Genomic DNA, 45,953 nt, shown 5'->3' with positions numbered 1-45,953 from the left:
CTGACCAAATATGTCGAGAATCTGGTGCTGATGGGCACGGCCCTGAACGGCACCGGTAATAGCAGCAGCAACAACATTACCGGCAACGATCTTGCCAACACGCTCGATGGCCAGGGCGGCTTCGATGTCATGGTCGGGGGGCTCGGCGACGACACCTATGTCGTCGACAATCAAGGTGAGTCCGTCCAGGAGGATGTCGGTCAGGGAACCGACACGATCCGCAGCTCGGTCGACTATTCGCTCTCGGCCAATGTCGAGAACCTGCAACTGCTGGGTTCTGGCGACATCAATGGAACCGGCAACGACCTGATCAACAAGATCACCGGCAATGACGGGGACAACCGGCTTGATGGCGGGCTCGCGGCGGACACGCTGGCAGGCGGTCTTGGCAACGACACCTATGTTGTCGACCGATCGACGGACGTGGTGACTGAGGCGGCGAATGGCGGCCAGGATCGGGTTGAATCGTCTTCGTCCTATGTCCTTGGCGCCAATGTGGAGGACCTGCAGCTCTACGCCAGCTTCCTCGACGCTGTTGCACGCAACGGCAAGGGAAACGGGCTGGCCAACACCATTTTGGGCAATGATGGCGCCAACACCATAGATGGTGTGGACGGAGACGACACGCTGATTGGCAATGGCGGCAACGACAAGCTGACCGGCGGCAACGGCAATGACCTGCTCGATGGTGGCCTGGGTGCCGACACGCTGACCGGCGGAGCGGGCGACGATGCCTATGTGGTGGATCAGACGACCGATGTCGTCACGGAGGCAGTCGGCGAGGGAACGGACACCATCACCTCCTCGGTGACGCTGACGCTGGGAGCCAATGTCGAGAACCTGACGCTGACCGGCTTCTTGGCCATCAACGGTGTCGGCAACGACCTTGCCAACACCATCATCGGCAACGACAGCAACAACAGCCTCAGCGGACTTATCGGCGCCGACGTGATGATCGGCGGCAACGGCGATGACACCTACAGGGTCGACAACGCCGGCGACGTCGTCATCGAAGACAACAACGCCGGAACCGATACCGTGAGGGCGTCCATAAATTTTGTCCTGGGTCAGGCGGTTGAAAATCTCACCCTGCTGGGCAGTGGCTCCTTGGCCGGAACCGGCAACGCGCTCAGCAACGAAATTATCGGCAATAGCGGGATCAGTTCGCTTAAGGGCATGGCCGGCGACGACCTATTGAGCGGTGATTCCGGAGATGACGTGCTTGATGGCGGGGATGGTACCGACACGCTTGATGGCGGGGTTGGCAAGGACACGATGCGTGGCGGCGCAGGTGGCGACACCTATGTCGTGGACGATGCGGGAGATGCCGTCATAGAGGCCAGCGCAGGCGCCGGCGAGATCGATACGGTCAAGTCGACCATCTCCTACACGCTGACCAAATATGTCGAGAATCTGGTGCTGATGGGCACGGCCCTGAACGGCACCGGTAATAGCAGCAGCAACAACATTACCGGCAACGATCTTGCCAACACGCTCGATGGCCAGGGCGGCTTCGATGTCATGGTCGGGGGGCTCGGCGACGACACCTATGTCGTCGACAATCAAGGTGAGTCCGTCCAGGAGGATGTCGGTCAGGGAACCGACACGATCCGCAGCTCGGTCGACTATTCGCTCTCGGCCAATGTCGAGAACCTGCAACTGCTGGGTTCTGGCGACATCAATGGAACCGGCAACGACCTGATCAACAAGATCACCGGCAATGACGGGGACAACCGGCTTGATGGCGGGCTCGCGGCGGACACGCTGGCAGGCGGTCTTGGCAACGACACCTATGTTGTCGACCGATCGACGGACGTGGTGACTGAGGCGGCGAATGGCGGCCAGGATCGGGTTGAATCGTCTTCGTCCTATGTCCTTGGCGCCAATGTGGAGGACCTGCAGCTCTACGCCAGCTTCCTCGACGCTGTTGCACGCAACGGCAAGGGAAACGGGCTGGCCAACACCATTTTGGGCAATGATGGCGCCAACACCATAGATGGTGTGGACGGAGACGACACGCTGATTGGCAATGGCGGCAACGACAAGCTGACCGGCGGCAACGGCAATGACCTGCTCGATGGTGGCCTGGGTGCCGACACGCTGACCGGCGGAGCGGGCGACGATGCCTATGTGGTGGATCAGACGACCGATGTCGTCACGGAGGCAGTCGGCGAGGGAACGGACACCATCACCTCCTCGGTGACGCTGACGCTGGGAGCCAATGTCGAGAACCTGACGCTGACCGGCTTCTTGGCCATCAACGGTGTCGGCAACGACCTTGCCAACACCATCATCGGCAACGACAGCAACAACAGCCTCAGCGGACTTATCGGCGCCGACGTGATGATCGGCGGCAACGGCGATGACACCTACAGGGTCGACAACGCCGGCGACGTCGTCATCGAAGACAACAACGCCGGAACCGATACCGTGAGGGCGTCGGTATCCTACGTGATCAGTGACGATGTTGAGAGCCTAGAACTCCTTTCCGGAGCATCGACGGGCCGTGGAAACGTCCTCAATAATGTAATCACGGGCAACAGTAGTTCGAATATACTGGTTGGTGGCATTGGGAGCGATACGATCACCGGCGGTGGAGGCGCGGACCGCATTAGGTTCGAGTTTACAGAAGATAGCGATCAATTCATCGGCGGAAGCGACCTCATCACCGATTTTGTGTTTTCGGAGGGTGACCGCATCGATCTGCAGGTAATTGACGCTAATCTGACAACGGCAGGAAATCAAAAATTTTCTTTCATCGGAGATGCCGTGTTCTCGGCAGCAGGCCAAATAAGAGCCACGACGGTTAACGGAACGGCGACTATCGAGGTAAATAACGACGATGACCTCGCAGTGGACATGACGGTATTTCTATCAACAACAGGGACGGTTCTTGAGACGTGGTTTATCTTGTGACACTCGCATGTTGACTGTCGTTCCGGAAGTCTCCAAGACTGCCTTGCGTGCAAACAGCGCCTTCGGGCCGGTTGCCGCGCCGGTCGCCTGACAACCGGGAAATCGCCGGTCCGGTTTGGTGCCCTGCTTTTGCAGGTTGCTGCTACGGGGAAGGTGGCGTACCCCCTGGCGACCGTTTCTGCAGTTCATCGTTTCGTCCGTCGGAGCCGGATCACGTTCGGATCAATGCTCGGTTCCGAGGCAGGTGATTCGCTGCACGCGCGCATTTTGTGGGCGTGATCGTCGATTTCACGCGGCGCGCCCTGTGGAAAACTCACTCTCCCTGATGCGAGTCAAAAACGCGAAATCCTTGAAAGGCCTTTGAAGGGCATTTGAAGAGGTTTTGAAAAGCTTTCCGACTTCGCTGCCGAGCACGACGTTCTTTTCGTTGCGATTTTCTGCTTGTGTCAGTTGATTTCTCTTGGCGCTTGTTCCCTCCTTGTTCCCAGTTTGAACAGGATACGGGAAAGCAGATGTCACAAGCCGCGGGGGCGACACCCTTTTCCAACCAGATTCAGAGTGTGCCGATAACAGCACTTCGGCCCTATTCGGGCAACGCTCGCACCCACTCCAAAAAGCAGGTACGGCAGATTGCCGACAGCATCTCACGCTTCGGTTTCACCAATCCGGTCCTGATAAGCGACGATGGCGAGATCATAGCCGGCCACGGCCGTGTCATGGCGGCCAAGGAGCTTGGCCTAAGTGCAGTCCCGACCCTGAGACTATCTCACCTGACTGCGGATGAGCGTCGCGCCTATGTGCTCGCCGACAACAAGCTGGCGCTGAATGCCGGCTGGGACACCGAAATCCTTGCGATCGAACTGCAGGCATTGAGCGACATCGAGTTCGACCTGGGCTTGACCGGCTTCTCGTTGGCGGAGATCGATCTGACGCTTGATCACGCGCGGGAGTCTGCCACTTCCACGACCGATATCAGCGCAGATCGAATTCCGGCGCTGCCGACAAATCCCGTCTCGCGAACGGGCGACGTTTGGTTGCTCGGGCGCCATCGGCTGTTGTGCGGCGATGCGCGCTCGTGTGAAGATGTGCAGCGTCTGATGGGCGCGGAGAAGGCGGCCCTCATCTTCACCGATCCACCTTACAATGTGCCTATCGACGGCCATGTCGGTGGGCTGGGATCGATCCTGCACCGCGAGTTCGCTTTCGCCGCCGGAGAAATGTCTCCAGCCGAGTTCACGCAGTTTTTGACCACTACGCTGGGTAATGCGGCCTCGTCTGCAAAGGACGGGGCTATCGCATTCGTCTGCATGGACTGGCGGCACATGCGTGAACTGCTCGATGCAGGGGAAGCGGTGTTTTCCGAGCTGAAGAACCTGTGCGTCTGGAACAAGACCAATGGCGGCATGGGGAGCTTTTATCGTTCGAAGCATGAGTTGGTCTTCGTCTTCAAGGTTGGCACCGAGCCCCATACCAACAGTTTTGGTCTTGGCGAAACCGGGCGGTATCGCACGAATGTCTGGGACTATCCTGGCATCAGCAGCCTCGGAGCAAAACGCGGTGATGAACTCGCCATGCACCCGACGGTCAAACCGGTAGCGCTGGTGGCGGATGCGATCAAGGATTGCTCCAAGCGTGGCGAGATCGTGCTGGATTTGTTCGGTGGTTCCGGCTCGACGTTGATTGCCGCCGAGAGCTGCGGCCGTCTGGCGCGTCTGATCGAGTACGATCCCGCCTACTGCGACACCATCGTCAGTCGATGGCAGACCTATGCCGGCAAGCAGGCCGTAATGGCCGACAGCAGCCTGAGCTTTGAAGCCGTCGCGGAGCAGCGCCTTGGTCCTGCGCCGACATCGTCATCTGCGCCGGTAAAACGGAGGCGCTCCAATGGCCGCTGAAAAACCCGAAGGTGGAAAGAGGCCGAGTGATGATATGTCGGAACAGGTCAAGCGGCAGGTGATCTTTGGAACGGGCTATGGCAATCCACCAGAGCATTCGAGATTCCAAAAAGGTCGGTCCGGCAATCCCAATGGGCGTCCCCGGCGTGCGGCCCCCGATCTTTTGATCGCTGAACAGCCGATGCTGCAAGCGATTTGGGACACTGCCGCAAAGACTGTGAAGAAACGAGAGGGCGGCAAGGTCACCGAGATCGGCATGCGGGGAGCCTTGGCAGAGTCGATCGTCGCTGCAGCGCTGAAGGGTAACGCTCGCGCTCAGGGCCTTCTGGTCGATATGTTTCGAAGTATCGATGAGAAACGAGCACGAGAGATCCAGGAGAGTAGCGCCCTCTGGGAAGCCTACAAGAAAACTGCGGCGCAGGAATTGAACTCAGCCCGCGAACGTGGCGAACCTGAGCCGAAGCTGCTGCCGCACCCCGAGGACGTCATCATCGATTTGCAAACCGGCCCTCGTTTCGTTGGCCCATTGGACGAAACCGAAGAGAAGAGGCTCCAAGGCACGATTGCGCTGAGGGACCTTCTTATCATGCAGGAGGTTCTCGAAGCTCGCACGTGGACCGGGCCGGAGGCCACTGATCCAATGGATAGACCGGGTGGAGCGCTGGTCATTGCCTTTACCTTGGAGCGAGCCATTCCGCCGAGGCTGCGGCTTTCCACATTGGAGATGGTCCAGCGTCAGATGCGCTACGACAGGATGTCCAAACGCGAACTGCTCAAAGTTCTCTACGGAAAATGGCATTCCCTCGGCTATAAAGTGAAGCGTGGTTATACGATCGGAACCAGCCGAAAGGCTGTGAAAACGATCACCTTCCTCCAGGACCTTATCCAGGCCGCACACGAGAAGACCATCGATGTGGATGCGATGGCGCGTGGCGAATTCGATGAGGCTGTGCAGGACCTATTTGAGAAGCACGGACACTGGCCATTGGCGCAAGCGAGCTAGTTATCGCTGCTCGAGCGACAATGAGACTGCGGACCCGCTCCGTCCGCGACGCGACACTCAGCCAGAAGGAGGAGGGTCCAGGCTGAGCCGCCAGACTTGAATAGCACCTTTTCCCAGCTGAAAGTACGGCGGTGCAGAAAATGTGGTCTCTGGCGCCGTCTCGGCCAGGCCGCTCCACCTTGGCATCGTGGGAGACGGCCCTGCCAAGGTGTGCGTGCCCGAGGTAGACTTTCCGGCGTAGAAGTCAACGACGTCGAGCGATTGGCCGGGTGCGTCGATCGCGGCCTTCGTGCACGCCCTCGGCAAAGTGCCCGTTTTCAGAATGGGCGTTGGCAGATCTATGGTGCCGGCGATGACGATGTCGATCCAATTTCCAACAAAACCCCGGCCTAGTGACATGGTCAACCGTACGGCGCGCATCCTGATGCGGGCAAGCCTGGGTGAGAGGACCTCATGCTGCGAAAGAGATATTGGGTTGCTGTTTCATTCGTCCTCGCCGCGGTCCTGACCTTAGCCTGGCATCGCAACGGTGGCCCTGTCGACCTGGAGGAGGCGATTGTCAGGGCCGCTGTGGTGGATACGCTGACGTCGGCGGACTCGCGGTGTCCGCTTTCGGATCGCGCAATCGGCACAGCTGCTTCATGGCTGCTTGCAGCCTGCACTCAGGGCGGCTTGGCCTGGTATGACGCGGCGCATCAATATGGTGATGATGCTGCCAAGGTCTTCACTACGTTTGGTAACGAGCCGACGTTCAAAGAGGTTTTTCAGACGCTCGGCCCACCTGTCGTGCCGGTCATCACCTATTTCGTCCGCAACGGGTCCACGCAGTACCTACTGCAGGAGACGATAGGTCAAGGTGTTTCTCACTTGTGGAACGGCGAGGCGATTGGCTTTGGCGTCGCGGAGCTTACTCCTGAGCAGTACGGGCTGATTGCTATTGAGGAACTTCGGACCCGCGGCCACGAGATGCTGTCGGAATTCGAGATTGTCAACGGAACTGCAGTTCGTAAACAATTCACGCGAACAGTCCTGGGAGCCAAGAGCCTATTCCTGGGCGGGATCTCCGATGTTGAGACAGTGATTGCTCGGGGCGAAAGGCTGCCGAAGTGGAGCGAGGTTGGCTGGGCGGCGGTCGATGCGACTATGATCGCCGGGGGCATCGGAGTTGCCGTCAAATCCTTGCGCGCGGTCAAGGTACCCGCGACGATTGTGGGACGAAACACAGCGAGACTTGCCACGCTTCGAAGTGCTGGTGGAGGGGCAGTTAGATCACTATCCGCTCTCGCCAAAGCATCAGGAATTGCTGCGGTAGTCGCAGTGCCATATGTGGCTATCACCCGTCCGCAGCTTGTTGCCACCGCTGCGGGATGGGTTGCTGAACAGATCGGGATGCCTGCTTGGCTGGGGGTGTTCCTGGTCTTCTCGACGATATCCCTGATCTTCCTATTGGCGGTTCGGCTTATTCTCGCGCCCATCCTGTTTGTAGCAAGGAGGCTCAATCACTTTAGACCGCGCACAGCCTAACCTTGTGGCTGTGAAATCGGCGACGTCTGTGATGGGGGCATCAAAGCTCGGGGTGATTACATAGTTGACAGATTCGCCTTGTGGAGCGTGGGCAGAGGACGTACGTTAGGCTTGACAACGATCCAGATGGCTCGCGGGCGACGGTGTACCACTATTCCTCCAGATTGTTGGGCTGAATTATGTCGCGATGTAATATCTATCCGACAGTGAACCCAATTTAGTCTCGCCGAACATCAGCATAGACCGGAAATTTATGACGAAACACGCTTGCGTTTGGACAGCCTTACTCTTTGTGTTCAGCTTGACCAGTTCGACCAACGCCGACCAGTCGACGGGGACCGCCATACCGCGCCTTAAAACAGCGTCCGGCCCTGGAGCGCGTTCAATGATAGAGCAACACTGCATAATGGTTGCGGCGAAAGCGGAAACTGAAGCGCGTGCAAAAAATTCGGACGACCCTGTCGGCGAGGCCGAAACTGCGCTGAACAATTGCCGAGTTAAGATGCAGAAGCATACAGCATCGGTCGATCCTAAGCCTGCAAACTGAGGTCGCTCTTGGGCATGGGGTCGCCATTGGCGAAATGATTTTTCGCTCCTCGGGTTTAATTGAACTTAGGAATTGCCTCACGCGCCGCGTGGTTCGCCAGTGAATACGTGGTCGTCGTGAGCGGGAGGGCTTGCTGCGTGGGTTCTTTTTCACGCGTCTTCGCTGTACTTATTGCGACCTTATATTAGAGCCTCCAAATAGAACTCCGGTATAAAAATGGCGCATAGGTAGCCATCCGACCTGCACAAAAAATGTTGAATTCTTCCGCTGCGGCAGTCTTGCGCCGCCAATAGAACCCGCTACTGTCAAGTCGAATAAAACTCAGCTCAGGGTGGGGCAAGTGGGGTTGGTGTCGCCCGGTGTATTCGCCGGAGCGGATTCAGGTATTATCTGCCTGGTGTTGATGACGCAGTATCTGCGTCAGCCCGCAGACCCCGAAGTGATTCGACACGATCTTGGACTTGTCGAGGCGAAGGCCAGCCGCGACGATATTGTCCGGGCGGCGAAGCGGCTGCGCCTGAGGGCGCGGGCCGTGAAGGTTTCCACGGCTAGGCTCGATCGCCTGCCCTTGCCGGCGATCGTGGAAAAATCCGACGGCAGCTTCGCGGTGCTGGCCGCCCTCTCGGCCGACAAGGTGCTTGTCCAGGACCCGCTGGTTCAAGGTCCGCAGGAATTGACGCGGGCGGAATTTGAAGCGGGATGGAGCGGCTATGTCATTCTGGTCACCAGCCGTGCCTTCGCCAATGGCTTTTCGCGTCGGTTCGACTTTTCGTGGTTCATCCCGGAGCTGATCCGCTACCGGTGGATATTCGCCGAGGTGCTGCTGGCTTCGTTCTTCGTGCAGTTGCTTGGCCTGATTTCGCCGATCTTCTTCCAACTTGTGATCGACAAGGTGCTCGTCCACAACGGGATGACCACGCTCGAAGTTCTGATCATCGGCTTGTCGGCGGTGTCGCTGTTTGAGATACTGCTGACGGGTCTTCGCACCTACACGACCACGCACACGACCAGCCGCATCGACGTCGCGCTCGGCGCAAAGTTGTTTCATCATTTGCTCAATCTGCCGATCGCCTATTTCGAGGCGCGGCAGACCGGGCAGACGGTGGCCCGGGTGCATGAGCTGGAAAACATCCGGGCGTTCCTGACGGGATCGGCGCTGACGGTCCTGCTCGACGTGCTCTTCCTCTTCGTTTTCCTCGCCGTCATGTATCTCTACAGCCCATGGCTGACCTTGATCGTGCTGTGCTCGATCCCGGCCTACATCGTGCTGTCCGTCGCTGTGACGCCGGAGTTCCGCCGGCGCATCGAGGAAAAGTTCAATCGCGGTGCGGAGAACCAGACGTTCCTGGTGGAATCCATCGTTGGCGTCGAGACGCTGAAGGCGATGGCCGTCGAGCCGCAGATGCAGCGGCGCTGGGAAGACCAGCTTGCGGGTTATGTGGGCGCCGGCTTCAGAACCTCGAACCTTGCCAACTTTGCCAGCAATGCGGCGCAGTTCATCAGCAAGGCGGTGATCGTCGCTACCATGTGGTTCGGCGCCAAGGCGGTGCTGGCCGGCGACATGACGGTCGGCCAGCTCGTCGCCTTTAACCTGCTTGCCGGCCGCGTCTCCGGCCCGGTGCTGCGGCTGGCGCAGCTCTGGCAGGATCTTCAGCAGGTCCGCATCTCGGTCGACCGGCTGGGCGACATTCTGAATGTGCCGGCCGAAATCAGCGGCGGCAGCGGCGAGGGCTCCCTTCGCAGGATTTCTGGCCACGTCGCCTTCGATCACGTCGTCTTCCGTTACCGGCCGGGCGAGCGCGAGATTCTGAGTGACGTTTCCTTCCAGGTGCAGCCCGGCGAGATCATCGGCATCGTCGGGCCTTCTGGGTCCGGCAAGAGCACGGTGGCAAAACTGCTGCAGCGGCTGCATGTGCCGGAGCGCGGACGGGTGCTGGTCGACGGCGTCGACCTTGCGCTGATCGATCCGCGCAGCCTGCGCCGCCAGATCGGCGTGGTGCTTCAGGAAAACGTGCTGTTCCGCCGCACGGTGCGCGAGAACATCGCGCTGGCCGATCCATCGCTGCCGCTGGATCGGGTCATCGAGGCGGCAAAACTCTCCGGCGCGCATGAGTTCATCGTCAAGCTCAAGTCGGGCTACGACACGGTGCTGGAGGAGCGCGGCGCCAATCTGTCGGGCGGTCAACGCCAGCGCATCGCGATTGCCCGCGCGCTGGTCAGCAATCCGCGCATCCTGATCTTCGACGAGGCGACCAGCGCGCTGGATTATGAATCCGAATACGTCATCCAGCAGAACATGCGGCGCATGGCGCAGGGGCGCACCGTGTTCATCATCGCCCACCGGCTGGCCGCGCTTCGCGACGCCACCCGCATCTTGACTATCGAGGCCGGCCGCCTGACCGAACAGGGCACGCACGAGCAACTGCTTCAACGCAACGGCCGCTATGCGCAGCTCTACCGGCTGCAGGCCCAGCATACCCCAGTGGCGGCGGAGTAGGCGGATGGGGCGTTTGTGGCAGGCAGTGCGGGAAGGCGTGGCGCGGGATCGCCAGGACAAGCGCCCGCGCCTCAACCGCAACGAACGCGAGTTCCAGGCGGCTGCGATCGAGATCCTCGAAACGCCGGCCTCGCCCGCCGCGCGCATCTTCGCCGGCATAATCATCGTCTTCGTCACCGGCGCGCTCATATGGTCGTGGTTCGGCCGCATCGACACCTTTGCCACCATCCAGGGCAAGCTGATCCCGATCGGCAAGGTACAGGTCATCGAGCCGCTGATCACCGGCACGGTGAAGGCCATCCATATAAAGGCAGGCGACCACGTCGCGCTCGACGCGCCGCTGGTCGAGCTCGATCCGGCGCAGCATGTGGCGGAGCGCCGCAAGGTCGCGGGCGATCTCGCCGTGGCTGAAGTCTCGGTGGCGCGGCTGAAGGCTGTGCTCGATGCGGTCGCGAACGATACCCCGCCGGCGCAGGCCGGCTTCACGGCGCCAGCCGGTGCTTCCCCGGCGCTGGTCGAGCTGCAACTGCTGCAGATGCGTCAGTCGCTCGCCGCCTACCGGGCTGAGCAGGCGAGCCTGGAGGCCGACATCGCCCAGAAGCGCGTCGAGGTCGAGCATGGGAAAAGATCACTCGTCGAGCGGCGCAAGCTGGTCGGCCTGACCGGCGACCGGCTGAAGATCTTTCTCGAACTGGAGCAGCGCGGCGTCGGGATAAAATCCAACACCATCGACGCTCGCCAGGGCGAGCAGGACCAGCTCATGGCGACCGTGACCGAGGAGGGGCGCATCGCCGAGCTGGAGGCGACCGCCGCGACGCTGGCGGCTCGCAAGCGCGAGCGGCGCGAGGCCTATCTCGACAAGATCGCGAGCGAACTGATCGAGGTGGACCGCAGCATCGGAGCGCTCAGCCAGGAACTCGCCAAGGCGGAACTGTTCGAGCGGGCGAGCCTGCTGAAATCGCCCGTCGCCGGCCGTGTCCAGCAATTGCAGGTCAACACGCAGGGCCAGGTAGTGCAGACCGGACAGGAGCTGATGGTGATCGTGCCGGACGGCACGGCGCTGGAGATCGAGGCGATGCTGCTCAACAAGGACAAGGGTTTTGTTCGCGATGGCCAGGAGGTCCGCGTAAAACTGGAGGCGTTTCCGTTCACACGCTATGGTACGCTGGACGGCAAGGTGCTGACCGTCTCCAACGATGCCATCCCCGCCGATGCCCAAGCTGCCGGCGCGGCGAAGGAAACGGCGCGCGACGCCGCCGGTCCGCTGGTGTTCCCGGTGCGCATCGGGCTCGATGCGACCTCAATCCGCGTCCAGGGCGAGGAAGTGGTGCTGACGCCGGGCATGTCGGTCACCGCCGAGATCAAGACCGGCGAGCGCCGCGTCATCGAATTCCTGCTCGATCCGCTGATCGAGATGAAGGATGAGGCGTTTCATGAGAGATGAGCTTGTCAAGGCAAATAAAAGCAGTAAAGAACGGTTGTGCGACGTAAAGAGCGTCCTAGGCAAAGTATCTGTCTCGTTGTTGCAAATACGGAATTTGTGATAGCGGATAGGAAGAAAGCGTCGAGACAATGGATGAAGTCGGCATGAATTCCATGGAAGCAGTCTTGGTCGGCAACCCCGCTACGGTGGGCACCGAACAGTATCCGGAAACCGTTCCGACGGCGAAACCGCACCGCAAAATGAGCAGCGTGAGCGTGCGTGTCGTCGAAGAGCGCGACTGGCCGGCAATACGCGAACTGGTGCGCAAGCAGCATCGGCGGACTGTGTTTTCCGACATGCCTTTCTCTGACAAAAAATTCGACGCCATCGAGGCGAGGCTGAAAAAGTCGGCGAAACACGAATGCCTGATCGTCGCCGAAGCAAAAAGCGAGATCGTCGGCGGCGCCTGGTTCGCGGCCGGCGAGTACGCGCTCTGCGAAAACTCGTTGATGACGACCGTGCACATCATCGCTGTCGATGCCGAGCGCTGCGGGCCGTATCTCTCGGCAAGGACGTTCATACGGCTGGTGCGCGGGGTCGTGGTCTGGTCGGAGAGCGTGAAAGCGAAGCGGGTGCTGGTGCATGTGACAACCGGAGTGAATTTGGCCCCGACTGACAGGTTAATGAAAGCCGTCGGATCAGATATAATCGGCGGGGGCTATGTCATCAAAACCTGAGTATCGGAAAGAGCATTAGATGTAATTGTAATAAAAATGAAGGATCGACTATGTTCTGGGGAAATATGCTAAAGCCAAGGATGTTAATGTCATTTTCATTGGCTGTAGCATATATTTATATTGTTGGATTGTCTTTCTCTGATATCAGAAATGCGATAGTCGACGGCAACGTTATCGTGGATAATGCATGCTATAAAAGAGTTTCTACGGCGCTTTTAGACCATGCCGTTATACTTGTGATAGGCATTGGGTGTATTATTGCGTTCGTCGCGAAGCTGCCATTTAGAAGAGATATAGTCCTTGTTCCATTTTTGTTGGTCTTATATTTATTGTTGAGATTAATTGCAGGGCAACTCATCTGTGAATGGTACTAAGGAGACGGAAGTGGATAAAGTCGCAGAACTTACCTTCGATGGTAGCTCGCTAACGTTAACTGAAAATGGTGTTGTCGTAGGTTCTTGGCCTGCGGTGTCGGGGCGACTTGGATTCCAAAATCCGGAACAGCAAAATGCTGTCGGCAAGGGTCCTGTGCCTGAGGGCACGTGGACCTTCGATCTTGATGATGTGCAGATGCGCGATAACCGCGACGGTCTGCTGGGTCTTTTTGGCCGAGGGAGATGGCCGGGCGCGGGAATGTCTTGGGGTCCGATGCGTGCCTTTCTGAAGCCAACGAATGATGTCAATACGTTTGGCCGTTCCGGATTTTCTATACACGGCGGTTCAACGTATGGATCTGCCGGATGTATTGATCTAGCAGGAAACGTCGTCGATTTCTTTATGACACTAGCTAGACAAGGATATACGGATGCCAGGGTGCGAGTTCAATATGGCGACAGTGTACCGGCACCTCTTGGAGAAGATCAACCTTTGGAAACTTCTCCTTGGCTCTCCCCTATTAGTTACAATTCGCAGCCGCCCTCTTCACGCAGAACTCCGGATCGCTTTTCATCTCGATTTGGCAGCGAAGGCGGCCGTGGCGAGTCCACTTATTCTGATGGCAGATCGACGAGCGCTCCTTCGCCAGGGAGCGGCAATTCAAGCAATCCATCCAACTCTCAAAGTGGTCCTGGCGAACATCAGAGCGAGGGAGGCCGCGACAACGGCTACGGTGGTGGTAACGGCGGTGGACGCGAACGCAGCATGCAGGGTGGCGAGGGCGGCGGCATTTTCGGCGGCGGCAATGGCGGCGGACGCGAACGAGCCATGCAGGGTGACACCGTCGGGGGAAGTGGATGGAACGACAGCCTTCAGAGTGGAACCGGCGGGGATACGTTGGGCGGAGGCCCAACGAGCGGGGCGGTTGGTGGTGCCAATGGCGGCGGGCGTGAACGGGCCATGCAGGGTGGCGTTCTGGGAGGGGCAACTGGAACCAACACTCTCGGAAATGGTGTTGGCGATGACCGGCTTGGCGGCGATATATTTGATCCTACGACGCCGTCGGGCTCGGCGTTGCGTGACAACCAGTCTCCAAACACATATGGACCAAGCTGGGGTCAGTCGTCTCCAGGCTGGGGTGGAAAAAATCCTCCCAACGTTGAAGGCGTCCCAGTTGGCTCGAATAGTCAGACAAGCCCGTCTGGTGCCGCCCCTGGCGGCACCGGCAAGGCCCCTATCCTTCTCGATCTCGACGGCAACGGCCTGACGGTCGACACGCTCGATACCTCGTCGATGTTTTTGGACCTCGACGGCGACGGCTACAAGCAGCGTATGGCCTGGGCCGGCAAGGGTGACGGCGTGCTGGTGTTCGACGCCGATGGCGATGGTGAGATCAGCCGTTCCAAGGAGATCGTCTTCACTGAATGGGCGGAAGGCACCGACAGCGATCTTGAGGCGCTGAAGCAGGTGTTCGACAGCGACGGCGACGGCCAGCTCGATTCCGGCGACGCCAAGTGGGGCGACTTCAGGGTCATGGTCGACGGCCAGATGAAGACGCTGGACGCTCTCAAGATCACGTCGATCGACCTCACGCCATTCGGCAGCGGCCAGAATTTCCAGGACGGCTCGTCGATCGCCGGCCGGTCGACCTTCACCATAGACGGCAACACGCGCACGGTCGGCGACGCCGTGCTCGCCGTCGACGGCAACGAATATCTGATCGACGATAAGAGCAATCCCAATACGCTTAAGGGATTTGCCAAGGATGGCTGGCTCGACTTCAGCGAGACCCGCAGCGTCAGCAGCAGCGGCGGTATCGTCACTGAAACCACGACTTTCGACGACAATGGCGACGGCGTGACAGACCGCACGCAGACCGACGCCACCAAGACGCTGAGCGGCGGCGAGATCGAGCGAACCGTCAGCAACTTCAACGCCGACGGCTCGCTGGCCGACAAGACGATCACTAAGACAAGCGCCGGCCGAAATGCCGTCGTGACCGAGCTCGACCAGAACGGTGACGGCATCATCGACCAGAAGCAGACGTTCAAGACCAATTCGGACTATACGACCGAAACCACGGTCACCGAATATAGCATCGCCGGCGACAAGCTGATGGAAGTCGAGACGACGACCAGCGCCGACAAGCTGACCAAGCTGACCTACACCCGCGCGACCGGAACGACCATAAACTTCAAGACGACTGATGTGACGACCGTCAACGGCAGCAACGGCGTGCGCACCCGGACCGTCAGCGACATGAGCGCCGACGGTGACACGCTTTTCTCCCGGGAAGAGACCGTCACAAGCAAAACCGGCCGCACGCGCACCGTGCGGACGGACGCGGACGGTGACGGCGTCTATGAAGAACGTGTCCTGACCACCATGACGGTGGAATCCGACGGCCGTCTGGTGACCACGGTTTCCACTTTCGCTGGCAACAGCACATCTAATGACGAGCCCATCTCTCAAACAATATCGTCAACCAGTGCCGACGGCCTGGTGAAGATGACGGCGATCAATCTGGACGGCGATAAAAACAATCTCGCTGAGTTCGTCACCACCGACACCACGCTGATCGGCAGCAACGGCACCACCACCATCACTAGCGAGCGACGCAGCCGCGACGGCCATGGTATGGGCAGCACGACCACCACTACCTCGGCCGATCACAAGATCGTGGTGATCACCACCGACGCCGACGGCGACGGCGCGACGGATTCTGTGGAACGTACGTCGGTCGATTCAAACGGCGACACCACGACGACGTTCACCTTGATGAACCCCGACGGGTCGTTGAAGACGAAAAGCATCACGACGACGCTCAAGGATGGGAACTCGAAGACCTCTCAGGTCGACGTGGATGGTGACGGTGTCTACGACCTGAAGACAACCGAAGTGCTGGCGCCCAACAGCAGCGGCAATCCGGTCCGCAGCGTCACCACCTACAGCGAGAACGGTACGGTTATCGGCAAGTCCTATACCTCGGCCGCGACCAACGGCATCTCGCGCTCGGCGGGTGAGGATCTCGACGGCGACGGCACCACCGACCGCAAGGTGCTTTCGAACGTCGATTATACGGGCGGCGTCCGCACCGTGACCACCACCGCCGAGACATCGACGGGAGTTGATTTATCGGTCGTTACTGAGGTGACCAAAGCCGATCGCCGGACGGTCACGACGACGGTCGACGCTAATGGCGACACCAAGATCGACCAGAAGACCGTGAGCGTACTTAATGCCAACGGCAGCCGTGTCGTGACAGTGACGGATTTCGACGCTCGCGGCGATCTGGGCATCGATACAAAGAGTGTGATCGGCGTCACCAAAACCGAAATCACCGCCGACAAGCTGACGGTTACCACCACCTATGACGTGGACGGCAATGGCAGCACGGACAGCAAGATCGAGGATGTGACTGTCATCGAAACCGACGGCGATAGCCGCCGGACGGTGACTGAGCTCCCGCGTGATGCCAATGAGGACATGATCTCGAGGGTCGTTACGACGACTTCCGCCAATGGACTGAGCATCGTCAGCGAGATAGACGCCGACGGACAAAACGGTGTCGAGCGCAAAGTGAGTGACGTAACCACCCTGCTAACCAGCGGGTCGACGAGGCGCACGATCACCAATCTGGACGGTAATGACGCGGTGATCAACAAGGTGGTGACCACCGTCGTGGCGTCCGGCCTGACCACCACGGAGCAGGTCAATATCGACGGCGCGGGCGGATTCGATCGCACGACAGTGACGACAACTGGCTATGGCGCAAACGGGACCAAAACCGACACGGCTACGGTGACGAACTACGACGGTAAGGATATTTCCGAAACCAAAACCGTCACGACGGCCGACAAGCGTTCCATCACCACAACCACGGATCTGGACGGCGATACAGACATTGATCAGCGTCACACCACCAAGCTTGAAGATGATGGTGACACGGTCGACACTTTCTATACTTACGATGCCGCCGATCCAACCGAGATCGACTCGAAACTGACGCTCACCGTCAGCGCCAACCGCCTCAACAGCACGGCCGTATGGGATATCGACGGGAATGGGACCGACGGCACGACCATCTCGGAGAAGACGCTCGACGCCAACGGCATCTGGACGCAGACGGTCAAAAACTTGGATGCAGCCGGATCCCAGAAGGACAAAACCGTCATCAAGACCGAGTCAGGTGGACTGAAGACCACGACGCAGTGGTATGCGGCCGGCGCCACGACGACTAGGTCGGCGGTCGACGAGACTGTCCTCGACGACACCGGCGAAACCACCCGGACGATCACCTATTACAAGGCCGGCGGCACGTCAGTGGAGAGCAAGTCAGTCACGACCACGACTGCCGACAAAAAGTCCTCGACCACCACCTACGACTTCAACGGAAACAGTACGGTTGATCGAACCATTACCTCGACGATCAATAGCGATGGAAGCATTACCGAGATTCATAGCGGCCGCATTCCGGATGATGATTTTGAAAGTGAGAGCGGCGAAATCTGGATCAACACGAGCGGCAACGGGACAAGCAAAACTGTAGAATATCGCGATCATTCGGGCTCCGGCCACGTACTCATTGGCAAGGAGGTTACGACCCTCTCGATCCTGAATGATGGGGCAGTCACGACAACTACCGATTTCTTCACTGGTGCGACCTCCACGCGCGTCGGCAGGGAAATCGTGTCGACCGCGGCGAACGGGCTGAGCTCCGAAGCGAAATGGGATGTGAATGGTGACCTCACCATTGATCTCAGCCGGACTTCGGCGACTGTGCTGGCGAAGGATGGGTTGGAAACGACAACTGTTGATATTGAGGAAAACGGCTCACTCGCTCGCAGGTTCGTAACCGCTGAGAGTGCTAATGGCCTTTCGGTCGAGACCAAATGGCGCATCTATGGCGCCGACTCGCTGTACGACGACAACCTTTTGCAGGACTCCACTGACCTCACCGTTCTCAATTCCAGTGGAACGCGTACCAGGACGATCACCAACGTGATCACGGGGGGTGTCGACATCTCGAAATTCGTGACGACGACCAGTGCAAATGGCCTGAGCACGACGACCACGGAAGATCTTGACGGCAACGGTGTCATCGACCGCACGCGGACGTGGACGGCCAAAACCCTGGCCGGCGGCAGCACGATCGAGACTCGCAAGGCATTCGAGGGCAGTACGACCAGCACAACCAAGCTGCTGGAGAGCGAGACTGTCACCGTTAACACGGCTGACCGGTCGACAACCATAAACCGTGATGCCGACGGGGACGGCAAGGTCGATCAGCGGGAAGTCACGACCAAAGCCGTCGATGGTTCGGTCAATACAACCATTACCAATTTCACGGTCACCGGAAGCGATACGATAACCACAATCAGCACCAGTGCAAACGGTCTGGAGACGAAATGGGCGTGGGACTTCGATGGCGACGGGGATTTCGACCAGAGGCGTTCAAGTGTCGGAACGGATCTTCTGGCTGGTGGTGAATACCTGACGAAAACCATCGACACCACTGTGAGTCCTGGAGACGACCCAGTTACAAGGATCATCTGGACAACAAAAAGTCTTGACGGAAGAGTGTTCAAAACAAATACCCGCTACGCCACGGATAACTCATCGGACCGCCGGGAAACATTCACAACAAACGTCGATGGCTCCGTCGCGGCCTACACTGAAAATGATGGTCAAGTCGGGGTGAGCTGGTTGATTCAGCGAGGCCACGTCTATTGGGATCAGAAGAATATTGCGCAACAAGTAGCGGCGAAGACCAGTGCCGACGGGCTTACGACAGTGACATTTGCGAACTTCGACGCCACACAGGCAACCTCTGTGTTCGCCGACGATCTCCAAAGCAAGGGGTACGAATTCAAGGAGGTCGCGCAAACGCAGATCGACGGTTCGGTCATCAAGACCATCACCGAAACCAAAAGCGGCGGCATGGACAAAGGAGTGATCGCCGTCAGCGCGGATGGTCGCACCACAACCCTGAAGAAGGACACCGACGGCGACGGCGATTATCAACATATTGAGACATCAACCGTCAGGATTGACGGCTCAATCAGGCATGTTGCCCAAGAGTTTGATCCTACGGGCAAGGACGTCACGCAGACGGTGATCACCGAGGTAAGCGCGGACGGCAGGAAGACCGTTGTGCTGACGTCAACAAATGGTACGTCGGGTACCGGCACCTCAACCGGCGCATACGTCGACTTCACTTCAGGCGCTACGACGAGTGATACGATTACCGGCACGATTGGAAGTGACGATCTCGACGGAGGTGCCGGGGCGGATACTCTCAACGGCGGAGACGGCAATGATTGGCTCGATGGGGGCACCGGGTTGGACAAACTAAACGGGGGCGACGGGAACGACACATACGTCGTGGATAACGCCGGCGACATCGTTTATGAAACAACCGACGAAGGCCTCGACACGGTTCGAAGCTCGATAGACTACACCTTGGTGGACAAGGACCTTGAGCGGCTGACCCTGACGTCAGTGGCGGCAAAATATGCGGGCGGCAACGTCCGTGACAATACGATTACGGCTTCTTCCAGCGACAACGAAATCGAAGGATTCGAGGGCGACGACATACTCTACGGTCGTGATGGGAACGATACCATCCTTGGCGGCACCGGCAACGATGAGATGTTCGGGGAAGCCGGCGACGACACGATGACGGGTGCCTTGGGAAAGGACCAGTATGTGTTTGGCAGAGGCGGCGGGTATGACAAGGTCCGCGACATGCAGGCAGTTGATGCTCCGAACGAGAGAGCGGCCGCAAATGCGGCTGGAGCCGGCGGTCCGACTGGGACAGCGAGGGAGTGGGTTGGCGGGTATTTCTGGGACGACAGGGACGACAGCATCAGCAAACTTGTGGATGGCGGGACCGAGGATACGCTGGTTCTGCAGGACGGGATCAATGCTGAAGATCTGTCGCTCTCCTGGAGCGGGTCGAAGAATGAGAACCTGTACATCGACATATCGGGCGGGCCTGCTGGCGATAAGGTCTACCTGCAACAGCAAGCTGTCGCCGTAGCTCGCGTCGAGTATCTGGAGATGGTCGGCCTCGGCGAGACGGCGTCCGAGGTAGTCAGGATGCTGTTCGACGTGGCGCGCACCAATGGCGGCACGCTGAGCGGAACATCCTCGAATGAAGTCCTGTTTGGGCTTGACGGTGCCGAGACCCTCAATGGCAACGACGGCAATGACATCCTCTACGGTGGCGCCGGCAACGACAAGCTGAACGGCGGCAACGGCAACGACCGGATGTTTGGCCGCGCTGGGAACGACACCATGTCCGGGGCACTTGGGGAGGACCAGTATGTGTTCGGCCGAGGCGACGGCAGCGATACGGTAAGCGATTCCGGCGACGATGACACTCTGGTCCTCGAAGACGGCATTAAGGCCGAGAACCTGTCGTTTGCGTGGGGCGGGTCAACAGGTCAAGATCTCACCATCACCGTAGCAGGTGGTCCCGCGGGGGACAGCCTTGTCATCAAGCAGCAGGACACAACGGCGGGGCGCATAGAATACCTCAAGCTTGATTCTCTGAGCGCGGCGATGCTGTTCGATGTTGCGCGAACGGGTGGCGCAACGCTCAACGGAACGTCCGGGGCCGACCTCCTGTTCGGGCTTGCGGGTGTCGACAAACTCAATGGCGGCGACGGCGACGACGTCATATATGGCCTCGCTGGAAACGATACCTTGACCGGCGCCCTTGGCAAAGATCGATATGTATTCGGCCGAGGCGACGGGAGCGATACGGTCAGCGATTCCGGCGACGATGACACGCTGATCCTTGTAGACGGCATCAAGGCCGAAGATCTCTCGTTCTCCTGGAACTCCACGAAGGACAATCTCACGATCGATATATCGGGAGGACCTGCGGGGGACAGCTTGTTGATGCAGCAGCAGGGCGTTGCTGCAGCGCGAGTCGAATATCTGGAACTGGATGGCGTCGGCAAAATGATGTTCGACGTCGCATTAACCAGCGGCGGCACGTTAGACGGGACGTCATCAAATGAACTGCTATTCGGACTGAATGGTGCCGAGACGCTCAACGGTGACGAGGGTAACGACCGGCTTTACGGTGGAGCTGGCAACGATTTCCTCAACGGCGGCAAAGGCCATGATACCTATGTGTTCGAGGCCGGAGGAGGCGCCGACACGATCTTCGAGTCCGGCATCTATGGCGACAACGACGATCTGGTGTTCGGCTCTGGTATTGACTGGAACGAGCTATGGTTCCAGCAGCAGGGCAACAGTCTCGTCGTATCGGTCCTGGGAACGACCGACAAGGTCACGGTCCAAGACTGGTTTATCAATCCCGGACGCGTTGTGGAAACCATGCATTCGGGCGATGGCAAGACCCTGCATTCGTCCGAGATCACCACACTGGTTGCCGCAATGGCTGCGTTCCAGCCTGGAACGTCGTCAGGTGCTGGCAGCGCGTTCATAATCGACCCCGAGGATACCCGGCTGGGCATCGCCACTCAGATCGGCACGGTGGCCTATGCGAGGAAGTCCGCTTGGGCGGCCTATTGATTAGATTTGGCAGAAAAAACTCCCCGGATTACACCGGGGAGCACACGACCAACTTAAGGCAGCAATTCGGCGCCGTGGTGGAACGACAGGTTTTGATCTGTGTGGGGGAATTTCGTTCCTCGTGCAGTGAATGACTGTTTTGCGCCCTATTCTGGACGTTCGGGCTAACTTTGGCCTTGCCCGAAAACGGACGTTCGAACTGAGGCTGCGGGCGTTGCGGCTATAATTCTTACGATCTATTTGGAGCAGCAGGGTTTCGGCATGATCTGCGACGCGTCTGGTCGGCATGCATGTTCGTCGCTATCAGTGATGAGACAAACTCACATGATTGAAGGTCCCCGTGCCAGCTCGAACCCGTTCGCAAAAAATAGGCGACAAAGGCCAGAATCAGGTTCGTGAACGGGTGGATGCGCATCCCCATTGGATGTGTAGGTTACAGGATCTCGACTACGGGGTCGACCTTGAAGCGGAATACGCGCCCGCCGAAGGCGACGGACAGCGCCCCGCTGGCAAGCTGTTAAAACTACAGGTCAAGGCGACCGAGACGGCCGACGTGCGCGGACAGGTGGTCCACGTCGTACTCGAACGATCATTCCTAAGTTACGCGCTGCAGTTCCGGTTGCCGGTGATCCTGGTGCATGTGGACGTAACGACGCGTTCTGCTTGGTGGCTTTGGCTCCAGGCCTGGGCGCTGGAACATGAAGAGCGCCTTGCGTCTTCGCCCGACAATGCAACTATCACCGTCCATATACCGCTTCATCAAACGCTCAAAACTGGCCTGGACTATGAACTTATCGATGTCGTCGCAGGCAAACACGCGTCGGCTGTGGTGCTCGCTCTAAGGGAGCTGGCTGACGTTGCCGCCAGTGACGGTCAGCAGATCAAGTTATTCAGGGGTGTGCTTGCACTGCTGGATGATATCGAAGCTCCCAATCGGCTCCGCACGGCAGAGAAGATCATAGAGCTTCTGGTCGGCCTGGGATCGAACCCTGGCTTGTGGCAAACGTCGCAGGTAATCCCGCAGATCGTTGCGACCGTCGAACGCCTTGGCGACATGTTTAGTCAGGAGCAGGTCCTACGCCTGGTCCTGCGATACGATTCCTACTCGCGGGCCGGCCTGGAAGGCTTAGCGACATTTTACGATCGCTGGCCCGAGAAAGCGAGAGCGATGGATTTGCCATCCGCTTTTCGGGATGCCGACGTAGAGGAAGTCGCGTGGTATTGCTCTGCGCGTGAACATTACGCCGACCTTAGTGGCTATCAGCTCGTCATGCGCTTTAGCGACGGCAAGTTACCACAAACCCGTTTCGGCAAACTCCAGCTACGAGACGATGATGACGTGTCATACCGGCTTCTCACAAAATATCCCACGCGAGGGAACTCGATTCTTCTCGACAATCTGATGTGGGCGGAAACCCGGGCGCCGGAAGCCTCTTCCTCGTAGTGTTCCGGCTATACGGTCGTGCCGGCCTATCATGATAGGCGTCACGTAGGCACTATGCGGGCCGCGCGGCCGAGGATGACCGCTTCGACGGGCGATGATCTATACGACCCCGACCATCATGGGGTGGATTCCTGCCCTCCCGCTTATAGGCGGCGGGACGGAGATAGCCGCCGTTCAGGTGGCGGCGTGCTGCGACGGCAACGCGCCCCCACTTCGGTCGTCTAGGTCCGCCGCGGTTGCCCCTGAAAGCCGACGTCCGTTCCAGTCATTGGTAACAATATGTGCCTGAAACCGTCTCGTGGGATTGCGTCTATTAAGTTCAAACGACGTTCGACATCGGAAACCATCGTAGGTTGGGTGCCGTCAAAGCCTTCCTACGTTGCGTCAGGGATCGTCACCCGCGGGGACTGAAACCGCCCAAGCAGGTTCCAGTCGAACGAAGTGAGATAGAGCCCGGCCAGTACCCCTGGGACGCATGTCAGACCTGGAGGAAACTTTCGGATTCTGATAATAATGTGCTGAGGGAGCTAAAATGGCTGGAGAAAAGGTGCGTATACGTACGCTCAACATTCGTTTACTGCGTGAAGGCCGAACTATAGGCGACGCATTCTCACCCACTTTTGCTCAAGGAAGCGACCGGGCGCTTGCGCAGCGACCTTGGAACGGCGTCGAAGGCGCATCACTTTTTATCGGCCAGATTTATTCCAACCCGCCATCTTGGGTAGAATTTCTCAGCCCGCAGAGTGCAGACCTGCCAGCAGACATTTTTGCAAGCGGCGCGGGAGCGGTGGTCTTCTTGCCAGTCGGAGATCGAACTGCCGCCATCTGCTTCGGGCATGTCCACATTGCCCTCAACGACGATGCATTTGAGCGCCAGTTCGGATTGAAGGTCACGCTCAATACCGTTCCCAGAGGTCAACTTCGCACGCTCGATCTTGCCACGCCTGACGCCGTGACATTTCAAAAACGCGTACAGGCAAGCCGTGATAGCGATCTGCAAGCCTTTGGCGTGGACATGTTGCGCGACTTAGCGCGGGTTGCAGGCGGGACGCCAACCGACTTGAAATTTGCTCGGTTCGTCGCGGGAAAAGATAGTCTGTCGATCACCTCCGAGGTCAAAGCAGACGGTCTCCGGCAAAAGTGTGCCGACATAATCAAAGCGTACAAGAAGATCGACTACCAGAAGGAATTCGCATGGGTCGACAACATGCAGATGGTTCATGAGAAGGACATTATCGCGCTGCTCGACGGGCAACTTGAAGAGGCGTTGGGAAAGCTGAGAGATGGGCAAGCCTCTCAACTCCACATGTCACCCCCGGAAGTCGTCAACTATACCGAAGGGAACGAGCTCCATTACAACGGATTTGGTTCACACGGCACCACGTTTCACAGCCTTTCAATTGACGACTATGTGGCGGAACTGAATCGCTGCGATTTTGACGATGACTTCTCCGAGGTGAAGGCCAATCATCGCATCAAGGCGAAGGGGGATGGCGAGGAAGAATTCAGTGAGAAATGGAGGGTCTACGATTGCTTCGTATTCGAGGCGTCGCTCGGCGCCGGGGACAAGGAAAAGCACTATGTGCTGTTCGCAGGCGATTGGTACGTCGTCGAGAAGCGCTTCAAGACGCTAGTTGAGGACTATTTCGACTCGCTGGAAAAAGTCGCGATCATTGGAGCGACGGAGTGCGCCAACGAGCGGGACCTGATCGCAGATATCGAGGCAAACCGCCCGGAATTGCTCAAGCTCGATCAACAAAAAATCAATCCCCAGGGAGTGCGATACGGCAATCTTGAGCCGTGCGACTTTCTCTCCAAGAATGGCGAATTCATTCACCTCAAGGACGGGGAATCCTCCGGTCCAATTAGTCATGTCTGGATGCAAGGGCTGGTCAGCGCCGAAGCCTTTGTGAGCGACGCGAAGTTTCGCAAGACGCTGCGATCAAAAGTGAAGAGTCTTGGCGACGGCTTTGAAGCGCAACTGCCGAAAAGTACGGAGCGCGTCGACCGAACCAAATTCAAGGTCGTCTACGGCGTAATGCGGAAGCCCTATGCGGATGGAACCGTTGGCCTTCCCTTTTTTAGCAAGGTTAGCCTGCAGGCTGCCGCGCAACGCATTGAACAGTTCGGGCTCGCGATTGCTATTGAGCTGATCGAAAAGCCTGCCGGCGAGGCCGCCGAGGGAGACGACTAGCCGGCTCCGACCGGCCGGCATCTCCGACACCCGGAGTGGTCTTTGCGAAGCGTATGGCTTCACCAATCCATGTTGGCGGCGTTGTCCATTTCTCCGGCCAAGTATCCTGCGAAGACAGTCATCTCCTCAATGGAGGCCATGGCCTTTGCGTAACTGCCATCTCTCGCCATCGTCATGATGAGCGGCAGTTCATAGTCCTGAACGTAAATCTTGGCGGGCGCGCGAGGCCCGTCCCATAGATGGGCAATGAACCGGTCAATCGTTACCAGCGAATTCTCGATTTCGAAGGAGCTGATTTGTCCGAATGCGAATCCACGGCCTCCAAGCCTATCGGGCAGTAGCACCGGCACCGGGCCTGCTGATGAGTGGAAATCGAAAGCCTCGCCTTGCTTGCCGAATGAGCCATGCGCTACGAAATTTCGCAGCTCTTTGCGAACGATCAGCAGATCGTCATAAAGTGCCTTTGAATGCGGATCGGCGAGATCAAAGACAAGTTTGAATTTGGTTGGCCAATCGGCTTCCGCAGACTGTGCCACCGCATCGGCTGTTATCAGCGTGCCGCGCAGGATGCCGACATGAATCAGCACATGCTCAGTCCAGCTAAAGAATGCTTCGATCGCTGATAGACCGAGCCAACGAGCCTCAGCTTTCAGGCGATACGCTGGATACGATATCGACTGCCAACTGCCACCGCTGCTGTTGATGCCCTCTGTCACCGAGCGCTCGTCCTTCTGCGCGATGGCTTGATCGGCCTTCGCGCGATAAGACGCTCGCAAAAATTCGAGCCGGTCGAATAGCGACGCACTCTTGTTGGTTACGTTGACGGCGGAGTCTTCGACGGCTTTGGCTGCTAGCCAATCAAAGAACGGCTTGGCCGCTTTGACCAACTTGTGGACGTGGGTGACGATCGTTCGAGCATCGCCCTCCTCCTTCTCAGGGTCGGCGGCAAAGACGCCAACGCCGAACTTGCGGTGCTCGATTAGGAATGCGCATCCATTAAAGTCGACTGGGATCGACCACGCGAGTTTTTCAAATCGGCCGAGATCGCGAAATCCAAGGAGTTCAACGAGCGCGAGGTAGACGAGATGTTGGGGTGGGAGCTTGCGGCCCGCGTTGGTCCGCTTCGCATTGAAAAGAAACTGCTGCTCGGCCTGAGTGGCATCGTCCACCGGCTTAACGGGGCCAATCGCCCGCCATGCTTTTTCTCGGACTTTCTCTAACTCGGGGGGCAGATCGTTGCGCATGGTGGAGCTATCTAAAACAGGTCTCGCACGCGAACGAACGGTCCGCCCGTTTCGGCCGCGCGGCGGACTTACGCGCGATCACATCTGTAAGTGAGAGTTTGCGCGAAAGCGTTTCATGGAGATCGAGGCCATCCATGCACACGATGGATGTCGGCGCCTTTCCAAACGCCGTCAGGCCGTCCGGGCTGAAACCTGTATTACTGATGAAAAGCCCGCGCGCCCACTTGGCATTGCGCGTGACCTTGCCCGAAAATGCATCCAGTTCGGTAACACCGGAATAGCCATTCTGCCACTTGGCTTCGAGGAGGTAGGTTTCGGCTTGGTGTTGAAAGCTTCCATCGATTTGCTCGCCGATCAGGCGAAACGATCCCCTCGGCGCAAGCTGATAGGCCTCGAACAGGTCTTTCAGGAATTTCTCGTACGCGAAGCCGCGTGGTTGGGGAGCAAGTTTGCTGATTTCGATCAGTTGCGCTGACAGCGCGGTGAGCTGAGCATCATCCGGTCCACTGGACGCCGGCTTGACGGGCGGCGGATCGCGACGCGGGAGCATGCCGAGAAACGATTCGTCGGTCAGCTCTGGAATGCGGAAAGAAACGCCAAGCAACAGAGCATTCAGCTGCTCGATCTCTTCTCGGGTCAAAGGCTCGTTGCGGCCGCGACGCCATGTCATGGACTGACGCACGATGGCACTGATGAGCGGGCAAAAGCGATTCCGCCGATGCTCGAGAGTGGCGGAGAGAAGCTGCACCGGTGAGGGCAGCTTGCTGCCAGTCTGCCAGTAATCGCCAACACCGGCTTCTTGCGCCGCGAGTGGGAAGGCGGTGCGCCCGTTTCCGCTGCCTGGCAGGAAGTTGTAGAGCAGATCGGCGATTTCGGTAGCTGCGGTCGCCTCTTTCATTGTCAACGGCATCGTTGTGTCCCAAAATCTCGGTTCTTTGCAACTTGTGTAGTCGGCGCTGACACGAGTAGAATCTAGTATATCATGGAAACCAAGACACCCCCGTCCACGGAAGCGGCGAGCACCGATGAGCTGGTGAAGCCCGATATGGGAGCGGTGCTGTCGCGCACCCACCTAGCGACCAATCTGCGCGATTTTTTGCTGCCGACTTTTGAAGCCGTCTCAAATGCGATGCACGGAATTGAAGCCAAATTCGGTGCTGAGGCCGGTTCGCGTGGCGACATTCAGCTTCACTTCAGCAAGCCGAATGATCCAGCGCAGCTTCGCATTTCGGTGACAGACAACGGTGTAGGGTTGACGGACGAGAACTACCGGTCGTTCAAGACACCGTTCTCCGGCTATAAGCTCAAAGAGCATGGTCGCGGCTTTGGCCGGTTCATCGCCTTCAAGGTTTTTGCACGCTCCGTCTACTGGAGCCGCTACGAGTTTTTCAAGAATCCATACGCGCGTTCATTTCGCTTCGACGTGAACCAGAGCCGTGAGTTCTCTCTGCTGAACGAGGAGCCGCCGTTCACTCATACAGGCGTGCGTGTTGAGTACGATCAACCGTTGTCGCCTTGGCACGACCTCGTCAGAGAACTGAACTCCGACGATGTGGCCGATGCGATTGCCAGCCACTTCCTCCCGTATTTTCTCTATCGATGGCTGCCCGACATTACGATCCAGTTCGATGGAAAGGAGCCACAAAACATCAAAACCCTGTTTGGGGCTTTGTTCGTCCAGTCCGATTTTGGTGACATCCAGTGCGAAATCGACGGTCAGACCGAGACGCTCCACTACGCGACAACGAAGATACCAAAGACCAAATCGTTCAAGAACCACTGCATGCTTTTCTCTGCGGCGGATCGCATCGTCGGCTCTGCGCGCGACCTGACAAATAAGCTCGGGCAACCGCATTTCACTGACGAAGCCGACAAACGGTACATCGTACTAGCGGTTGTGCGAAGCCAGGCCTTTGAATCCAGGCTCAATGACGCGCGGACCGGGCTGAACCTCTCGGCAAAAACCGTCGAGAATATCGTTTCGGAGATTAGCAATGTAATTCAGAAGACCGAGACGGTTCAGATCGAAAAGATCAAAACGGATCAGTCTGTCAATTTGACCGAAGCCTTGCGCGAGAATCCGATTCTGCGCATTGGCTTGAAGGGTCGCTCCGTGTCGGACTATGTCGCTGCCAAGCCCAATAATTGGTCGGCAGAGGAGTTCGTCTCGGACCTAGCGATCGAGCGTTTTCGTGCCACGACCGACCTCACCCGTGCCATTGCGGACGCCGCGAGCAATCCCGACGACTACGACAAAAAGATCGAAGATCTGGTCACTAAGCTAGACGCCAACAAGAAGGAGGCTCTGGCGGAATACGTGCTGCACCGCAAGAGCGTAATTGAGCTCGTGGAGGCTGCACGTAAGTTCGGAGATGACGGCAAGAGATCGCCCGAAGATGTAATCCACGAGCTCATTTTTCGCCGCTTCACGGACAACGTGGCACTCGACTATTTCGAACACAATCTCTGGCTCATCGATGACGCCCTTGCATTTCTTCCCTACGTTTCGAGCGATCGAACGATGCATGGAGGCGGAAGGAAAAAGGGCGACAAAGTCGCAGACCTCGCCTTTTTCGATGACAGCATGGTGCTCGCTGACAACGATGGAACCACCCTCACGATTGTGGAATTCAAGAAGCCGAGCCGCAATGACTATCAGTTCGGCAATCCGAAGGCTGACCCAGTTCTCCAGGTTATCGACACGCTTGAGCAAGCGATCACCAAAGGCGGGATAACGAAGACGGACGGCTCGCATTTCTCCTTCTCGGGCGTCATCCGTCGCTTCGCCTTTATCGTGGCTGATATCACGCCCAGCATGGTGAAAGTTCTCACCACGCACGACTTCAAGTCACACCAGAATCCGAAGGTCTTTTATAAGTATCACGACAACGGAAAGATCTTCATTCAGGCTTTTGGCTACGACACGCTGATTGAGAATGCCAAGAAGCGAAACCAGGCGTTCTTCTCAGTTTTGCTGGGCGAGTGATTTCGCGCTGGCTAATTTGCGAAAACGGCGGACTCTCGTCGCTTGCGGCCGGGCGTCGACGGCAGCTTTCCTGTCAATGCGTGCCGGAACCGGACAGTCGGGTGACGGCCCCGTTGCCGCCATTCAAAATTTTCAACTGACTGACCGACGGTGGCGCGACCCCGCCGCGCGAAGGCGAATGTTTCCCCGTTCCTCCAACCGCGTCACATCGGGCTGGACTTCGTCGCCGCGGCAAGCATTGCTGTTACGAACCCCGACGACGCAGCTATGCGGTCGACCCGGCGCGCAGCCCGCCTGATAGCGGGCTTCCGTCAGTGCTGACGCCGGAATGATCCGGCCCTGACTGACGGAGAGCAAAATGAAAATCGTCGATCTGAAAAACACTGCCGCAATACCCCCAATGACCGGCGGGGTCATTGCAAACGGCGCAGAAGCGGCGCCGGTCCCTGCCGCTGAACTGCCTGGTGGCGGCATAGTTGCGGGGCCGGATCGGAAGAAGCCTGCTTCCGCCCAGAAGCCGATTGCAGCCACGCCCACCATTGGCGAAGAAGCGACCGAGCATCGGACCGATGGCAAGGTGGACGCATCGGCTGCCGCGGCCAAGCCAGTCTCTGGCGCCTCCAAGACCGAGATTGTTCTGAAGAAGTTGCGGAGCGCCAAGGGTGCTACGGTCACGGCGCTCATGGAAGCGACCGGCTGGCAGGCCCATTCGGTGCGTGGATTCCTGTCCGGGACCGTGAGGAAAAAACTCGGTCTCGGTCTGGCGAGCGAGGTCGGCAAGGATGGGGCACGCCGATACCGGATCGAGATGCCGGCCAAGGCGCAATAACGACAATGGCCGCACACGATGGTCTGGAGAGGGAGATCGCCGCAATTGGCGATCTCCCGAGAGTGGAACTCGCAGGTGAATGGCAGCGGATCTACAGCTACCCGCCGCCCAAGGGCCTCCACAGAGAGTTGTTGGTGCGGGCCGTGTCCTGGCATTTGCAAGCCAAGCGGCTCGGTGGCTTCTCGGTGGGAACACGACAGAAGTTAAGGTCGCTGATTGACGACGCCGATCGCAAGGCCACGTTGAAGCAGGCAAGGCTAGATGTGAGGGGGCGGACGGGGCAAGTGGGTGATGCTCCTATTGCCGTTGATGCATCGGCGTCCGCTCCTGCTAAAACTGACGCCTCAAAGGCGAGAATTGCCGGTGCCGGAAAACCTCGTCGCCGCCTCTCGCAAGGTGCTCGGCTGATCCGCGACTGGAATGGCCGTGCCCATGTTGTCGATGTGATCGATCCCGGGTTTGTCTATGACGGCAAGCTCTACTCGTCGTTGACCGCGATCGCCTTTGCCATCACCGGCACACGCTGGTCCGGTCCGAGGTTCTTCGGATTATGAGTGCGGTGGCAAAACTGCGCTGTGCGGTCTACACCCGCAAATCTACCGATGAGGGCCTTGATCAGGAGTTCAACTCGCTCGACGCACAGCGAGAAGCCTGTGTCGCCTTCATCGCCTCGCAGGTCGGACTCGGCTGGAAGCTGGTGCCCGATCGCTATGATGATGGCGGCATCTCGGGCGGAACGATGGAGCGTCCGGCACTGCAGCGGCTGCTGCAGGATATCCGTGATCGCAAGGTCGATGTGGTGGTGGTCTACAAGATCGACCGGCTAACCCGATCGTTGATGGACTTTTCCAAGATCGTCGAGATATTCGATGCCAGCAACGCCTCCTTCGTGTCGGTCACCCAGCAGTTCAACACGACGACCTCGATGGGCAGGCTGACGCTCAACGTGCTTTTGTCCTTCGCCCAGTTCGAGCGGGAGGTTACGGCTGAACGCATCCGCGACAAGATCGCTGCCTCACGCAGGAAGGGAATGTGGATGGGAGGCCGTGTTCCCTTCGGCTACCGGATCGAAGGCAAGAAGCTGCTGATCAACGATCAAGAAGCTGGCACGGTCAGGATGATCTTCAACCGATATCTCGAACTCAAATCGGTGCCGGCCTTAGTGAGGGAACTGAATCGAGGCGAGGGACCGATTGCGAAAGATGCAGCCGTCCCACAAAATGACTCAAGCGCCACTGCGAGGTCTGCCGGGCACTACCGCTACGGGCAGCTTTATCACGTGCTTTCCAATCCGGTTTACATCGGCAAGGCCCGGCACAAGGGTCAAGTTCACGATGGCGAACATGCAGCCCTCATTGATGTCGCAGCATTCGATGCGACGCAGCGCCTGCTTAGATCGCTAGCACCAGACCGGCGCTCTCAATCATCGACGCCGGATATTCATCTGCTGACCGGCATTCTGTTCGACGAAACGGGTGATCGGCTGACGCCGACCTCGACTGCCAATCATGGCAAGCGCTATCGCTATTACGTTTCCAACCGACTGGTGAAGACGAAGCAACGTGATCCCAGCGGATGGCGGTTCCCAGCGGCAGAAATCGAAGCGGCAGTTATCCAGCATTACCGGTCGCTGATCAGCGATCATCCGCGCATTGCAGAATGGGCAACCTCCCATCGACGCTCGGAGAGGGCACAGGAAGCCGTCGAAGCGGCGGCAGAACTTCTGCGCAAGCGATTCGGCGATGGCGACCATCACGCCAATGATCGCGGCGATCTGCTCCGCCAGGCTTTCCCAAAGATCAGGCTGACCTCAGACGCCATCCACTTCGAGACCGACGCTGCGGCGATCATCGACACGCTGCTGCCCGCCTGCAGCACAACCGACACTCCGACCGGTGGAGCACCCGGATCGATATCCGAGAGCATCCCGATTACCGTTCGGCGCCGCGGCAATGAGGCACGCATCGTGCTGCCGGGCTCCACGAGCCGCGAGCCCGACCAAAACCTGATCGATCTGATCGTCACCGCGAATCGCTTGTTTGCCAAACTCACCGATGGATCGAATCAAGGCATCGGCGATCTCGCCCGATCAGCAGGGCTGGACCGATCGGACGTCGGCAGGCTGTTGCCCCTTGCCTTCTTGGCTCCGTCGATCGTCGACGACATCTTCGCCGGCCGTCAGCCAGTGCCTCTCACGGCGCGGCTACTTGCGCGCACTGAGGAATTTCCCAACGGCTGGCAAGACCAGCGGCAGCGGCTCGGCTTCTGAGCCTCGGCGCCGTCGACTTCTGCATCGTCCAGGATGCAAGGACCATCATTCCTGCAAACTTGTGGACGTGGACCTGCCCCGAAAGAGACAGCGGCGCCAAACGCCTCCAAATCAGGCCATTTATTGCGTCTCTGTCGACAAAGTGCTGCGCGAGAGACTTCTAAGCCACTGTAATCGCTTGGCTATTCCGAGGTAGAAGAGAATGCGGAGCAATGGGAAGACTGAGTGGTGCCGCTTGCGTGACTCGAACCCGCGACCCCATTCGTCGCTAACGCCTGCTCATGTTCCCTCTCGTGACATAATCGGCGAAGTGCCACGAGTTGCAAGATTAAGCCAAAACACTGGTCGGCTTTGCGGGTACCATGCCTCAAGAACGAGAGTTCTTCGCCGGTAACTTCAACCCCACATACTCAACGCGATCGATCTCCTGCTTCAATCTCTCAAGCGAAACGCCACGATCGAGGATGCCATCGCTCCGCCGAACGCGACCGTAGCTACGCCCGACCCCGCCGCCGCTATGGCCGGTGAACGCATGATGGATTTCTTCGCTGATCCCTGCCTCGCGGCAGGCCCGCTTAAACGTGTGGCGGAACGAGTGAAATGTCTTCGACCGATTATCGACCACGTAGGTTGACAGGTAGCGGCCAAACCACTTTGTCCAAGCCTTGGCTTTGGGACCGACCGGCGGTTCGAATCCGGGCCACAAAGGCATGCCTGGAGCAATGGCTTCGGCGCGGCCCGTCACATAATCGAGGAAGCCAGCGCGCTGGATCGCCGCGTGAATCGGTACCGAGCGAGCCGACGACAGGTTCTTTAGATTTTGATCGGCGCCCTCGTCATTGAAATCAATGAACCACAGTCCGTTAGTCGATCGGATGTCGCCGACTTTGAGCTGCAATAGCTCAGTTCTGCGCGCGCCGGTGAAGATTGCCAAGAACGGAAGCCAAAACGCTGCTTCACCCTGTCCCGCCTTTGGGCGAGACCCCATCTTGTAGACCGGTGAGGCGAAGAGGGCGTTGAGCTCGTCGACCGAAAACGGCTCATAGGTGTCGCGTTCCATGTTCGAGATGTCGAAGCCGACACGAAATGGGTTCGACCACTGGCCAAGATGCTCGAAGTACCCGTCCTTTTCGGCCTTGGCGAGAATGCCGGAGACCAGGTTGAGGTATTTGTTGACGGTTTGTGCGTTGCGCGGCTCGTATCCCTTCAGGTCTTGCTTCAGCAATTCGGGCAATCGCATTCTTGCTAGCCGGTGAGGGATACGCTTTGGCACCCTTGCAATCGCATCCCGATACGCACGCGCATGCGCCTTAGTGATTGAGCCCAATTCGAGGTCGCCATGCAGCTCGACAAATCGCTGGACGGCGCGCGTCGCTTCGGCGGCCGAGTTTTCTCTTGGACGTTTCGCTGCCCTGCCGCCGCCTTCCGCCCAGCGTCGCGCTGCCACAGTCAACGTATCTCCAGCACCTGGCTTCGCACGCGGAGGGGTATTGATGATCTCTCCGTCCAATCGTGCCTTGATCGCATTCACCGCTTGCCGCTGAGCGCGAATGAAGCCCAGTTCGAGTTTTCTCCAAGCTGGGTCATTGGGATGGGGTACGATGCCGCGGGCAGATACGGCTGCATTGATCGCGAGGTTCAGCGCTTCGCCCCCACGCATGGTGGCTGCCTCATCGCGGGTGACATCATCGAGATAGGTGATCACTCGACGATAAATCGCCATGTCATCCGTGGTCATCCCCATTCCGTCGTGCTGGTCGTCCCGTTCGGAAAACAGATCGAGGCCAGCACCCAATGCCCGCGTATGTTCGTCCGCCGCCAAGATTTGTCGTTGGCGCTCCGCGACCAGTTCATCGATCAACTGGTTCGTCAGTCCAGATGGCGGACCATCCGTCATCGCCTTTCGCGCAAGGTCCACCATGCGATGGGCCTGTTCGATCAATGGCAACGCCGCTCTCTCCGCCGCACGCCGATCATTTGTGGAAAGCGACTTGATAAGCTCAGTTTTGAACCGGCCAGTTTTCGCGTTGACAATCCACGCGGCTGCATCTGGCCACGGATTTGGATAGGGGCGGCCGGCAATGTCGTCAGGGAGGGGAAATCGAAACTCCAGCCGGTTCGCTCGGCGTTGAACGTATTTCATCAGGCCCATCTAGCCTCTCCGTAGCACGCGAGTGTAGCATGCAATCAGACGTAAGCTAATGGAAATTCAACAGCTTTTGTGATTTCAAGCAGTTGCCTGAAGAGTGGCGCACCCGACAGGATTCGAACCTGTGACCTCTGCCTTCGGAGGGCAGCGCTCTATCCAGCTGAGCTACGGGTGCAAGCCGACAAGGCTTCCGGCCGGACCCGAAAGTGCAGGACTCGGCCACCGCTTCTTATCTGAAGCCGTGAGCGGCTTCAACGACCATATTGCAGGCTTGGTGGCCAAGTTGACGGCGCGCGCCTCGTCAATCCAGGTCGTTGGAGCAATCGTCCGTGCCCGCACGACAGCTCCGTGCGCTGACCCGAACGAGACGGTCGGCTCAATCCCCGTAGGGTACCCAGACGTTCTTGACCTCGACGGCTCGGCTCAGGAAGGTGTCGCCGGCGGCAAGCTCCGACGACCAGTCGAGCGCCTTGCCGCCGCTCGTCCATACGCGCTTCAGGTTGCCGATCGATTCGGCCTCGGCCTTGCGGCAGGCGTCGGCGTCGGCGACGACCCACAGCCCGTCGATGTCGTCGTGTTTGGCCAGCACGCCGGCAAGCTCGGCGCTGCGCCCGGTGACAATGTTGATAGCGCCACCCGGCAGGTCGGAATATTCGATCACCTGGTAGAGGTCGGTGGCGATCAGCGGATGTTTTTGGCTGGGCACCGCGATGACCGCATTGCCCATCGCCAGCGCCGGCGCCACCAGCGAGATGAAGCCAAGCAGCGGCTGCTCGTCCTGTGCGACGATGCCGATGACGCCGACCGGTTCGTTGAGCGCCAGCGTCACGGCGCGCGCAGGCGGCTGGTGCACGCGGCCCTCGAACTTGTCGGCCATGCCGGCATAGAAGAAGAGGCGCTCGACCGATTGTTCGACTTCATCGCGCGCCGCCTTGGGAGAGGCGCCGGTGAGGGCGGACAGCCGAGCGGAAAATTCTTCGGCTCGCGCCGAAAGATTTTCAGCAAGATAATAAAGCACCTGGCTGCGGTTGAAGCCGGTGGCGTCCGCCCATGCCTTGGCGCCGCGCGCTGCCGACACCGCGTCGCGGATGTCTTTTCGGTTGCCGAGCCCGACCTCGCCCAAAACCTTGCCCTTGCGGTCGAGGACCGCGATCGAATAGTTGCCGTCCGGCCGCACCTGCTTGCCGCCGATGAAGAGTTTTGCGGTGCGGTCGATGCCGGGCGCGGCCTCCGCGCCCTCCGGCGAGGGCGCGATGCCGGCGTCCGGCTTGATCGCCGCGCCATAGGGAAGCGGCGCGACCAGATATTCGAACATGCCCTCGCGCCCGCCCTCGCGGCCGAAACCGCTCTCGCGATAGCCGCCGAAGCCGCAGGCGGCGTCGAACATGTTGGTGCCGTTGACCCAGACGACGCCGGCTTTCAGCTGTGGCGCGACATGCATGGCGACGTTCAAATTCTCGCTCCACACCGAGGCGGCGAGCCCGTAGCGGGTGTTGTTGGCGAGTTCGACCGCCTCCTCGTTGGTGCGAAAAGTCATTGTCGCCAGCACTGGGCCGAACACTTCCTCCTGCGCCAGGATGTTGGCGGGGGCGACTCGCGTCGCCAGCGTCGGCAGATGATACCAGCCGGTCTCCGGCAGCGGGCAGTCGGGCTGCCAGCATTCCGCGCCTTGCGCGGCGCCTGCCTCGATCAGCCCGCGCACGCGCTCCAACTGCACCCTGTCGACCAGCGGGCCGATGTCGGTGTTCTTGTCGAGCGGGCTGCCGACGACCAGCTTGGCCATGCGCGCCTTGATTTTTGCGATCAGCGCCTCGGCCACGCCTTCCTGCACCAAGAGCCGCGAGCCGGCGCAGCAGACCTGGCCCTGGTTGAACCAGATGCCGTCGACCAGCCCCTCGACCGCGCTGTCGAGATCGGCGTCCTCGAAGACGATGAAGGCCGACTTGCCGCCGAGCTCCAGCGACAGTTTTTTCCCCGACCCGGCGGTCGCTTTGCGGATGATCTTTCCAACTTCCGACGAGCCGGTAAAGGCGATCTTCTGGATACCGGGATGGTTGACGATGGCCGCACCCGCTTCCGGGCCGCCCTGCACGATGTTGACGACGCCCTTGGGCACGCCGACGCTGTCGCAGATCTGCGCAAAGAGGATGGCCGTCAGCGGCGTGAATTCGGCCGGTTTCAGCACGACCGTGCAGCCGGCGGCCAGCGCCGGCGCGATCTTCCAGGCCAGCATCAGCAGCGGAAAATTCCACGGGATCACTTGGCCGACGACCCCCGCAGGCTTGTGATCCGGAAATTCCTTGTCGAGCGCCTGCGCCCAGCCGGCGTGATGGATGAAGTGGCGGATGGCCAGCGGCACGTCGATGTCGCGGCTCTCGCGGATCGGCTTGCCGTTGTCGATCGATTCCAGCACGGCGAACAGGCGCTGGTGGCGCTGCATGGCGCGGCCGATGGCATAAAGCACTTTGGCTCGGCTGTAGCCGGATTGCGCGCTCCATTTCGGCAGTGCCTTCACCGCGGCGGCGACCGCCGCGTCGACATCCGCCTCGCCGGCGTCCGACACGTTCGCCAGTAGCTTGGTCGACGACGGCTCGCTGACGTCAAAGGTCTTGCCCGAGGCCGCCGGCTTCCATTCGCCACCGATGTATAGTGCCTTGGAGAAATCGCGAGCCGCGAGCCAGGCATCCGCCTCGTTGCGCGCCTCCGGCGCCGGGCCGTAGTTCATGGCGTTGAATTTCTCGAGGATGTTCATGGGGCGCCTCCTTCACCCTCCCCCTTGTGGGGAGGGTCGATCGGCGAAGCCGATCGGGGTGGGGGTAAATGGCTGTCTAGTTGGTTCATACTGATAAGTGAGCTGTTTCTCGACCCCCACCCCGCGCCCTCGGCGCGACCCTCCCCACAAGGGGGAGGGTGAGGCGCTTAAGCCATTGCGTGGCGGTGGTTGGCCGAGTAGCGGCCCGTCAGATGATGCTCCAACTGCCGCTCAATGTCGGTGAGCAGACTGGAGGCGCCGAAGCGGAACAGGTCGGGCTCAAGCCACGGCCGGCCGAGTTCCTCCTTCATCAGCACCAGCCAGTCGAGCGAGGCTTTTGCTGTGGAAATGCCGCCGGCCGGCTTGAAGCCGATGAGATAGCCGGTCTCCTCGAAATAGGCGCGGATGGCGCGCACCATGATCAGGCCGACCGGCAGCGTGGCGTTGACGCTTTCCTTGCCGGTCGAGGTCTTGATGAAGTCCGCACCCGCCATCATCGCCACCATCGAGGCCAGCATGACGTTGCGCAGCGTGGCGAGATCGCCGGTGCCGAGGATCACTTTCAGATGCGCCTCGCCGCAGGCGGCGCGCATCTGTACGATTTCGTCGTAGAGTTCCTGCCATTTGGCTGAGAAGACCAGGCCGCGCGGGATGACCACGTCGATCTCGTCGGCGCCGTCTTTCACCGAGGCCTCGATCTCCTTCAGCCGCGTGTCGAGCGGCGCCAGGCCGTGCGGGAAGGCGGTGGAGACCGCCGCGACATGGATGCCGGTGCCGCGCACGGCGTCGGCGGCAGTGGCGACGAAGGGGTGATAGACGCAGACGGCCGCCGGTCGGATGTTGGCGCCGGCTATCCCCAGCCCCTCGACGATGTCGGGCCGGAACGGATTGACTGCCTTGGCGCAGAGCCGGCGCACACGTTCTTCCGTGTCGTTGGAGTTCAGCGTCGTCAGGTCCATGCAGGCGACGGCGCGCAGCAGCCAGGCGGCCTGGTTGTCGGCCTTGATCGAACGCCTCTTGGTCAGCGTGGCGACACGCCGCTCCAGTGCGCTGCGGTTGACGTTTCTCACCGATTCCAGGAAGCCGAGGTCGAGCTTCATGCCGGGATTGCGGGCGATGGTGTGCGTCGTCTGCTGCACATTTGCCGGTATGCGTGAGGGCAAAGGCATGACCACCGATGATTGCGGCCCCGCCGTCGCACGGCCCGTTTCCCTGTTCATGAGCGTCGTCCTCCGACATGCCGGGCACGCGACTGGGCCACGGCAGAGCAAGCTTTCTTCTACGCTCCAATGACGACGAATTTCAAGGCAGCGTTGGCGGCGGACGCGTCAGTCGCGCGGCTCCACCTGACAGAGGATTTTTTCGAAATCCCTGTCCTTCGGATTGTAGTCGGGGTGACTGCCGAAGAATTTTTGCCGGGTGATCCTGGGCGACGACAGGCCCTCGATGTGGAAACTGCGAAAGCCCCTCCCGCTGCCGCCTGAGCGTTGAACGGCCGAGAGCACGAGAATGCCCCTCCGGCTGATGCCAAGTATGTACGGGTGAGCGCTACGCTCCTCGCCTTCGTAGATGAAGGTCAGGACGCGCATCCGCTCAATGGCGTCGCAGATGGTCCGGACGGTCGCCAGCGTGTGCGGATCGACCTCCGGACCGGTCATTCGATCTTGCTAGACGGCGTTCCGCCTCGCGCCGTCGACACTCCATGCGCCGGGGCCGGCGGACACCAGATAGAGGAAGATGAAGCAGAACAGGATCGCCGCTTCGCCCATATTGATAGCCGGAAAGAAACCCTGCGGGGCGTGCGCCATGAAATAGGCGACCGCCATCTGGCCGGACAGGATGAAGGCGACCGTGCGGGTGTGGAATCCGATGATGATGAGCAGCCCGCCAAACGTCTCGAGGATGCCGGCGACCAGCATTAGCGTTCCCAACCCGTTGGCAAACATTTCGGAGGGCGGGAAGCCGAACAGCTTCATCGTGCCGTGCTCGATATAGAGCAGGGCAGTCACGATCCTCAGGATCGCCAGGAACTGCGGCTGGTATTTGGAGAGACCCTCGAACATCGGCAGATTCCCATGTCATCAGTGTCAGGCCGGCCCATTGCCGGTAGCGGACCCTAACCGACTCGCAAACTTGGTGTCCAGTTTCAGCTTTCGGCGGATTGCCCGGCGTCTGACCCAACTGGCAACAGCCTGCTTTTGGTACTAGATTGTCCGCCATGACCAGGGACAATCTGATAAAGACGCTTCGGTTGCTGAAACCGGCCTTGGAGGCCGAGGGCGTTCAGCACCTTGCGCTGTTCGGTTCGCGCGCCCGTGGCGACAACCGGCCGGACAGCGATATCGACCTGCTGGTCGAGGTGCCGGAGACGAACAGCTTTTCCATCCTCAATCTGATCGGGGTGGAGCATGCCGTGAGCGACAATCTTGGGTTGAAAACCAATGCAGTGATGCGGCGGAGCCTGCGCGACAGTTTTCGGGCGTCTATCGAGCCGGACATCGTCGACATATTCTGATGCCGCGGCGTTTCGACGAGAGACTTCAACACATCCTGGAAGCGATCGTACAGATCGAAGGCTTGGCCGACGGCCAGACTTCAACGTCGATCGAAACCAACCCGATTTGCCGTGCTGCGTTCGAGCGTTTCGTCGAGATTATCAACGAAGCGTCTCGGCATATACCCGACGTGGCAAAAGCAAGGCAGCCGCAAATACCCTGGCGTAGAATCGCCGATATCGGCAACCATCTGCGCCATGGTTATGAGACGGTTGAATTCGAGATACTCTGGAAGCTTGTCACCCAGCGTGAGCTTGAGGCTCTGAAGGCGGCAATTGTCGAGATGAAGGATGCGGCAAAGGAAGGGTAGGCTGCGCCAGCCGATGCCTGTCTCGCCTCACCCCACGAAGGCGCGTTCCACGACGAAATCACCCGGATGGTTCAGTGAACCTTCCTTGAAACCGAGGCTTTCCGCCAGATCCTTGACGTCCTTCAGCATATGCATGGAGCCGCAGATCATGATGCGGTCGGTGGCCGGATCGAGTTTTTCGATGCCGAGGTCGTCGTAGAACTGGCCGGACCCGATCAGCGCGGTGATGCGGCCCATGCGGCCAGATTCCTCGCGCGTCGTCGTCGAATAGAGCGTGACGCGGCCTTGCGTGAACTCGCCGATCAACGGATCGTCGACGAGGTCCGAGACCAGCTCCTGGCCGTAGACCAGTTCCGCCTTGTCGCGGCAGGTATGGGTGACGAACACCTGCTCGAATTTTTCGTAGGTGTCGGGATCGCGCAGCAGGCTGGCGAAGGGGGCGATGCCGGTGCCGGTCGAGATCATGAACAGGCGTTTTGCCGGCGTCAGCGCGTCGACCACCAGCGTTCCCGTCGATTTGTGCCGCATCAGCACGGCGTCGCCCGGCTGGATTTTTTGCAACTCCGAGGTCAGCGGGCCGTCCGGAACCTTGATCGAGAAGAACTCCAGTTCCTCGTCCCAGGCAGGGCTTGCGACGGAATAGGCGCGGAACACCGGCTTCTCGGCATTCGGCAGGCCGATCATCACGAACTCGCCGGAGCGGAAGCGCAGCGACTGCGGGCGGGTGATGCGGAACGAGAACAGCCGGTCGGTATAGTGCTTGACCGACACCACCGTCTCGACATGCACATTGGCCGGGATCGGGAAGGCAAGCGGAAGGACCGCGGCTGTTCCGAGCGACAGGGGAGAGTTCATCGACGCCGCGCCTTTCGTTTTCTTCAGCGCAACGGCACCCTGTCGCGGCGGACCCGAACGGCCCGGCGCTGCTGGACGCATGCCCGAAAGCTAAGCTCTTGTGTCGGAAATTTATTAGTATACAAACGAGTTTAGGGTCAAGACGCGGGTGGGGAACAGCTTTCCAAACTGCCCGGGACGGCTAGTCCAGCATTTCGGGTTCGTCGGATGGCAGAGAATATTTCCTCGCAGCCCGCAGGCGTCGTGGCCGGCATCGATGTCGGTGGCACTTTTACAGACCTGATCCTGATCGACGCAAGCGACGGCGGCAAGGTGCGCATCGCCAAGACCCCGACGACCGTCGACAACCAGGCTTTCGGCGTGGTGGCGGCGCTTGCCGAGACCGGATTTCCGGTCGGCGGCATCGACCTGATCGTGCATGGAACGACGACCACCACCAACGCGGTGCTGGAGCGCCGGCTGGCCCGCACCGGCATGATCACCACGCGCGGTTTTCGCGACGTGATCGAGCTTGGGCGGCGCACCCGGCCGCAGGCCTACGGCATGACCGGCAGCTTCGTGCCTGTCATTCCGCGTGACCTCCGCCTGGAGGTGAGCGAGCGCATGGAGGCGTTGGGCAAGGTGCGCGTGCCGCTCGACGAGGACGAGATGCGCGCCGCCGTCCAGCGGCTTCTCGCCGCCGGCTGCGAATCGCTTGTCATCCATTTCCTGCATTCCTACGCGAACCCGACGCATGAGCGGCGTGCGGCCGAGATCGCGGCAAAGCTCTGGCCGAACGGCTACATCACCACCGGCCATTCGCTGCTGTCGGAAGCGCGCGAGTTCGAGCGCGGCGTCACGGCCGCCGTCAACGCCAGCGTGCAACCGATTTTGGAACGTTATGTCGAGCGGTTGCGGCGCGAACTGGAAGGGCGAGGATACGGTCGCGATTTCCTGATCATGAACGGCAATGGCGGTATGATCTCGGCCCGCTACGTGACGCGCGACGCGGCCAAGACCGTCATGTCCGGCCCGGCCTCCGGTGTCATCGCCGCCGCCTATACGGGAAAGCGGGCCGGCTTCCCGTCGCTGGTGACCTACGACATGGGCGGCACCTCGACCGACGTGGCGCTGATCCTCGACGCCCAGCCCGCCGTCTCCAACGAGATCGAAATCGAATATGCGATGCCGATCCACGTGCCGATGGTGGCCGTCCACACGGTCGGCGCCGGCGGCGGCTCGATCGCCCGCGTCGACGCTTCGGGTCTGATCCAGGTGGGACCGCGCAGCGCGGGCGCTGATCCCGGCCCGATCTGCTACGGGCGCGGCGGTATGGAGCCGACCATAACCGACGCCAACCTCGTGCTCGGCCGGCTCGATTCGAAAAAACTGCTGGCGGTCGACAGGCCGGTGACCGTCGAGGACGTGCGCACGGTTTTCGAACGCACGATTGGCCGTCCGGCCGGACTGGATGGCGTCGCCGCGGCCGGTGCGGTGCTCAGGCTCGGCAACATGAAGATGGCTGGCGCCATCCGCATGGTGTCGGTGGCGCGCGGCTACGACCCGCGCGATTTCACGCTGTTCGCCTTCGGCGGCGCGGGGCCGCTGCATGCCAGCGCCCTGGCCCGTGAGCTCGGCCTGCCGCGCGTGCTGGTTCCCGCGCGGCCGGGCATCACAAATGCGCTGGGCTGCGTGGTCGCCGACCTGCGCCACGATTTTGTCAACACGATCAACCGTCCGGTGGCGACACTGGACGAGGCAGCGATGCGGGCGATGCTGGAGAGCCACCGCGCCCAGGGCATGGCGCTGATCGACAAGGAGATGGTGAGACCGGAGACCGTCCGCTTCAGCCATTCCGCCGACATGCAGTTCGTCGGGCAAACGCACATCATCACCGTGCCGCTGCCCTCGGTCGAAATCTCGCGCGGCGAATTGCAGGTGCTGTTCGAGAAGGCTTATTTCGCGCGTTTCCGCGTGGATCTGCCGGAAATCCGCGCCAATCTCGTCAACCTCAACACCTCCGTCACCGGCGTGCGGCCACAAGTCGACCTGTCGCGGCTGATCGATCCGGCCGGCCGCGCCGCGACGCTTGACCAAGCGCTGACCGAGACGCGGCCCGTCTGGTTTGAGGGCGGCTTCGTCGACACGCCGGTCTATGCACGCGAAAAGCTGCCGCTCGATGCGAAAATCGTCGGGCCGGCGATCCTCGAGCAGATGGATGCGACGACGGTGCTGGAGCCTGGCGACCGCGCGCGTTCGGATGCCGATGGCAACCTGATCGTCGAGGTGGGAGCATGACGGCGATGACCCTCGACGCCATCACCCTTTCGGTCATCCTAGCGGCGTTGCAGCAGACCTGTGACGAGATGGACCTGACTTTTTCGCGGGCTGCCTTCTCGCCGGTGATCGCCGAAGCCAACGATCGCTCGGACGGCATCTATTCGGCGGTCGACGGCTCGCTGATCGCCCAGGGCAGCCAGGGCCTGCCGGTCTTCGTCGGCGTCATGCAGCATTCGACGAAGACGATCATCGAGATGATCGCCGCCGGCCGCTGCCTGCCGCCGCAGGAAGGCGACATCTACATTGTCAACGATCCCTATCTCGGCGGCACGCATCTGATGGACGTGCGCTTCGCCATGCCGGTCTATCGCGGCGGAAAAATCTTCTGCTGGCTCTCGAACACCGGGCACTGGCCCGATATCGGCGGCGCGGTGCCGGGCGGGTTTTCCGCTTCGGCCACGGTCGTCGAGCAGGAGGGGCTTCGGCTGCCGCCGGTGAAACTGTTCAAGAAGGGCACGCTCGACCCGGAAATCTACGCGATCATCACTTCAAACATCCGCGTCGCCGACCAGCGCATCGGCGACATCAAGGCGCAGGCCGCCGCCCTTCATGTCGGCCGGGAGCGGCTGTTCCAGATTCTCGACCGCTACGGCGACGAGACGGTTGTCGAAGCGATCGCCGAACTGCGCCGCCGCGCCGCGGAGCAGATGCGGGCCAACATCGCGCGCATCGCCGACGGCACCTACCGCTCGACGGCCTTCGTCGATTCCGATGGCGTCGTCGACCGGCCGCTGACCATCGCGCTGGCTGTGGAGAAAAAAGGCGACACGCTGACCTTCGATTTTGCAGGCTCCAGTCCGCCGTGCGCCGGGCCGATGAACAGCGTGCTGGCGACGACTTTGTCGTCGGTCTATCTCGCCATGCGCCATATTTTTCCGGACGTGCCGATGAGCGCCGGCGCCTTCGAGCCGCTGATCGTCAAGCGGCCGGAAGGCACCTTCCTCGATGCAAAGTATCCCCGCCCGGTTTCAGGCTGCGCGGCGGAGGTTTCGCAGCGCATCGCCGAGGCGGTGTTCGCGGCGATGGTGCAGGCTTTGCCTGAGGAGGTGACGGCGGCGCCGGCGGGGTCGAGCGGCAATTTCGCGCTGGGTGGATCGGACCCGGCGCGCGGGCGCGATTTTGTTATGTACCAGATTTCCGGCGGGGGGTATGGCGGCCATGCGGGGGGTGACGGATTGACGAATGGCTGTTCGACCATCGGCATCTCGAAATCGCCGCCGGTCGAGATCATGGAGCAAGCATTTCCAATACTTTACCGGCATTATGCGCTGCGCGAGGGCTCCGGCGGCGCGGGCAAAAAGCGTGGCGGCTTCGGGCTCGCCTACGAGGTGGAGCTGCTGCGCGGCGAGGCGCGGGCGTCGTTCGTCATGGACCACGGGCGGGTCGGGCCGCAGGGCGTTCTGGGTGGGAAGGACGGCGAAGTGAACAAAGTCACGGTCTGGCGTGATGGTGTCGCGCATGTGCCGCCGCACCTATCCAAGGAGCAGGATATTCCGCTGAAGGCGGGCGACCGGGTCAGCGTCGGAACGCCTGGTGGCGGCGGTTTCGGCGATCCGTTTTCGCGCGATCCGCAGGCCGTGCTGACGGATATAAGCCTTGGATATTATTCGGAAAGCCAGGCGGAAAAACTGTTCGGCGTGGTGGCGCGCGACGGCATTTTGGACGTTGACGCGACGGTCCGCTTGCGAGCGGGCAGGGGCTGAAAACCGCTCCGCCCCGTCGGCGCGCCGCCTCCCCGACTCGATGCGGGAATCCGTCCGAGAGCCGAAAAGGGGGCCTCGCAGGAAACCTCACTTCGGTCTGGCGTCCATGGCCTTGATCAGCAGTCGCGCCGCCTCGGTCGCAAAAGCCTCGTCGTTGATGTCGGTGTCCAGTTCCACCAGTAGGACATTGCTGGCAAAATTTTGCTTCAGCGCCTCGAACAACGCGGCGTCCGCCGCCGGGTCGTGGAAGGGCTTTCCCTCCATGTCGATCGACGACACGCCTTTTTTCGGGATCATGAACACGGTCGGGCCGGTCGCCCGGTTGAGTTTTTGCGCGATAGTCGCGCCGAGTGTGGCATTCTCCTCCGCCGTGGTGCGCATCAGCGTCACCAGCGGGTTGTGGCTATAGAAGGTGCGGTCGGCGAATTTCGTGGGGATGGTTTCCGGCGCGCCGAAATTGACCATGTCGAGCGCCCCGGCCGACACCACCTGAGGAATGCCCTTTTCGCCCGCCGCTTCCAGCCGGCGCGGTCCGGCGGACAAAATGCCGCCGACGAGTTCGTCGGCGAGTTCGGTGGTGGTGATGTCGAGCACGCCGGCGAAAAAACCGGCGCGGATCAGTTCTTCCATGGTGCGGCCGCCGGTGCCGGTGGCGTGGAAGACCAGCACCTCGTAGCCGGCCTGTTCCAGCACGGCCCGGGCTTTTGTCACGCAAGGCGTGGTGACGCCGAACATGGTGGCGGCGACCAGCGGCTTTTCCTCGGCCTGTTTGACGCGCTCGACGCCAGCCATGCCGACGATGGCGCCGGCGGCGTTGGCGAGAATCTGCGAGGACAGGCGGTTGATGCCGGCGATGTCGACGATCGACGGCATGACC

26 protein-coding genes, 1 tRNA gene and 1 pseudogene (1 of these 28 only partly in view) are annotated in these 45,953 nt (G+C 59.9%); 18 read left to right on the top strand and 10 right to left on the bottom strand.

Going from position 1 to position 45,953, the window contains the following annotated elements:
* The 10 genes and pseudogenes from ACH196_RS11810 to ACH196_RS11765 all read left to right on the top strand — a co-directional run.
* A pseudogene (locus ACH196_RS11810) lies at positions 1-2,916 on the top strand (hypothetical protein); the annotation flags it as partial.
* Positions 2,917-3,428: 512 nt separating this feature from the next.
* Positions 3,429-4,811, top strand: coding sequence for a site-specific DNA-methyltransferase (locus ACH196_RS11805; RefSeq protein WP_396647086.1), 1,383 nt, complete (start codon positions 3,429-3,431; stop codon positions 4,809-4,811).
* A complete protein-coding gene (locus ACH196_RS11800) occupies positions 4,801-5,814 on the top strand; it encodes a DUF5681 domain-containing protein (RefSeq protein ID WP_396647085.1) in 1,014 nt (337 codons plus the stop codon). Before ACH196_RS11805 ends, ACH196_RS11800 begins: the two co-directional genes overlap by 11 nt.
* A 453-nt stretch (positions 5,815-6,267) precedes the next feature.
* Positions 6,268-7,338: a hypothetical protein gene (locus ACH196_RS11795; RefSeq protein ID WP_396647084.1), complete on the top strand. Its 1,071-nt coding sequence runs from the start codon at positions 6,268-6,270 to the stop codon at positions 7,336-7,338.
* A gap of 896 nt (positions 7,339-8,234) precedes the next feature.
* Complete coding sequence (locus ACH196_RS11790; protein WP_396647093.1) at positions 8,235-10,382, top strand: type I secretion system permease/ATPase; 2,148 nt, start codon at positions 8,235-8,237, stop codon at positions 10,380-10,382.
* Positions 10,383-10,386: 4 nt separating this feature from the next.
* Positions 10,387-11,826 (top strand): HlyD family type I secretion periplasmic adaptor subunit, encoded by a 1,440-nt coding sequence (locus ACH196_RS11785; RefSeq protein WP_396647083.1) that lies wholly within the window; start codon positions 10,387-10,389, stop codon positions 11,824-11,826.
* Positions 11,827-11,954: 128 nt separating this feature from the next.
* On the top strand, positions 11,955-12,542 hold the full coding sequence (locus ACH196_RS11780) for a hypothetical protein (RefSeq protein WP_396647082.1): 588 nt from the start codon (positions 11,955-11,957) through the stop codon (positions 12,540-12,542).
* Positions 12,543-12,926: 384 nt separating this feature from the next.
* Positions 12,927-21,467: a hypothetical protein gene (locus ACH196_RS11775; RefSeq protein WP_396647081.1), complete on the top strand. Its 8,541-nt coding sequence runs from the start codon at positions 12,927-12,929 to the stop codon at positions 21,465-21,467.
* Between the two features lie 340 nt (positions 21,468-21,807).
* The gene (locus ACH196_RS11770) at positions 21,808-22,911 is read left to right on the top strand and encodes a DUF4365 domain-containing protein (protein ID WP_396647080.1); all 1,104 of its coding nucleotides are present in this window, start codon (positions 21,808-21,810) and stop codon (positions 22,909-22,911) included.
* 532 nt (positions 22,912-23,443) lie between these two features.
* The gene (locus ACH196_RS11765) at positions 23,444-25,105 is read left to right on the top strand and encodes a DUF6119 family protein (protein WP_396647079.1); all 1,662 of its coding nucleotides are present in this window, start codon (positions 23,444-23,446) and stop codon (positions 25,103-25,105) included.
* A gap of 59 nt (positions 25,106-25,164) precedes the next feature.
* Here the strand turns inward: ACH196_RS11765 and ACH196_RS11760 are convergent, their stop codons facing one another.
* Together ACH196_RS11760 and ACH196_RS11755 are read right to left on the bottom strand one after the other, a co-directional pair.
* Positions 25,165-26,349: a hypothetical protein gene (locus ACH196_RS11760; protein WP_396647078.1), complete on the bottom strand. Its 1,185-nt coding sequence runs from the start codon at positions 26,347-26,349 to the stop codon at positions 25,165-25,167.
* A 7-nt stretch (positions 26,350-26,356) separates the two neighbouring features.
* Positions 26,357-27,247 (bottom strand): restriction endonuclease, encoded by an 891-nt coding sequence (locus ACH196_RS11755; protein WP_396647077.1) that lies wholly within the window; start codon positions 27,245-27,247, stop codon positions 26,357-26,359.
* Between the two features lie 84 nt (positions 27,248-27,331).
* On the opposite strand from ACH196_RS11755, the gene ACH196_RS11750 reads away from it, so the two are divergent.
* The 4 genes from ACH196_RS11750 (at position 27,332) to ACH196_RS11735 (ending at position 32,433) form a co-directional block, all read left to right on the top strand.
* Positions 27,332-29,335 carry an ATP-binding protein gene (locus ACH196_RS11750; RefSeq protein WP_396647076.1) on the top strand — a complete coding sequence of 668 codons (2,004 nt, stop codon included), beginning with the start codon at positions 27,332-27,334 and terminating at the stop codon, positions 29,333-29,335.
* 358 nt (positions 29,336-29,693) lie between these two features.
* Entirely contained in the window at positions 29,694-30,164 is a 471-nt protein-coding gene (locus ACH196_RS11745) for a DUF3489 domain-containing protein (protein ID WP_396647075.1), read from the top strand.
* A 5-nt stretch (positions 30,165-30,169) separates the two neighbouring features.
* Complete coding sequence (locus ACH196_RS11740) at positions 30,170-30,718, top strand: DUF2924 domain-containing protein (RefSeq protein WP_396647074.1); 549 nt, start codon at positions 30,170-30,172, stop codon at positions 30,716-30,718.
* Complete coding sequence (locus ACH196_RS11735; RefSeq protein ID WP_396647073.1) at positions 30,715-32,433, top strand: recombinase family protein; 1,719 nt, start codon at positions 30,715-30,717, stop codon at positions 32,431-32,433. The genes ACH196_RS11740 and ACH196_RS11735 overlap by 4 nt, the downstream gene beginning before the upstream one ends.
* A 367-nt stretch (positions 32,434-32,800) precedes the next feature.
* Here the strand turns inward: ACH196_RS11735 and ACH196_RS11730 are convergent, their stop codons facing one another.
* From ACH196_RS11730 to ACH196_RS11705, 6 genes are all read right to left on the bottom strand, one after another.
* Positions 32,801-34,585, bottom strand: a complete 1,785-nt coding sequence (locus ACH196_RS11730) for a site-specific integrase (RefSeq protein ID WP_396647072.1) — start codon at positions 34,583-34,585, stop codon at positions 32,801-32,803.
* Positions 34,586-34,680: 95 nt separating this feature from the next.
* Positions 34,681-34,757: transfer RNA gene (locus ACH196_RS11725), tRNA-Arg, on the bottom strand.
* 201 nt (positions 34,758-34,958) lie between these two features.
* Positions 34,959-37,334 carry an aldehyde dehydrogenase family protein gene (locus ACH196_RS11720; protein ID WP_396647071.1) on the bottom strand — a complete coding sequence of 792 codons (2,376 nt, stop codon included), beginning with the start codon at positions 37,332-37,334 and terminating at the stop codon, positions 34,959-34,961.
* Between the two features lie 167 nt (positions 37,335-37,501).
* Entirely contained in the window at positions 37,502-38,554 is a 1,053-nt protein-coding gene (gene deoC, locus ACH196_RS11715) for a deoxyribose-phosphate aldolase (protein WP_396647070.1), read from the bottom strand.
* Between the two features lie 108 nt (positions 38,555-38,662).
* Positions 38,663-38,992, bottom strand: coding sequence for a hypothetical protein (locus tag ACH196_RS11710; RefSeq protein WP_396647069.1), 330 nt, complete (start codon positions 38,990-38,992; stop codon positions 38,663-38,665).
* A gap of 9 nt (positions 38,993-39,001) precedes the next feature.
* Positions 39,002-39,397 carry a DoxX family protein gene (locus ACH196_RS11705; RefSeq protein ID WP_396647068.1) on the bottom strand — a complete coding sequence of 132 codons (396 nt, stop codon included), beginning with the start codon at positions 39,395-39,397 and terminating at the stop codon, positions 39,002-39,004.
* 155 nt (positions 39,398-39,552) lie between these two features.
* Between ACH196_RS11705 and ACH196_RS11700 the strand changes: the two genes are divergently transcribed.
* Both ACH196_RS11700 and ACH196_RS11695 read left to right on the top strand, forming a co-directional pair.
* The gene (locus ACH196_RS11700) at positions 39,553-39,849 is read left to right on the top strand and encodes a nucleotidyltransferase family protein (RefSeq protein WP_396647067.1); all 297 of its coding nucleotides are present in this window, start codon (positions 39,553-39,555) and stop codon (positions 39,847-39,849) included.
* The gene (locus ACH196_RS11695) at positions 39,849-40,199 is read left to right on the top strand and encodes a DUF86 domain-containing protein (protein ID WP_396647066.1); all 351 of its coding nucleotides are present in this window, start codon (positions 39,849-39,851) and stop codon (positions 40,197-40,199) included. The genes ACH196_RS11700 and ACH196_RS11695 overlap by 1 nt, the downstream gene beginning before the upstream one ends.
* A gap of 27 nt (positions 40,200-40,226) precedes the next feature.
* On the opposite strand, the gene ACH196_RS11690 is transcribed toward ACH196_RS11695, so the two are convergent.
* Positions 40,227-41,054, bottom strand: coding sequence for a ferredoxin--NADP reductase (locus tag ACH196_RS11690; protein WP_396647065.1), 828 nt, complete (start codon positions 41,052-41,054; stop codon positions 40,227-40,229).
* A gap of 207 nt (positions 41,055-41,261) precedes the next feature.
* On the opposite strand from ACH196_RS11690, the gene ACH196_RS11685 reads away from it, so the two are divergent.
* Both ACH196_RS11685 and ACH196_RS11680 read left to right on the top strand, forming a co-directional pair.
* Complete coding sequence (locus ACH196_RS11685; protein ID WP_396647064.1) at positions 41,262-43,331, top strand: hydantoinase/oxoprolinase family protein; 2,070 nt, start codon at positions 41,262-41,264, stop codon at positions 43,329-43,331.
* A gap of 5 nt (positions 43,332-43,336) precedes the next feature.
* The gene (locus tag ACH196_RS11680) at positions 43,337-45,076 is read left to right on the top strand and encodes a hydantoinase B/oxoprolinase family protein (RefSeq protein WP_396647092.1); all 1,740 of its coding nucleotides are present in this window, start codon (positions 43,337-43,339) and stop codon (positions 45,074-45,076) included.
* Between the two features lie 87 nt (positions 45,077-45,163).
* Here ACH196_RS11680 and ACH196_RS11675 read toward each other — a convergent pair whose 3' ends face one another.
* Positions 45,164-45,953: the 3' portion of a Tm-1-like ATP-binding domain-containing protein gene (locus ACH196_RS11675; protein WP_396647063.1), read on the bottom strand. Its footprint extends 431 nt past the window's final position; 790 of the gene's 1,221 nt are visible here — the last part of the coding sequence; the start codon falls outside the window, past its right edge; the stop codon is at positions 45,164-45,166.

It is taken from the genome of Mesorhizobium sp. IMUNJ 23232, assembly GCF_044326205.1.
In the GTDB taxonomy this organism is placed as follows: domain Bacteria; phylum Pseudomonadota; class Alphaproteobacteria; order Rhizobiales; family Rhizobiaceae; genus Kumtagia.
Note: the sequence above shows the minus strand (reverse complement) of the source record. Positions and strands in the feature narration are given on the sequence as shown.

Excerpts from the sequence above, each read along its gene's own strand:
- ACH196_RS11805 (WP_396647086.1), top strand. The coding sequence starts at position 3,429 with ATGTCACAAGCCGCGGGGGCGACACCCTTTTCCAACCAGATTCAGAGT.
- ACH196_RS11800 (WP_396647085.1), top strand. The coding sequence starts at position 4,801 with ATGGCCGCTGAAAAACCCGAAGGTGGAAAGAGGCCGAGTGATGATATG.
- ACH196_RS11795 (WP_396647084.1), top strand. The coding sequence starts at position 6,268 with ATGCTGCGAAAGAGATATTGGGTTGCTGTTTCATTCGTCCTCGCCGCG.
- ACH196_RS11785 (WP_396647083.1), top strand. The coding sequence starts at position 10,387 with ATGGGGCGTTTGTGGCAGGCAGTGCGGGAAGGCGTGGCGCGGGATCGC.
- ACH196_RS11780 (WP_396647082.1), top strand. The coding sequence starts at position 11,955 with ATGGATGAAGTCGGCATGAATTCCATGGAAGCAGTCTTGGTCGGCAAC.
- ACH196_RS11765 (WP_396647079.1), top strand. The coding sequence starts at position 23,444 with ATGGCTGGAGAAAAGGTGCGTATACGTACGCTCAACATTCGTTTACTG.
- ACH196_RS11760 (WP_396647078.1), bottom strand. The coding sequence starts at position 26,349 with ATGCGCAACGATCTGCCCCCCGAGTTAGAGAAAGTCCGAGAAAAAGCA.
- ACH196_RS11755 (WP_396647077.1), bottom strand. The coding sequence starts at position 27,247 with ATGAAAGAGGCGACCGCAGCTACCGAAATCGCCGATCTGCTCTACAAC.
- ACH196_RS11750 (WP_396647076.1), top strand. The coding sequence starts at position 27,332 with ATGGAAACCAAGACACCCCCGTCCACGGAAGCGGCGAGCACCGATGAG.
- ACH196_RS11745 (WP_396647075.1), top strand. The coding sequence starts at position 29,694 with ATGAAAATCGTCGATCTGAAAAACACTGCCGCAATACCCCCAATGACC.
- ACH196_RS11740 (WP_396647074.1), top strand. The coding sequence starts at position 30,170 with ATGGCCGCACACGATGGTCTGGAGAGGGAGATCGCCGCAATTGGCGAT.
- ACH196_RS11735 (WP_396647073.1), top strand. The coding sequence starts at position 30,715 with ATGAGTGCGGTGGCAAAACTGCGCTGTGCGGTCTACACCCGCAAATCT.
- ACH196_RS11730 (WP_396647072.1), bottom strand. The coding sequence starts at position 34,585 with ATGGGCCTGATGAAATACGTTCAACGCCGAGCGAACCGGCTGGAGTTT.
- ACH196_RS11720 (WP_396647071.1), bottom strand. The coding sequence starts at position 37,334 with ATGAACATCCTCGAGAAATTCAACGCCATGAACTACGGCCCGGCGCCG.
- deoC (WP_396647070.1), bottom strand. The coding sequence starts at position 38,554 with ATGAACAGGGAAACGGGCCGTGCGACGGCGGGGCCGCAATCATCGGTG.
- ACH196_RS11710 (WP_396647069.1), bottom strand. The coding sequence starts at position 38,992 with ATGACCGGTCCGGAGGTCGATCCGCACACGCTGGCGACCGTCCGGACC.
- ACH196_RS11705 (WP_396647068.1), bottom strand. The coding sequence starts at position 39,397 with ATGTTCGAGGGTCTCTCCAAATACCAGCCGCAGTTCCTGGCGATCCTG.
- ACH196_RS11700 (WP_396647067.1), top strand. The coding sequence starts at position 39,553 with ATGACCAGGGACAATCTGATAAAGACGCTTCGGTTGCTGAAACCGGCC.
- ACH196_RS11695 (WP_396647066.1), top strand. The coding sequence starts at position 39,849 with ATGCCGCGGCGTTTCGACGAGAGACTTCAACACATCCTGGAAGCGATC.
- ACH196_RS11690 (WP_396647065.1), bottom strand. The coding sequence starts at position 41,054 with ATGAACTCTCCCCTGTCGCTCGGAACAGCCGCGGTCCTTCCGCTTGCC.
- ACH196_RS11685 (WP_396647064.1), top strand. The coding sequence starts at position 41,262 with ATGGCAGAGAATATTTCCTCGCAGCCCGCAGGCGTCGTGGCCGGCATC.
- ACH196_RS11680 (WP_396647092.1), top strand. The coding sequence starts at position 43,337 with ATGACCCTCGACGCCATCACCCTTTCGGTCATCCTAGCGGCGTTGCAG.